The organism is Aquimarina amphilecti (assembly GCF_900109375.1).
Taxonomy (GTDB): Bacteria; Bacteroidota; Bacteroidia; order Flavobacteriales; family Flavobacteriaceae; genus Aquimarina; species Aquimarina amphilecti.
Genome location: NZ_FOAB01000002.1, coordinates 173015 through 230685 on the forward strand (window position 1 = coordinate 173015; position 57671 = coordinate 230685).

Here is a 57671-nt window from a genome sequence, read left to right on the forward strand (position 1 = left end):
TTTTCCCGTAGTTTTAAATGTACCTTCTATAGTACCCTCTACTCTAAAACCTCCTTCGGAGATAACATCTCCTACGATTTTAGTTCCTTCTGAAATTTTGTTCTGATTTCTTGAAAAATCTGTTAAAGCTTGATCTTTTCCTTTTTTATTGTCTGAAAACATACTAATCGGGGGATTAAATTATTATTCTGATTTAGGTTGCAAATAACTATCGAGGTTCTTATGTATCTGGATGATTCTATAATTTGGTGAGGTAACAATGAAATATTCCTTATCTACCTTCTGATAGTATTTCTTTCTACGGTTCCATTTTGTCATATCTACGCCTCTTGTATCTTCGATTTTACCAAGAATTAAAAGCTCTGCAAGGCCTTCTGCACCTAACTTATCTCTTTTAGTATGGACTACCACAAACTGCTGATCTTTTGTATAGATATCTAAAGAAACTTTCATTTTTTCATATCTAAGATCTTTTAAAATAGCGTCTAACCTTTCTTTAAGTTCTTGGGCTTGATTATCTCCAAATCTAGAATATGCATATACTAATTTATGATTTTTTTCTTCATCGATACCCTCTAACGCAAAATCACTATTCTGTATTTGCGGAATAGTCGTTTGATAGATTAACTGTGCTTTTTTTCCTTCCGGACTTTGTGGGTAGTTAAGCGAAACATAATTTAATGCCGCTTTATATGGTTCAAAACCTTGATAACGACCTATCGCTTGAGCTTTCAATAATTCGAATTTCGGAACAAAATCTTCTCCACCGAATTTTGTAATCAACTCATCACTTTCTTTTATTACTGAAGCATATTTTTGTTCCTTAAAATCCTTGTACAATCGATTGTACATTGATTCAGGACTATTTTGATCATCTTTTAATGCTTCATCAGGGTTTTGAAGAATTTTCGCATAACGCGAATCTCCATGTCTATTAATAATATCCTGTTTAAGTGAATTTGACTTTTCTGTGTTTCCTTGCAAAAAATAGATTTTATACAAATTATATTTCGAAGGAACAATTAAACGCTCTTCAGGATTACTTTCTAACAGCCCCTCGAACTTATCAGTTGCCAATCCATATTCCTGAAATTTCTCCTTATAAATAACACCTAATTGATAGTAAGCAAAATTTCTATCTGTTTGCAAACTGTCCAAAACAACCTTATCGGTTGGTAATTGTGTAATATATGTTTGCGGATCAAAAGTGGGGTCTGTTTCAATCGAATATTCTTCTACCTCACTCTGTTCTTCACTAGAGACAGCTGTGGGATTAGTAATACTCGATATTCTCCAATTATCCTGCAACTCTCTATTTCCATAAGTTCTTTTGAAAGCCGTCTTACCATAAGCTACTGTAGTGGGGTTATAAAAATAAAATGTTCCTCCTTCTTCTGGGTTTGGACCTCCACTATTTCCTAATCCAGTTCTGGGTTGATTAAAACGTTGTTCATTAGGAAGTTCCCCTTTTATTCTTGCAATCTCTGCTGCCGTCTCCGCAGCAATAGCCTCAGCTTTGATTTTTTCTGTATACTCCGAATAATACGCTAGTCTTTCTTCTGGAGACATCGCTACTACATTGAGAATACTATCATTAGTTTTAGCAATTCCTTCATATAAAATTACATCGTCCAGATTTACCCTTTTCTTTTTTAATACACGGTACTTTTTAGAATCCACAATCATCCGTTCTAATGTACTATCATAATAAGCCCCTGCTATTGCATATTCCTTATTATCAAAATTTATATCACCTAATGTTTTATAATTAAGTGACTGCAAATGTGTATCATCAGAATCAGTTCTTAAAGATTTATTATAAAATTGCACCGCCAAATCTATAGAATCTAGTGTATTAAAGTAAACAGCTTTCTGATTATAAATTTTATCGAGGAAAGGCCTGTTTTCACGATTTTCTTCTAGATCTGTTAGTAGTTCTAAAAATTCTTGCTTATTTCCAGTCTCATAATTAAAATTTCTCGCTTTTGCCATATATGCATTTAGCATATACCTTCTTGGCGTCTTTCTGTTAAGGTCGATTACTTGATCAAAAGCATAGTTAGCACTATCCTTATATCCTAACTGATTCAGTAACTGACCTTTTATATATAGATACCGCCCTTTTTCTTCATTGTCTTTTGAGTGAATCGCTGCTTTACTAATATAGGTTACAGCCGAGTCTTTTTGTTCTAGATTAATATATGCTTGCGCTATCATTGACACTGCATCAGAATAATCCTGAGCTTCCATATATTCTTCCTCTACCATCTTCATTAAATCCTCTATAGCCTTCTCATTGTTGTCTAAACGAAGATTGGCTTTTGCTCTCCAAACCTTAGCATGATTAATGTTATTACTAGTCGGGTATTTATATAGAATATAATTAAAAGCCTCTAAAGCCGGAATAAAGCGTTGTTCGTTATACCTTGCTTTTCCTAGAAGTAAAAACGATTCATCAATTTTAGGGTTTCGTTCCCTATCATCAATTAACATGCTATGTTTTTGTATAGCCTTAGCTGCCTTTTCTTCTGCTTTATCAAAATTTTGATTAAGAACTTCATTAGGAAGTCTTACATCTTCACTAACGATTAATCTTTCTACTGGGAGTAGTTCCCAAAAATTGTCTTTATAAGTTTGTACAATATCCTGCTTTCCTTTCTCAAAAGCTACTCTTCCGTTATAAAGCGTATTATTTTTAGTAGTTACATCGTGCCAAGCTCTATTAGTCCATTTGTCCTTCTTACGCGAACAACTAAACCCAATAGTAATTAGGAGAAGTACAACGATGATCTGTGATAAATTTCTGTTCAAATCTGAATAATTTATACGCTGATAACTTAAAAACTTGCGTTTTAGTGCATCAGAACGGCATAAAAACCTTGCGTGAAATGTAAAAATACATTTCTTCTTGTAAAAAACCTCTGAACAACACATTTTTTTGTTGTTTCAATAGTTTTAAGTCAAACACCTTCTTCTTTATCTTATTTTCATAAAAATTGGTTGTCAATAAATAATTTTATTTCAAAAAAAACATCACTGATAAAAGATCAGTGATGTTTCAAAAAGTTTCCCGAAAACTTAATTGCTTAAAATTATTTATTAAAATGCTCTTCGAGCTCTTTTAATGTTTCTGTAGAGGTTGCAAGATCTTTAACCACTTCTCCTTTGTCCAATACAACAATACGCTCACACACTTCTGTTACGTGCATCAAATCATGACTAGAAACCAAAACAGTAACAGTAGGATCTGCAGCTAGATCTTTGATAATCTTTTTTAAACGAATCTGAGTTGTAGGGTCCAAATTGGCGAATGGTTCATCTAAAATAACAACTTCAGGATTTCCGATCAACGCAGCTACTATTCCTGCTTTCTTCTGATTTCCTTTCGATAAATCTCTTAAATACTTCTTTTGACCCAATATTTCTCCATGAAAAAAATCTTCAAACTCTGCTAATAGTGCATCTACATCTGCCTTATTTTGACCACGAAGCTCTCCTATAAAATAGAAATACTCCTCCGCTGTAAGATAACCAATCAAAAACGTTTCGTCTATAAATGCGGATGTAATTGATTTCCAATCCTCATTTTCACTTACTTTTATTCCACTATTTTCTATATGACCTGTTGTTGGCTTAATAAGATCCAATAAAGCACTAAATAAAGTTGTTTTCCCGGCTCCATTATTACCTACTAAACCAAAACTATCTCCTTTAGGAATTTCTAAATGCTCAATATTTAATACTGTATTCCCTGCATATGTCTTTGTAATATTATGTACTCCTATCATCTTCTTATTTTTTTTGTTTGTATGCCCAAATCGTTTTATACTTCTCTGTTCTATAAATTCTTTCAATTTTATCAAAAACCATATTCCTAAATGCAAAACCTGCAATTCCTGCAACCGCAACTAACGCATAACCTGCATATGGACTGTATGCATAATGTCCTATTGCATATAACACCATTGGTAATGCAAGTTTTGGTAATGATAACATTAATGTTTTCATATTAAAGGACTGTTTATCTCCAAAAGCCTTTTTATTACTAGTTAAATCTATTGGAGTTTTTACATAAGCACCTGCCCATAATACGACGTGTGCATTCATTCCCATATTATAGATTGCACCAACAACAACTGCTAAGTATGCCTCCCATCCAAAATATAAATACCCTGATGCCAGAACAGCAGAAATAAATGTCGCTATTACCATCAACCACCATTTTGAAGAAAGATATTCTCGGTATTTAATATTTTGGCTCATCATTAATGGATAATAAGAACTATCCCAACTTGGAACGAATTGTCCAAAACTCATTAAAAACCCACCAGAAACAAAAATCCCTGCAAATATTCTCCAAACGGGTCCGTCATAAACTTCTACCGCTCCTGTGAAGAATAACAGACCATAAAAAAGAAATAACACACTCACGATTACTGTTGATCTTGCTCTCTTATTTCTTTTAATAAGTTTAATATCATTCTTTAGAAATACTGCTGTTTTACCAAATCTATCCAACCATTCTAAATTTTCTGTTTTTACAGTTTTAGATTTCGTTGCCAATCCAGCATCCAGATATAAATCTTTTACAAAAGACTTAAATGCAATAATATAAAGTGCAATCGCAACAACTACTGGAATAGCTACTAAAAACTTTGATTCGTATAATCCCTGAAAAAACGGTGCTGTGTATTGTGTAACATCAAAGTATCCAAAATAATGCAACCCACCTAGTAGTGCTATAACACCACCAACTCCATAAATAAGACTATCCTTATTATTTAATAAGATATTCAGAAAATTATTAGCATATATCAATGCGATCAATCCTATATTCCATAATAATACATTTAATACAGGTGCATCCCCATTAGCAATCAAAAGAACTGAAAATGGAACAAAAAAGAATGCGTGAATAATATTAAAAAAAGAAAGCATTGTTTTACCTAAAGCAAATGATACAATTTTGCTTTTGCTAAAGGGTAAAATCAATAAAGGTTTAATGTTGATCACTGGCATTTTTTGCAATGCATATCTAAAAATAAGATCAAATGCCCACCAATAAATCAAAAACCTATTTACGACTTCTAGTGGGTCTAGGCATAAATCTTTACTGATATATTTATAGGCAATAAAACTGCCTCCCATCATCATTAAAATAAAATATACTGCCCAAAATCCCATGAAAATTTTCATCCAAACTCCCGAAGAAGCAGATGCAGATCGCCAAAAAGATTTCCACTGTAAGGATATAAAGTGTTTAAACATAGTTGTATTAGTTTTAAAAGAAGCAGGAAACACTTCTTACTCTATTTAGTAATCAAAAAGTGAATTTTGTTACAAAAACAGTGAAAGAAAAGTTAAAAAACTATGTTTTTTTAAGGATATAAAAACCAATTGTTATGCCAACTGAAAACGTTTTTTATAATAAATCACTAATGAAATCATTGTTTTCAAACTACAAACAAAGAAAACAGTCATAATACTTAAATTGATATAATAAAACCATGAAGGTTCTTCTAAAAAAGGAATAAAATAATAGTTAAACGAAAAAAAGATAGATATCAAAACCACAAAATTTCCAATAAAGGAAAACTTCTTTTTGCCAAAGACCATAATGGGAATAAAACCAACCAAAACCATCAAAAATGTTGGAAAAAAAGTACTTGCAAAACTCTCAATGTGAAAGTACTTATAAAGGTTATTAAAAAGCCAAAAACATAATACACTACCAAATATTACTTGCCAAGAATATAAGTTTCTTAGAAATTGCTTAGAGACGCTTTTAAAAATTTTAGAATTAAACGGTTTATTACCTTCTTTCACTAAAGAAGATTTGTTTTCGATCATATATTCCTTAAAAATAATATAGAAACCACGATCATCACCAAGATTCATTCTGCTTTCAATTTCTGACGCTACATGATCTATCATTTCGATCCGTATATCCTCATAGTGAATATCAGAGTTTGACAAATAGGTGTCTATAAATTGTATGTCTTCCTTATTTAACTTACTCATATTACTGTATACTCCATTTTGGGTTTATAATAGTTTGCATGGTTCGGATATACTCCTCTAATTCCGTTAATCGATTAGCAGTTTCTTTTGTTCCTTTTTCCGTAAGTTTATAATATTTACGAAGGCGATTATCTACTTTTTGCATTTCCACATCTAACAACCCTTCTGCCTCTAATTTATGTAATGCAGGATATAAGGCACCTTCAGTTATATTCAATTCCCCTTTAGTAATTTCTTTTACTTTCTGAGTAATCTCATATCCGTACATCTTCTCACTTTCTTCCAAAAGCTTTAGAATAATGGTGTTTAAACTACCTTTATATAATTTAGAATTACCCATAACACTATTTATTAAACTACAAATATATACATAATTTTCTTATGCATAAGTTTTTTAGGTATATAAATTTATCCCAAAACCCCCCTGTGGTCTTTTGCATTTAGTATTTTTGCGAAAAATAATTCGTAAAAGATTAATTACTATAAAGTGTAAACTGAAACCTTAACTATTAAGGCTTCAGTTTAAAGTTTACCAAATTGCTATGTCAGATTTCCATACACTTACTATAAAAAACATTACTAGAGAAACTCCAAAAGCTGTTTCTATAGAATTTGATATTCCTTCAGAATTAAAAAATGACTATTCCTTCACTCCTGGTCAATATATAACAATCAAAACCCAAGTTGAAGGTAAGGAAATAAGGAGGGCGTACTCTATTTGTAGTTCTCCAAAAAGTCATTCTCTTCGTGTTGCGGTTAAAGAGATCGAAAACGGAACTTTCTCCGCAATAGCAAATAATAAATTACAAGTTGGTGACACACTAGATGTGCACACGCCCGAAGGTAATTTTATCCTAAAACCCGATCCGACTGTAACTCATAGTTATGCCGCCTTTGTTGCTGGTAGTGGAATTACTCCTGTAATGAGTATGATTAAAAGCACCCTAGAGGAAGAGCCTAATAGTCGTTTTGTTTTAGTTTATGGTAATCAGACGCCTTCGGAAACAATTTTTTCTAAAGAACTACTCTCTTTACAAGCGGAACATCCCGATAGATTGTATATAGAATTTTTCTACAGTAGAAGTAAAGAAGAAGGTGCCCGTTTTGGAAGGATAGAAAAATCTACAATCAACTATATCACTAAGAACAAATTTAAAGACACAAACTTCCAAGCATTCTACCTGTGTGGTCCAGAAGAAATGATCAATACAGTAACAGATGTTTTACTAGAAAACGAAATTCCTAAGGGAAATATACATTTTGAACTATTTACTAGTAGCACCTCTAATACAGAAGTTAATGTCTCGTTAGACGGAAAAACCAGTATCTCTATACTTGTTGATGACGAGGAGTTTAGTTTCGTAATGGATCAGAAAAAAACAATTCTTGATGCAGCATTAGAAGAAGATATAGATGCTCCGTATTCTTGTCAAGGAGGAGTTTGTAGTTCTTGTATTTGTAAAATCACTGATGGTACTGCTGTTATGGAGAAAAATAGTATTCTTACGGATGGAGAACTTGCTGAGGGACTTGTCTTAGCTTGTCAAGCACATCCTACTTCATCAAGTATAAAAGTAGATTTTGACGATGTTTAGGTTAGTTAATCGTTTTTTTTGATAATAAATAAAACGATATCGTACCTATTATGAGCCATAAGCCTAGTATCGAAAGGTTACCTTCAAGTTTATTTTTTCCAAAATCCATCTCAAATAATAAAATCATAAAAGAATTTATAACGCCATGTGCTAATACTGCTGGCCATACACTTTTAGAATTAATAGTTAACCATCCTATAAAATAGGAAACAAAAACAATAGTTAAAGGAAAAAATAGAAAAGCTCCTAACATTGGATATTCAGGATAATTAAATCCATTAATAATAAGCGGGAAGTGCCAAAAACCCCATAGAATTCCTAAAAATGTGAGCGATTTAAATAGACTATTCTTTTCTAATAATTTCTTTTGAAGAAAACCTCTCCATCCAATTTCTTCACCGATAGTTAAAAAACTTGTTAGTAATGAAAATAAAATTCCGGTAACAAAAAAATTAAGAATAAAGAAAAGAATGCTTTGCTGATTACTTCCAAATATTAGTGGGATTTCGATACTATGAACTTGCGCATTATTTATCAGGAAAACATTATTTGATGCCAATCCTGTGTGTTCAAATACTAAAATTCCGAGAAACGTAATTAGTATTGGCAAGATTAAACTAAATACTATGTACTTGATTTTACCAATATCCCAATTAATATATTTAAGTCCTTGTTTAGTTTTTATTAAATAGACAATCGCTGCTATTCCTGGTATAAACATAGTGAAACCGACAAAAAATTGTGCTAAAAAAGCATTTTCATCAGCAATTAAAATGGAAATAATTTGAATAGTATATGTGAAAAGAAATACTAGACCAATATAGTACCAAACGTTTTTTTCTAATTTTATCATCAATATTATTTAAATAAATTGAATGGAGGTATGACTCGTATTTTCTCAAGAAACCTCGATTCAAAAAAGGTATCTTCAAATATCACCAGAGGGAAAGGAATAACATAATTAAATTAGTTCCAAATCGTCATTTGAAACCATTTAACGCAGAGAATTCAAATATTCAGAAGGTGTCATTCCTGTTTCTTTCTTAAAAATTCTATAAAAAGAAGTCTTAGAATTAAAGCCTGCCTCTTCACTTAGACCTATAATTGAATATTTTTCACTATCGCTTGCGATTAGTTTTTCCTTAAATGCATTAACCCTGTAACTGTTTATAAGGTCTATAAAGTTCGTATGAAGTGTATCATTTATTATTCTTGAAAGGGTATTGGTTGGCCAACCAAGGTGTGCAGCTAATTTAGATATTGTCAGTTCAGAATCCCTATAGAGCTCATCTTTGGTTAATGCGTAAAGTACTTCTTCTTTCTTTTCACTCAAATTATTTTCGGATGAGTAAATTCTTATTATGCGATTAGAATAGTCTCCAATAACCTTGAGATATTTTAATAAATATAAATACCCTAAAGAATAAATAAAAACTCCTAAAATAATCCCAAGTGGTTTATAGAAATAAAAGGAGTTCTCATCTACCTTTTTTATGAAAATTAAAGCAATAGGAATAACGAACAATAGAAAGCCAACAAGTAAACACCAAGATACAATTAGATATTTAAGCCAGGTTCTCACTACTCTAAACTCTAGCAATAGATTTTTGACACCTACTGATTCGCGATAGATTAAGTAGGTATAGGTAGCTAATTGAACTATCCCTAATAACCCCATGATCAAAGCAATTTTTTGAATTAAGATAATATTTGCGTAAGCCCAATCAAGATTTAATCTAACATATGTAAACAACAGCATGAATAGAAGGCCATCTAAAAGTAAAGAAGGTAAAAAATGAAGCAAATCCTTCCGCCTAAAAACTCTTAAAGGATTTTTAATATATATGACATGGAAATACGTTAAAGGGCCATAAGCTAGGCTAAATTCCATTGGAATTGGGAACTTTGAATTGAAAGCTTGAATAGACTCTTCTAATATTAAGTGCAAAAGAGAAAGAGAGAATAAAAATACAAGGATTCCAAAAAACAGATTTGGCATACTTTTTTTAAAACGAAATATTATGATAAAAGAAAGCATAAACCCTTGAAAAATAGCCAATAAAAAGTAAAAATTCGTAGAGTCTAAAGAGGTATCAATCATTAACTTTTTATGATTTTATTTTAACTAGTTCAATATATAAAAAATTGAATGTTTTAACTATGGCTACGAGTTTACAAGTAACAACTGGAAGAACACAGAAAAATGAATAATCTTGGTTGGAGAGCAGTAGCGATGTAAAGAACTAGGATATTTTTAAATAGAAACTAAATTCAATTTCTACTTAAAGATTATCAATAGATGCGATTATTACCTCAGGTTGAATACTGTGCATAACATTTTCATATCCTTCGGGAACTTTATTTCCGTAAATTGAAGTAGGAATTTGATCATACTTTGTTAAATTAGGAAGAATAGCATTTTCCATAGGCTGTCCAAAAGGCATAAATCCTGCAAAAGGATGTGTAACACCCCAGAGTGTTATCGTAGGAATTCCGTACATAGCAGCTAAATGTGCATTACCACTATCCATAGATAGCATTACATCTAGGTTTCCGATAAGTTTTAACTCATCTTCAAAGGATAATTTACCTGCAATGTTAATCACATTTTTATACTTACTATCAATATTGTTAAGAATACCTATTTCCTTCTTTCCTCCACCAAAAAGCAATATTTCATAAGTATCTTCTTGATCAAGTTTCTCAATGACCTCAACCATTAATTCTAAAGGATATACTTTACTTTCATATTGAGCAAAAGGAGCTATTCCAAGCCATTTTTTAGTAGTTTTCTTTGTAAGTTCCAGGATTTTTTGGGTTAACTTCGTTTTTTCTGGAAAAGAATGATGATTTAAATCAATATCATATCCCAATTTTTCAAAAACGTCCGCATACCTTTGATGTGTTGTTTTTAACTGCTTAAACTCTTTATTGACTGATTTAGTTAGTGCTTTTTTCTCGGCTCTACCTTTGTCGATCTGAGCCACTTTAATACCACGAAGAGAAAAAAAGTTCTTAAGCACATTGGATCTTAATACATTATGCAAATCTGCAACCGCAGTTATTCCGAGACCTCTTAATTCTTTAGAAAGTTTTGATAATCCAAAAACACCTTTGTGTTTTCCATGAACATCTGCATGATAAACTTCTAAGTTATCAATTCCAGCAAAAACTGGTTCAAAGAATTTTCGTGTAAGTACCGTTATTTTTACGTTAGGATAAATAGCTCTAAATGTTCGCAATATTGGTACTGTCATAGCTACATCACCCATTGCGGATAATCTAATAACCAGGATATGAGCATCAAAGCCCTCTGAAAGGGCTTTGTTATTCTTTATTATGTTTTCTACTTTACTCAAAAATACTTTACTATTTTTCTCCTCGTAAAACAGGATTTAACTCATCATCATTATACATTTTCATCTGTTTGTAGACTTTCATATACTTATCACCTTTCTCAATATCATTAAGTAAAGTATCTATTGCAGTGGAAAGATCTACCTGCTGTTCTAATAAAACATTATATTTTTTTTGACATGCTGCCTTGTGCGTATCTGATGCACCTTCTCGAATAGTTTCTTCATGCATATGATAAACTTTCAACGCTAGTATCGATAATCGATCTACTCCCCAAGCAGGACTCTCTGTATTGATTGTAGCATCTTGTTTAGGGATAATATCCTTATATGTTTCTAAAAAATAACTATCAATATATTCAACCATATCTGTGCGATCTTGGTTCGATGCATCGATCTGTCTTTTTAGTTTTAAAGCTGCAATTGGATCAATTTCTGGATCACGAATAATATCTTCATAATGCCATTGTACTGTATCTATCCAACATTTTCTATATAACAAATGCTCTATTTGTTCTGATTTACTATCGTATGGATTAGAAAATTCTTGATCTACACGATCAATCACATGATACATGTCTATAACTTCTTTAAAAATCTTGTTTGCTTTATCTGTAAACATTGTACTTATTTTTCTAAAATGTGTAAATATTCTTTTGTTTCGGTGGCTTTATGGTTTCTATTTTCAGTTTTATCGGCTTTAAATCTCTGATATTTTGTAGTCACTAAATCATATCTACCATAACGTTTCATAATTTGTCTTATTTCTTTTTCTGACATTAAACCTTCATTATTATAGCTAAGAAAAATGTAAGTAAATTTTGAATTCTTGATTAAATCTTCAAAAACTTTAGACACTTCCCTTCTTTTACAATAATTAGATCTTTGATAAGGTCTTAAACCAGTTTTTCCAACGGGGACAAAGGTATCATATTTTGCAATAGTATTTAGCATATGATAATTGGCTCCATACTGCCTGGCATTATAGGGAGGATCTAGATATAAAATATCTCCTTCTATATGTTTTATCAACATATTACTATCCTGATTATACACCAGGTGCTTATTTTCTGTACATTCAAAATTAGCTGGTACAACTTCTAACTTTTTTTGAGCAGTTTTTTTTAAACCCTTTAGATATGAAGCGTATACAGAGGCCGTATTAGCAACTTTATCCGCTCCTTCTAAAAGTGATGCTAGCAAAAAGTAATAAGTATCTTGATCAATTTCCTTCGTTTCTTTCCATTTTTCTATTTGCACTCTTGCAGCATCTATTTTAAGACCATTTTCATTACTAAAATATTGACGATCAGATACACCTCCGTTACAATAGTTCTTATAAATAAAACCTTCTTTTCCTTCTAAAAAGTTTAATTCTTTAATATGGTCCAGAGCATTTATAGATTGATTATTGCCAACATAATTTCTATTTAAAATATAACTATAATACTCTAAATCATTCGAAATTAACTGACTTACCATAGTTTTAAAACTTCTACCAACTATACCAGTTCCAGCAAAAAGATCACAAAAAACCTTACTTTCTAATTCAGCACCTACTGTTTGCAAAACAGAGGTTTTAATAAAATTAGAGAGTTTATATTTTGAACCTATGTAATTCATTGTTTATTAAGCCAATTTGCTTCTCATTTAACAGTATATATCATACCTGAGTTTACAATTTGATACGGTTGTAATTGTAATCTAAATAAATCAGAATCATCAAATGTAGCAACATATGCCGAGATTATATCTCTGCGTCATGATATTTGTACTTTTAATTTCCGATGTTCACCATCATCAGCATGTCAATTATAAAAATTCTATTCTCAATAGGTAAACTTTGATTACGATATAACCAATAAATTAATTCTTTTGGGTGTTTTGTTGCATATTATAATGTTCCTAAAAATGATTTTAATTGTATGACAAACTCATTTATATGCTAACCCACGCGGTAATTCTATACTATCTAAATAAGGTTCGGTCAAAATAACATTGTCATTAATGGCAACAGCAGAAATACCCAAAGATTAATTTCTTTTATAAACTTGCCATGATCAATCTCTAAGTAGGTTGTTCCAATAATCGCTAAAGGAGCTGCTATAAAAATCATTTCTGAAGTATTTTTATTCAGGGTAATTACTACTAGAAGCAACGCAATTAATAATTGTGCAATAATTAGTTTTAGAACAGGTTTAGATTTTGTTGGTTTTCTACTATATTTTATTAAATAAACCGTGAGAAAAAAAAGTATACAAATTATTAGCACTCCTATTGAAAAAAATCCTCCATTAGAAACATAAGCGTCAAAAGAAAATGATATTGGTTCTACATAGTCAGTGATAGCAAAAAATGAGTCATAAAACAATAACGTAAAACAATTTGATAAGACATATACAGTCAATAACCCTATAAAAGGAATAATCCAATTTCTATAATTTTTAGGCTCAAAATACAAAACTCCTAAAAATACTATAGCAATAAAAGCTATACTCCAGAAATAAGCCAAAGAAGCTAAACCAATGCATAAAGAAGCATTTAAAACATTAGACTTGATATATTTACCATTTCTTAAACTAAGCACACTCCTTACTCCTAAAATAATCATTAGGTTCGATAATAGAATATTAGAATTAGTTAGTGAAATTGGTAAAATCCCAGTTAGAAAAGCAAATAATAGTATTGTATGTGTGCTTTTATATGTTAAGTCGTTTTTTTGGGTGATATGATTTAATATCAGCATTGTCAGAATATATGCAACGCATCCAACTAAAAGGATCACAATTTTAAAATAATCTAAATTGATACCATTTTTATAATGCGCTATTACATACATTACAAACATATATAATGCTACAATTATAAAATTAATTGGTTTTGATTTACTAAAAAAGCTTGATAACACTACTATTTTTTATATTTTTGCGCTAAACAATATATTATTGTTTTTAAATATAATATAACTAATTGATAAAAAGTTTTTAGTTAGCTTTTTATAATTAAAATGAAGATCATATCATGAAAGATTTTTTTGAAGCGATACAATCCCTATTTGTAGATTTGCTTTTGGCTCCAATGGATGCTCTTAGAGCTTTAGAACTAGAGAGCTGGAGTGCGGCAAATATCGTAAATTGGTTATTTATGCTTATCGGTTTTGTAGCTTTTTTATATTGGATGAAAGAATTAAAAAAATTCAACGACAATGATGAAGAAGATAGAGATCCAAAAGCTCATTCATTTTTAAAGCCGTAGTTTTTTTATTTAAAATAAGGTTATTGAAGCATTTTATGCTTCTTTATATAAAAAAAGTCAAGTGATTAAAATCACTTGACTTTTTTTATATAATTCGATTCAAACAGAAAAACTCTACAAATCAAATCCAAGATCCTTTCTGTAATACATTTTATCAAAATGTAATTTCTCAATATTCTGGTATGATAGTTTTAGTGCCTCCCTAAAATCATCATGAAATGAAGTCACAGCAATAACGCGTCCACCATTAGTAACGACTTTATCTCCTTCTAATTTAGTTCCGGCATGAAAAACAATAGCATCATCTATTCCATCAATACCTGTAATTTCTTTTCCTTTTTCATAAGACTCTGGATATCCACCTGAGACTGTCATTACAGTAGTAGCACTTCTAGAATCTATTTCAATATCTATTTGATCTAACGTTTGATTAGATACATGATTAAATAGTGATACTAAATCTGTTTTAACTCTAGGTAGCACAGCTTCTGTTTCTGGGTCTCCCATTCTTACGTTATACTCTATAACCTTAGGATCATCACCTACCTTTATCAATCCAATAAAAATAAAACCTTTATAATCTATTTCTTCTTTTGCGAGGCCTTCTACAGTTGGCTGGATAATACTTGTTTCTATCTTATTCATAAAGTCATCATCCGCAAAAGGAACTGGCGAAATTGCTCCCATTCCACCTGTATTAAGTCCAGTATCTCCTTCTCCAATTCGTTTATAGTCTTTCGCTGTTGGTAAAGTCACATAATTCTTGCCATCAGTAAGAACAAAAACACTTAATTCAATACCATCTAGGAATTCTTCAATAACTACTTTTTCACTCGCCGCTCCAAACTTTTTATTGGTGAGCATATTTTCAAGTTCTTTTTTAGCTTCTTCAATATCTTGAAGAATAAGAACCCCTTTACCCGCAGCTAAACCATCCGCTTTTAGAACATACGGTGGATTTAACGTTTCTAAAAATTGTTTTCCGTCATTTACTGTAGTAGCAGTAAAACTTTGGTATGCTGCTGTAGGTATATTATGTCTAAATAAAAATTCTTTCGCATACTCTTTACTCCCTTCTAATCTTGCACCTTCCTTTGATGGTCCAATAACTGAAACATTCTTTAGGTCATTATCTTCAGAAAAGAAATCTGTTATTCCTTGTACCAAGGGATCCTCTGGCCCTACCACAACCATTTCTATTTTTTCTTTTAAAACAAAATCCTTTATAGCCCCAAAATCCGTTACCGATATCGCTACATTGTTAGCAATACTAGCAGTACCTGCATTTCCTGGAGCAACAAATAATTTTTCACATAAACTACTCTGGGCAATCTTATAAGCAAATGTATGTTCTCTTCCTCCGGATCCTAATATTAAAATATTCATTTTTCAAGTAATTATATGATAGCTAACTTTTATGCGCCCAAAAATAGTTCTTTACCTCTTTTCTTGCTAATAATTTTGTTGTCTATTTTACATTTTTAAACAATTGTATTTGAGGTGTTCCGTATTATTCTACTACTCAAAATACTCCTCTTTTTAAGCAATAATGGTATAATGATAGAGAAAAACACAATACCATTAAATCTAACTAACATGGATTCAAAGACAAGTGAAATAAACAGTATTACAAAAACTGAAAATTCATTTCGACTTCTCTTCATTCGTATTGCTAAAACAACAAAAATAATTATCAATACCCCAAATCCTACTATTCCAGTCTGAAGTAATGTTTGGAAAAATTGGTTATGAGCATTATACTTATTTTCAAAATTATAGACATAACCTAACTCTTCATATTTTTTAATTAATACATCGTTAGCATCTCCAATTCCATAACCTAATAAGGGAGCTTCTTTAACTAAACAGATACTAGATTTCCATGATAACAACCTTGCTTTTTCTGAAGTAGAATTCGCATATTCCTTTGTCATTCCAAAATCTTTGACTTTAGCATAAAAATCAAATACACGAGGGTTATTCAGAAATACTAAAACCCCTAAAAGAAACATAATAATCATTGTATGTTTTCTACTTTTATCTGAAATATTAAAAATTAAAAGCAAAGACATTATTGTAAGGATCATATATGCGGCTATAGAGGCCAATAAAAACAGATATAAGAAAAGTATCATAACAATGGCGGTTCTCAGCTTTGTATCTAAGCTGTTTTTTAGATAATAGCTTAATACTAAAAGTATATATAAAGAGAGATAACTAGGGTTAATCAATTTAGAAAACTCATCCCCAACAAAGTAATTCCACCCATTTACAATTGCATCTATAAAAGTATTAAGATCAGCCACTGAAATTTCTAAGGAAAATCCTCCTTTTGCTATCGATATCGAATTAAAAATCGCAATTGAAAAGTTTATAAAAAACGAAATGATCAAACCTAAAAGTAAGAAATCAAATAACTTTCTTACCGAAGAAGCATCTTCTTTGACAAAAAGAAAAATTACAGGAAATAAAAATAAGGACAGAGATCTTTGTAATAAATTTAATCCACTAAAAATATTATCCGTGTACACCAAACTAGATAACATTACAATAAAATATAAAGGGAATAATAATAACGTCTTATTCTCCAAAACAAATCTCTTCCTCGATTTAAAAATATTTACTATTCCTAGGCCAATGGAAATTATAAAAAATGGTGTAGGGAGATTAATCCCAAGGGGAAGCAAAAGAAATGCTACGTATAAGCTATTCCAAAAAATAGTAAGAACCAAACTATCATCATGTTTATAAAACATCTCAGCTAGATCATTTATTTTTTTACCTAATCTCACCATTTTAATAAAACTTACCGGTAAATTATATAGCACACACGAGTATACAATCAATAAACGCTATAAAATATAATTCCTTTAGTTATAATCTTTATGCGTCCAATTGTAAATAGATTAATATGCTTTCTCTTGTCCTTTTATGAGATTTAGTATCGTATCTATTATAATTTTTGAGTCTAATAATAATGACCAGTTTTCTATATAAAAAATATCATATTTAATTCGATTTACGATATCTTCATCATTTTCGACTTCTCCTCTATATCCTTTTACCTGAGCCATCCCTGTAATACCAGGCTTCACAGAGTGACGGAATACAAAATTATATTTATCTATTCTTTTTCCATAATCTTTAGTATATGAAATCATATGAGGTCTTGGTCCTACGACAGACATATCGCCAAAAAGCACATTAAAAAATTGTGGCAACTCATCTATACTGGTTCTTCTTATAAAACGACCAATTTTAGTAACTCGATGATCATCTTTTTTTACCTGAATAAGATCAGAAAAATTCTCATCCCTCATCGATCTAAATTTATAGCAAACAAACTCCGTATAATTGATTCCATTGCGTCTGTGACTATAGATTAATGGACCTTTGGATTCTAATTTTATTAAAACATATAATAAAGGAATCAACCAAGAAAGTATAAAAATGATAACCAATAAAGAAAAAACAATATCAAAACCTCTTTTAATAGCCCTATTTGTCGCACTATTTAATGATACCTCTGGAATCGACAAAACAGGTAAATACTCATAATAATCGGTTTTAAGTCGCTTTGAAAAAATACGCTGTGAATTAGGTATGAATTTAAGCACGCTATAATTCTGATCTGAATATTTTACATATTCATTGACTACCTCATCAGAAATTTCATCTATTGAGCAATAGATTTCATCCACATCTTCCTCTTTTAGAAACTCAAAGCTATCTTCAATTTTATTACTAAGCTTGTCAGAGAACACTTCTAAAACTTGATATCCAAGGTCTTTTCTTTTCTCAAAAAACGTTTTTAATTGCTGAGCACTTTTATTGCTTCCAATAATAATTACCCTTCTATTATTTCCTCCTAAATAAGAACGATATCTTCTAAGAGCATAATATGTAATTACCTTAACTACACCAACAGAAGAAATAGTTATTGCAATGAAACTAAAGGTATCTTTTACAGAAAAGAAATTTATTTTAAGTAACCCAAAATAAGCATACAACAATATGAGAACCAATAATCCTTGTCGGATTAACAGTGAAATAACTGTAATTATCTTGGTAAATCGGTATACTTCATAAAAATTTAGTAAGTAAGAGGAAATCAACCAAACAACGGATAAAAACACATAAAGTTGATTAGTAACAATTTCTTTTAGAAAATAAAAAGAAGAAACTAGCAAAATAACCAGATCAATTACAATAAGTATTGGTCTGATCAAATATGAATATCCCCCTCTTTTATGATGCATCTGACATTAAGAATAAGATGAAAAATCTTTATGCTCACTTCTATACAGCTCCTCCTCAGAAAGACTTTTAAAATACTCTAAAGTTTCTTTCATTCCTTCAGATCTATCAATTTTTGGTTGCCAATCTAAAATTTCTTTTGCTCTTGTTATATCTGGTTGTCTCTGTAAAGGATCATTAACCGGTAAAGGTTTATAAATTACTTTTTGATCTGTTCCTGTCAACCTAATAATCTCTTCTGCAAAATCACTAATCGTAATTTCATTCGGATTTCCAATGTTAACGGGATACACATAATCACTAAATAACAATCGATAGATTCCTTCTATTAAATCATCGACATAACAAAATGAACGTGTTTGAGAACCATCACCAAAAACCGTAAGGTCTTCTCCTCGCAAAGCTTGTCCTATAAAAGCAGGTACTACTCTTCCATCATTTAATCGCATTCTAGGACCATATGTGTTGAAAATTCTAACTATTCTTGTTTCTACCTTATGGTACGTATGATAAGCCATTGTTATAGATTCCTGAAATCTCTTTGCCTCATCATATACTCCTCGAGGTCCGATAGTGTTTACATTACCATAGTAATCTTCTGTTTGCGGGTGAACTAATGGGTCACCATATACTTCACTAGTTGAAGCAATTAAAATTCTTGCGTTTTTTTCCTTTGCTAAACCCAAAAGATTATGTGTTCCTAGAGATCCCACCTTCAACGTTTGAATTGGGATTTTAAGATAATCGATGGGACTAGCTGGAGAAGCAAAATGTAATATATAATCTAAACTACCAGGAATGTGAACAAACTTTGAAACATCATGGTCATAAAATTCAAAGTTTTTTAATTTAAAGAGATGTTCTATATTCTTTAAATCACCTGTTATCAAATTATCCATTCCGATAACATGATACCCTTCATTAATAAAACGATCACAAAGATGTGATCCTAAAAAACCAGCTGCTCCAGTAATTAGAACTTTTTTCATTTTATAGTTTTAATATCTTTTCTCCCAATAGAAAAGTATGTAATTTCTTCTTTTTCAATATCTGTTAGATCATACAAGTTTCTGCCATCGAAAATAACATCATTAGTAAGATCATTCTTTATTCTATCAAAATCTGGAGTCCTAAAAATACTCCACTCTGTACATATGATCAATGCATCTGCTTTATCCAGAACTTCATACATTGATTTTGAAAATGTAATTTTATCTCCATATTTCCTTGCCACATTATCCATTGCTTCAGGATCAAAAGCTTTTATACTAGCTCCTTTACTTAATAAAGAATCAATTATATTCAATGCGGGTGCTTCTCTAATATCATCCGTTTCTGGTTTAAAAGCAAGTCCCCAAATCGCAAAAGTCTTTCCTTTAAGATCTCCACTAAAATAGTCTACTATTTTCGGAATTAATACAACTTTCTGACTTTGATTTACTTCAATTACAGACTCTAAAATTTTAAAATCATAATTATCGTCCTTTCCTGATTTATGTAAAGCCTTTACATCCTTTGGAAAACAAGATCCACCATATCCAATTCCAGGAAATAAAAAACGCTTACCTATCCTAGAATCCGTACCCATACCTCTACGAACCATATCCACATCTGCACCTACTTTCTCACAATAATTAGCGATCTCATTCATAAAGGTAATCTTAGTAGCTAAAAATGAATTTGCTGCATATTTAGTCAATTCAGCTGACTTTTCATCCATAATTATTATTGGATTACCAGATCTCACAAATGGCTTGTATAGTTTTTTTATTAATTCTGTAGCCCTATCCGAAGAAGAACCAACTACAATTCGTTCTGGCTTCAAAAAATCATCCACTGCAAAACCTTCTCTCAAAAACTCCGGATTAGAAACCACATCAAAATCACACTTTGCATTCAATGCTATAGCAGAATGAACTTTTTCTGCAGTACCAACAGGAACAGTACTTTTATCAACAATAACCTTATACTCAGAAATAATCTTACCTATTTCATCAGAAACACCCAAAACATATGATAAATCAGCAGATCCATCCTCATCCTCTGGAGTTGGTAATGCTAAAAAAATGATGTCTCCATGATCTAACCCTTCCTTTAGCGAAGTTGTAAAACGCAATCTATTTGCCTTGATATTTCTCTCAAAAAGCACATCTAAATGTGGCTCGTAAATTGGAACCTCTCCATCCCGCATTTTCTGAACTTTTTGCTCATCTATATCAACACAAATTACTTCATTACCTGTCTCCGCTAAACAAGTTCCTGTAACCAAACCAACATAACCCGTACCTATTACCGATATCTTCATTTATTCTTTTTTCTTATTTAAAACTAGTACGCTTTATCTTCTCCTTTAAAGATATTCATAACCGTTTGTAAAATTATATTAATATCTAAAATAAGTGACCAATTTTCTACATAAAATATATCGTATCTCACTCGGTTCAACATATCTAAGTCACTTGCGATGTTACCTCTATATCCACTTATTTGAGCTAAACCTGTTATTCCTGGTTTAACATTATGACGTATCATAAATTTATTTATTTTATCCTTATAATCATCTGTATGACTCATTAAAAGCGGCCTAGGACCAACTACAGACATTTCTCCATATAATACATTAAAAAACTGAGGTAACTCATCTAGACTAGTTCTTCTAATAAATTTACCCATTCTAGTTACCCTAGCATCATTTTTGGACGCTTGCATTTTATCGGATTCTTTGTTTGGTGTCATAGATCTAAACTTATAACACAAAAAAAGATTAAAATCTGCCCCATATCGATGCTGTTTAAAAAAAACAGGACCTCGGCTTTCTATTTTAATTAATAGAGCAATTATAGGAATAAGCCAAGATAATAATAAGACTATTACCGAAATAGAAAATACAATATCAAAAGTTCTTTTTATTAAATCCTTTATTGGATCATCTAATGGTATTTTGGATAGAGAAAGAATTGGAGTAAGATTATAATAATCTAGCTCTAAATTTTTCGAAAACAATTCTTTATCGTCTGCAACAAATTTTACCACTTTCAAATTTCGTTCACAAAACTCGGTAAGTTCTTTTATTTGCTCATTACTAAGTTCTTTAGTTGAACAATATACTTCGTCAATATTATTTTCTAAAATAAAACTATAACTCTCTTCTATAGTCCCACTAATGTTAGAACTATCTCTATTATCAAAAAAACCTCTAAACTTGTAACCATACTCCGGAGAATTATCGAAAAATGACGCTAATTTTTTTGTAGATTGATTCAACCCTACGATAACTACATATACATTATTACTACCTGTAATTATCCTGTATTTTTGAAAAAAAACAAATAAAAAAACTCTCCAAGTAGTAATAACAAGTAGGAGTGCTAAAAAGAAATTAATAATATTTGCCTTCGGTACAAATATTCCAGTGATATAGTAATACGTAAAAACCAGCAGCGCCAATAATACCGTTTGCCGGAAAAATAAAGATATAATTTTTGTGATTTTTGTAAATCGATATATCGCATAAACAGAAATCAAAAATGATAATACAATCCAAAAAAGCATTATAAATGCGATATCTAAAAAGCTTTTGGTTAAAAGAAAATATGCGAAAAAAGAAACCATTAATAGGTCAATACCATATAAAAGTGGCCTTATGTATTTTGAGTATCCACCTTTATTCATAAACACTTTTTTCGTGACTCTCTCGAATTAAACTATTGTCATCCATCTTATTTCTCCAACGGTCATATAGCTTTTCTATTGTTTTTTTAAACTCTTTTTCGAATCGTTCTTTACTGAAAAGCTCTGCCTGCTTGCGAATTGTTTGCTTATCAAAAGACCGCTCGTGTCTTTCAAAAAATTCAATTGCTCCAAGTAATGAGTCAATAGTCTGTTCTTTAAAAAAAACTCCTGTATTCTCTTCTATTACATTATCTGTTATAAAACAACCCTTAATTGTTTCTAAAACTCCTCCTTTAGCAAAAGCGATAACAGGTACTCCACAAGCCTGAGCTTCAATAGGAGCTATTCCAAAATCTTCCTCTGCAGCAAAAACAAAGGCTCTGGCTTTTCTTACTATTTCAATCATCTCTGTTTTTCCAACATGGCCCATTAGATCAATATTTGAAGTAGCTAATTTCTTTATTTTCTTAAAATCTGGACCATCTCCAATCACAACAAGCTTCTTATTTGTTTTAGAAAATGCTTCTACTATCAAATTTATTTTTTTATAAGGCACCATCCTAGAACAAGTAACATAGTAATCTTCCTTTTTATCTGATATCGTGAAAGATTCTGTATCTACAGGGGGATAAATTACTATTGATTCTTTGTTATAAATTTTTTTTATTCTTGCCGCTATATAATGAGAAATTGTGATATAATGATCTGGTCTGTTAGCTGTACTTACATCCCAAACTCTTAGTTTATGAAGAAAGTATTTCGCTATCACACCCTTTATTCCTTTATTAAGTCCACTTTCTTTTAAGTACTGAAAATATAAATCCCAAGCATAACGAATCGGTGAGTAAACATAACATATATGTAGTTGATCTGGTCTTGTTAACACCCCCTTCGATATAGCAGATGATGAAGAAATAATCAATTCATACTCATTTAGATCAAACTGTTCAATAGCAAGAGGAAACAAAGGTAAATATGAACGATATTTTTTCTTCCCAAATGGTAATTTTTCTATAAAAGAGGTATTCGTTTTTTTACCCTTAAGTACTTTTTCCCTCTGCTCATTAGTTAAGGTATCGACTAAGGTAAAATGATCAAAATCACCCCAAATATTTGTAAAACTTTCAATGCATCTTTCTCCACCACTATATTGTGTATACCAATCATGTACTAAAGCTTTTTTTATTTTCAACATTTGGGAATTAATTATTGAATTTAAAATTTTAATAAAAACCTTTTGAAGGACTTTAAACTAAACAAAACAAAGTTAAAGCAATTTATCAGTATTAGAAGGAATTTTGTTTGAAATGAAGTACTTTGATAAACTATATTTATTTAAGTATAGAAAACATTTTTAATATACTCTTTTTTCTAACACTGAAAATCAAGTTGCTATGTATAAGTTTCTGAATTAAACATTTTTGTCAATGTATCCTCTAAACTGTATTTTTTTGATATATCTCCTATAAAACTAAATAATTTAGATGCATCCCCTTTCAAAATTTTTATTTCATTTTTTCTAATATATTTTGGATTTACTTTAACTTCTATTTTGTGATTTGATATTTTTTCAAGAAAAGCAAGTACTTCTCCTATATTATTCGTTCTACCAGTACAAATATTTACAATTTCCGCAGTATTTTCTGATATCAACAATTTATAATAGCACCTCACTAAATAGTCAACATCATTAAACTCCCTATAAACTTCTAAATTTCCAAGTTCAATTATTGACTTCTTATTCTTAAAATGAGAAACTATTTTAGGAATTAAAAACTCTAATGATTGTCCAACACCTGTATAATTAAATGGTCTAGTAATAATAATATTAAGTTTAGAAAAATATGTTTTAACCATGTTTTCCATAGCCAATTTACTATTTCCATAATGATTAATTGGATAAGGACACATATCTTCCGAAAGTGTATGACCAGAGCTTCCATATACCGAAGCACTACTTACAATAATTATCTTTTCAGGATCTAAATTAGACTCTACAACAGCATTCAAAAGATTTAATGTTCCGAAAATATTAACCGTATACATTTGCTCTTGATTAACATCTCCAACGAATGAAATAGCAGCAGTGTGTATTATATAATTTGGCTGTAAATCCCTTATAATTTTATCAATTTCATTTTTTTTCGTAATGTCACATAAAAAATGATTTTTATTTTTTGACGTTTGAAAACTTGTTCCAAATACATTCCAGCCTTCATTTAGAAAGAATTTCTCTAAATGCACCCCGGTAAAACCAGTAATACCAGTGATAAAAACCTTTTTGTTAAAATGATCCGCCATTAGTATTTCTTTTAATATCACTTTTCACCATCATTTCTGCTAGTTCTTCAAGAGTAGTTTTTGTTTCCCAACCTAAGTTTTCTTTTGCTTTTGATGCATCTCCAATTAAAAGATCTACTTCAGCTGGCCTGTAAAACTGTGGATTTACTTTTACAATTTCCTGTTGTGTTTTTAAATTAATTCCTACTTCACTTTCATTACTTCCTTCCCAACCAATATCAATACCAACAGTCTTAAACGATAAAGTAACAAAATCTCTAACAGTTTTTGTCTGATTTGTTGCTAACACATAAGTATCTGCAACAGGTGCCTGTAACATCATATGCATCCCCTCTACATATTCTTTTGCATACCCCCAATCTCTCTTAGCGTTAAGATTTCCTAATTCCAATACATCCTGCTTTTTCAAATATATTTTGGCTACGGCATCTGTAATTTTTCTCGTCACAAATTCTTTACCTCTTAATGGAGACTCATGATTAAATAAAATTCCACTAGTTGCAAATAGGTTATATGATTCTTGATAATTTATAGTCGCCCAATGTGCAAAAACTTTAGCTACTCCATAGGGACTTCTCGGGTGAAATGGAGTTTCTTCATTTTGAGGAATTGCATTAACTTTTCCAAACATTTCTGAAGTTGATGCCTGATAAAATTTAATTTTAGGGTTTATTGTTCGAATCGCTTCTAATAAATTTAAAACACCTATTCCTGTAATATTAGCAGTAGCTATTGGTTGTGTAAAGGAGACTCCTACAAAACTTTGAGCAGCCAAATTATAGATTTCATCTGGTTCTACTTCTCCAATTATTCTATATGCACTCGATAAATCAATTAAATCATATTCTAATAAATGAAGATTAGGGTGATCTTGTATTCCCAATTCTTCTATTCTCCAAAAATTAGTCGAGCTTGTTCTTCGGTATGTTCCATACACCTTGTAGTTTTTCGTTAATAGCAACTCGGCCAAATATGCCGCATCCTGACCTGTAATCCCAGTGATTATAGCTTTTTTCATTATATTTTTCTAATTTGTACGTAATAAACTACAATTATCCAAAAGTTTATGTTTTAAGGTAAACTCAGAACAGAGTATTTTAGTATCGAAAAGAAACCATATATTAGAATAAACTTTCTAATGCTCTAAAAATAATAATACGTACTTACTTTGACAAATCATACGTTTGATTCTTGCTCTAGCAATTTCTCATAATATAGGTTCTCATCTATTAATTTTTCTTGTTTCTATTACCATACTAATATGGGTAATTTTAATTAACTTTTAGCTCATATTATTTTTAATAATTAAAATAAAATCTTCTGCCGATTTCTTCCAAGTATATTTATTCGCATTTATAAAACCTTTTGACACTAAAAATTCTTTCTTAGTATTATTATTTAATACTTCAAGAATTTTATTTTTAATATCAGAAACACTTTTGGGATCACAATACTCCACAGAATCCTGATAAACTTCAGGCAATGAGGTTACATTTGAAACCAAACAAGGAGTACCGCATTTCTGTGCTTCTAAGGGAGGAATACCAAAACCTTCAAATAATGATGGATAAACAAACAATTCCGCTTTATTATAGAGTTCAACCAATTCTTTATCGTTTAAATAGCCAGCGAATTTTATCTTTTCTTTTTTTTCTAGTTCTGGAATTTTTAAATCCGAAAAGGCAGTGCCTCTTGCTCCAACTATTATCAACTTATGTGAAATGTCCAATTCATTAAAACTTTTAATTACACGTATCATGTTCTTCCTTGGATCTAGAGAAGAGACCATTAAAATTATAGGTTCTTTACTTATTTGTTTTTGTGCAAATATTGATGAAGGTGCAGCATATACAACATTAATTTTCTCAGGTAAAATGTTATAGGTCTTAATAAGATCATTTTTTACATAATTACTATCCGTGATGATATGCTTTGAATTTTTTAAACTCTTAGGTATAAACAAGTTATAAGTCAACTGAAAACTATTAGAAAACCACTCTGGATGATGCTTAAACGCAAGATCATAAACCATCATGATTTTATTTTTATACCTAATAGGACCAATTCCTGCAAAGTTAATTAACAAAGGGGTACCTCTTCTTTTTAGAAATAAAGGTAATTCTATTTGTTCCCATAATTGACCTTCTAATTTTCCAACAACAACACAGTTAAATTCTTTAAAAAGAGGATTCAATATAGCTTTTTGAGGTGCTAGAAAGACTATTTTTTTTCCTAAAATCTCATTTGGCAATAATTTACATATCTCAATCGCATACCTTTGAACACCTGTTACTTTTTGTGTTAAAAACCTCGCATTAACATAAATCATATTCCTGTTTTATTTTTATAAGACAATAAGATAAGCGAAGTAAATAAACCAAAAAATAAAACTCCGTCCGAACGGGAAATTATATTTTCTGTTAGCATAACAATACATATAATTATCAAAACATAAAATAGGTAGCTATTTCCAAGTAGTATAACCTTTCTAAAACAATAAAAAAGAAAACAACAAAAAGAAAATAATGCCACAATTCCTGAACTAATCAAAAAAAACAAATATTGATTATGCGAATTATAATCCTTCCATTGATAAATTTCAGCTCCTATTTTTTGATCATAACATTTTGATAAATTTTCTTGAACATCCCCAACCCCTAATCCAAATAACCAGTTATCCTTTGCAATGATTCCTGAACAATAATAAATCCCAACTCTTACATTCGTAGAATTGTAATTATATATATCATTCCCTTTTGTTGGAAGAATAAAAATGTTATCCAAAATTTCTACAAACCTAGTTTGCATTGGTTTTAATGTTACCAATAAAATGCAAAAACATCCAAACGAAATACCACATAACAAAAATACTTTTTTAAGATTGTAATGCCTAAATAGTATCACTGTCATGATTCCAGCAATAAAAGTTGCTATCAGAGGCATTCTGGAAGAAATTAAAAGCATCCAAAAAAACATCAAACAAATTATAAATATTCTAACAATCTTTTGCAAAACAGAATTCACGCTAAACTTCAGCTGATGATAATTAAAATAGATTACAAACGACATCCATAAACCTTGATAAATAGGATGGGAATCAACAAGTTTTGTGATAAAATTTCTTAATCTTCTTATTTTTACCTGTTGAATTTGATCCTGGTTTATATTATTTAAATGATGTAAATTATTTCTTTTAATTTCTGTTAGACTGAGATCATTTGTTAAAATATCAAAATTAAACCCTAACCATAAAATCTGATATAAAACAAAGACTAGTACTGACAAACAAAACAAATTAGCAATCCAATCAATTCTTTGTTTTGTAAAAATCTGCTTGTTTAAATAAAATATTATGGGAATCAAAACTATTGGGAACATCTGAACCAACCTTTTCACCCCATCAGAAATATTTTCAGTATACCACAAACTAAAAATTAAAAGAACAAAAGAAGTGGATAAAAAGACAATTATTGACTTATCTGTTTTATCCATTATAGTTGAAAAGGAAGAACTCTTTATCAGACATAAAATTCCTAAAAAAACCCAAACCGCAATAAGTATCGATCTAATTCCAAAAGATAATAATGGAAAAATAGATAACACGTATGAACATATTAAAAACAAACTATTTATACTAAACTCTGACTCTAATCCGAAGAGGTATTTATAGTTATTTAATTTCATAATTTTTATCATCTACCCAATACCTAAAAACCAATCCAAGACATATACTCATTACTGGCAATTCAATAACATTTGTAGTTACTCCATAACCAAACACATACATTGAAAGTATATAGAATAGTTTGTATATTTCCGTTTTTGTTACTTCCTTATTGTAAACGCCTCTTACCAAAAAACCGTATATAACAAATGCTCCTATACCAAAAATAGCTATAAGATATACAAACAAATTATCCCCTGGATGGGATAGTTCTGGTTCAAAAATGTTTTGTGGCACTCCTATACCTCCTATTCCTCTTCCTGTTAATAAATTTCCTGATTCTGAAATTAATCTATATGCTTCCGGCCAAGTACCTTCTAATCTCATTTCAAAGGACCTTAAAAATTTAACACTAGTTATATCATCAATAGAAAATGACCAAGAAAGTAAAGGAAGCGCAAGATTAATACATAATATCGTAATCAATGCAATTTTTTTTGAAGAGTCCGAAATATAATTCCAAAGTACTACTAGTAAAGAAATAATAACATATGCAATTAAAATTCCTTTAGTATCAGTAAAATAAATAGCAATCCCAGCTAATATCCAGATAAGATTAATTTTAAAATTCCTTAAGATATACATAATCCCTAGAAAAAGTATATATCCTGCTGTTTCAAATGAAGATCTTCCTAATCCAGAAAGCCTTCTTGTACCTAAAGATGTCCAAAAACGATTCCCTTCAATAGTTTTTCCATAGACCTCATACTTAAAACCTTCCCAAGGAAAAATAAAAGCAACGTTAAGTAATACACCTAAAATTCCTATAATTAATATAATCGTATAGAATTCTTTATTATTTAATATTCTTTCAAAAAAAGGATACATTACAAAACCATAAAAAAGTGGTATTAGAATATAAACTCCCATAAATACCTGAAGAATGGTTTTTGTATAAATGACACCCACAAATAACGCCAGAAAAATCATAATGGCCAATACTAGAAAAATTCTCTTGACCTTAACTTGATTCAAAAAAGATATAAAATGAATACCAACAACGATAAGCATTAATAGTTGAGAGATATAAACAATGGGGAAAAATGGGGTATTTAATAGATAATAACGAAAAACCGAATTGAAAATGCCTAATAGAAGAACTATGTAAAAAGTGACACCTTCTAGATTAAAACTAATTTTCATTAATCATCATATTATTAAACTTATCTAATACCTTTAAGTCTTGGTAAATTTACGTTTTTAAATTCTACTTAATGATTTAGAGAAAACTTTTCCCAAACCTGAAAATGTCCATCTCTCTTTACTATTCTGAAACCAAGTCCCAAAAGAATTTCTTCACATTCTTGAGCTTCTTCCTTGGTTAATATACCAGCAAACGGATGAACTTCAAAAAATATCATTTTAAATTTTTTGATTTCTTCTTTATGATTTCTAAAAAGCTCTAATTCTCCACCTTCAATATCCATTATCAAAGTGTCAAAATCAACATCATACTTTCTCCTCAATGAATCAAAAGTAGTACCTTCAATATTGACTTGTTTTCCTGTTTTTCTTTTTAAACTTCCTCCGACAATTAAATCATGAATATAAAATTGAGTTTCTTTTTCTTTTGTTACTACTAAATTTTCAATAGAAAAAAAACAGTTATTATCTTCTTTATTTTTTTGAATTAACGGTATCAAATTTGGATTCGCTTCCAAAACTATATGTTTATTCTTATCTAGAAGTATTTTATTAGTTAGGCAAGATACAAATCCTAAACATCCACCTAACTCAATAACTGTTGCCTCTGGGGGTAAATATTTAGAAAGATATTCTGCCTCTTCAGTTTCATAATTGTTAAAAACAAATCGCCCTCTAAACTTAAAATCAGTAAGTGAGAATGGTATTGTAATAGAAACTCCATTATTCTTGTACTTTTTAATAAAATACGTAAAATAAACCCCCGCTAAAATAAGTTTAGTGTTTTGAGGAAAGAGTTTTATTTTTCTTAATCCAAAAAAAACACTTTCAGGCAATAAGTTTTTTATGTTCTTTTTATTTTTTTCCATTAATTTCATTCTATTAATTTCAAAACCATTCTTTTGTAAAGAAAGATGAAATCATTTTTTTAATTCCTTATATGTTTTTACATATGCATCAATCATACACTCTAAAGAATATAACTTGTGGAAATCGTTTATATCAATATTAAAAGTATTTAACTCCTCTGGGTTTTCTAATATTGATTGTAGTAAACTTTTTAAATCCTCTTTAAAAGGATTAAATGTAAACTTTGAATTACCCGTTAATATTTCCTTTATACCACCCTTTTTGCTACCTAGCACAGGAACATTACTTAAAAGTCCTTCTAATACAACTCTTCCGAATGGTTCTTCCCATAAGGATGGTACAATTAAAACGTTTATGATGTCAAAAAAAGTATCTTGTTTCATATACCCCATAAATTCAACTTTTTCATCAGGTAAAAACGATAATAGATAGTCCTTATACGATGGATCTACATTACCTGCAATGAACAGTTTCCAGTTATCGTAATCCTTAAGTTCCTCCAAACTTCTTATTAATACTTCAATTCCTTTTGCTTTATTTATTTGTCCAATAAAACCAAATTTCAGAAAAGTATGTTTCTCAAAATCCGAATTTGATAATATCTCTTTTTTAGTATCAAATCCATTATAAATTACTTTCTTAAGCGCATATTTAAAATATCCTTTATCTATGTGATCTTCTAATATAAAATTACTAATTCCCACGACACTATCAACTAGCTGAGACTTCGCCTTCTTCATAATGGAAAAAAACAAACATTCTGCGCACTGTTTTTCGCAATTATCGTTCTTAAACTTATTGGTTTTAGGACATTGTAAGTAATAATCTCTAAGTGTATGTATTATTTTGATTTGTCTCCTTTTGGCAATATCCCAAATTGCCACAGAAAAACCAGTAAGATTATTCGTGTGAATTACATTTGGACAAAATTCATCAATAATTTTATCAATATTCTTGTCATACTTTTTATTATGAATATCCGAAAAATGCCATTTTAATTTTTTAATTTTTGAATAGTTTATTTCGTTAAAGGGCCAAAATAAGTTTTCTATTTTTAATCGATAAACCAGTACATTATTTATAATAGTTTTTTCAGTTTTTTCCCCTAAAGTCAACACCGCTACTTCTATTCCATTCTTCACCATACCTTCCGCAATAGATTGAACAGAGATTTCCGCACCACCTACTTTATAAGGTTCATATAATGTATTAACAATTAAAACTTTCAATAGAATATTCTCTTTTGTTTAAATAACGTTTTTATTCTTTTCTTAAAATGTAAAAAACACAAAAACAAAACAACAACAAAGATGATGATTTTTAAACTTAAAAAATGATACACATCAAAATATGGCATATAGCTTAAAAGTGAAACGATGTAAAACCCTAAAGGCATTAAAACCATATATAGTACAGGGTATTTTATTTGAACAAATTTATTATAAAAAAAACTAAGAGATACTGATAATAAAAACTTACTGATCAATGTGGCTACCGCTGCTCCAAAAATCCCATATCGAGGAATTAATGTGATATTTAGAACAATATTTATTGCTGCCGCTAGTATTGTAAATACGGGAATAATACGATTTCCTCGACCTTGAATATCATAAAACAAAGCGCTTGCGAAAAAGTAATACACACCATGGTATACAAATGCAAAAGAAATACAAGGTATTACTATCCAAGAAGCATGATATGCTTTTGGTGTAATTAACATAATTACTTCCTTGCTAAAAAAAGATAATCCTAAAGCGATTACACTATAAAAAACAATAAGCAACTTTGCAATTTCTGGAATTGATTTTTGGTCATTATCCTTTATTTTTTGATTGAACCAAGGGACAAATGCTTGATTTATTCCTGAAGCAATTAAAAAAACAATGCTACCAAAGTTATTTCCAATACTATAAATCCCCACTAAAGATGTATTCAACAACTTATTAATGATTATTCTATCAATAAGCATTGTCGTAACTCCTGATAAGGTATGGGGGATTAATGGAAAGGCATATTTTAAAGACTTCTTAAGTATATCAACATCAATTCCAAAGGTTATATCTTTCCTAAACCTTGATAAAGTATAGATAAAGAAAATAATATTGGTTATTGCTAAAGAACCCAAAACTCCTTTAGCTCCCATATCTAGCAAAATTACACTTGTTAATAGGAGTATAATATTTACTAAAAAAAATATTGCATTATTTTTTCCAAAACGAACGCCTTCTTGTCTAGCTTGTAATGAACTTTGATATATTGCATAACAGGGATTAAAAATTACAGATACAAGACCAAGAGCCATAAAAGGGAAAAAATCAACATTTTCTAAAAATGGTAATAACAACCATTTTCTTCCCAAAAAGATAATTCCGGTGACAACAAAACTATTGAACAAAACAAAAGTAATTATAGTTCCGAACAGTTTTTTTATCTTTTCTTGATCATCTTTAAATTCGTAATAAAACCTATTTAACGTACCGGGTAATGATAATAAATAAAATACATTCAGAAATGCATTGATTGCAATCACAATAGCTACAACTCCATAATCATATGTGGACAAATAAATTGTCAGCACAGGGATTAGAATAAAATTAATCCCTTTTTGAAATAGCATTAAAATGCTATAAATTCCAGAATTTTTAAGAAGTTTTTTTTGACTCAACTCATTAAGTATTTCATCAATAATTATTAATTAATTGAATATTTTCAGAATTTCGATTCGTTTCAAAAAGATTATTGATTTCCGATTTTCTATATAATAATTTATCCGTAGGAATAAAAAAAGATCTGAGTTTTAATTCATCCCCCAGAATAATTGATAATGTCTCAGCAACTGATGAGAAAAATAGCCCAACTTCCTCAGGAAACTGAGAAGAGAACAAAAAATGTAACTCTAATGGTAATTTATTTTTTATGATCACCCAATTAGGCATTTTTGCAACTAACTCTAAAACTTCATCAGATTCATTTCTGTGTGCATAATATTCTACTGTAATTCCTTCCGGGTATCGTTTTTTATAGTAGTCATCAATATTATTCAATAAACTAAGATAAAAATCTAACGTTAGCAATTTAGAATCTACTAGACTTTGTCCAACAAAAGCAATTTTCTTTTCAACTTTAGAATTCTTTTTACTTTTGAGACTTCTCATGTAAGAAAAAGTATTCTCTAATACGTGGACATGATTTTTCACTTCAACTTTCTTAGCATAATATGAGAAAAAAGTATATTTCTTAGATAATAGATATGGTTTCACTGAAAAAAAAGCATACAGCAATGTTTTTAGTTTAAAAGCTTTTGTGCTATAACCAAACCTGTTTAAAAAAGAGATATCATCTAACGTTCTTGTTCCATCATCAACACAAATATATTTTGTGTTATATAAGTTTGCAAAAGCAGCTTGGTATATAGATCTGAAATGACCTATAATAATATACTCGTAGTTATTATATAACTTATGTTTTTCTAAATTTTTTAAAAATAACATTCTTTCTAAGAAATTTAGATTTTTTGGTATTTTAATAATTGATAGGGCTGTCTTAATTTTTAGCTCTTCTAGTAACAATTTTACCTGTCTTTCATTAGTGATATTTCCATCACTAAAAAAAGTAATATCTGTACTTTTAATCTCTAAATGTTCTTTTGCTTCAATAGCATTAATCAACTGTAAAGGAGAAGCTATTATAAGTTTTGCCTTCATAAAAGTTTATCTAAAGAATTTTTGCTAAAACTTCTTCATAAAACTCTCTAACAACACCTTCTCCTCCTTTTCTAGATAGTTTTATAATTCCTGGAATATTCCTAATCTTCCTTAAAGCATTAGATGGACAAGCTGCTAACCCGACTGCACTCAATAATTCAAAACAATTAATATCGTCACCGATATAAGCTACATCTTCAATCGTAACACCTTCTTTTTCACATATTTCTAAAGCAGCGGATAGTTTTCCTCCATCTCGTTTTCCTTGATATAAATAATCAACTTTCAATTTATCTGCTCTTCTTTTTACCAACTCAGTATTTTCTGATGTTATAATAGCTGTTTTTACTCCGCTTTCACGGATCAATTGAAAAGCCATTCCATCATGAGTATTAAACTTCTTTAACTCGTCTCCATTCTCACTATAGTACATTCCGGCATCGGTCAATACTCCGTCTATATCAGAAATAAATAATCTAATTTTTTTCTTTGTTTGTTCAGGAAGTATATACTTTTTCATTAAAATTTCTGCCCTCTGCCAATCATCTTCTTCATCAAGTTCTACATCCGTATATTCAGGCATTAAACATATTCCTATATTACCCGAAAGTCTATTACTTGATTCTTTAATCTTTCCAACAGTATTTATATAAAAAGCCCCATTTTCCATATATATTCCTTCAAAATCTTGCCTTCTAGGTCGACTATAAGGATCATAATTTATAGGATCACCATTCCCTTTCCAAAAAAAACGTTTTGATAACACACAAGAAAGCACACTATCATACTCTTGTTTATCAAACATCTTAATTCCAGCAGTTAAATCTTTTGCTGATAACAAAGGTGATGTCGCTTGAATCAAAACAAATGCATCTTTTTTATCTAATTCTCTTACTTCTAAATACTCTAAAATTACACTCTCTGTTGACGAACTATCCTGAGCATTACTGCTATTCCTTCTATATACAGATACTTTATTAAAACCAAAAGAATTTACTTCAGTTTCTATTTGTTCGTGATCTGTGGCGATAATAACCTCATCAATTGACTTAGTTTCTACAGCGGCTTTAATAGTCCAATATACCAATGGCTTACCACAAAACTCCTTAATATTCTTTAAAGGAATGGATTTACTGCCTCCTCGAACGGGTATGAATGCAATGGTTTTCATTGTTTGCGATACTTGAGTTTGTCTCTTTGTACCTGTTCTATTTCTAGAATTTCTGTTTTTTTATAATTCAATGCCTTAAAAGTTGCGAATAAATCCCTACATAACTTTCTTAATCCTGTTGGCTCTAAAGAAGCCGCATGATCAGTACCTTTCCAGGTTCGATCTTTAGTAAAATGCCTTTCCACCCAAGTTGCTCCTAACGTATAAGCGGCATTGTCAATGGCAATACCTAAATGATGTCCAGAAAACCCAATATCTTTTACTCTGTTACCATACTCATTCTTTAATCGAGAAATTTCCAATAAACAAACATCTTCAAATGGCACCGGATATCCTGATGTACACGAGTAAATAACTAATCTGTGTTTTGCTTGATCTGTTTCTTCAAAAAAGGATATAATTTGTTTTTCTTCATCTTGGTTTGTCATACCAAATGATAAATGTACCTCTCCAGTATATTCATCTCTTAATACACGTAGCATATCAAAATGATTATTACACGCAGAAGGAACCTTTAGCAAAGATGGATTAAAAGTAATCATTTCTAGTGCGGAAGTAACATCCCAAACTGAGGTAGAATATTCTATCCCTATTTGATCGCAATAATTCTTAAGTTCTTTATGTTGTTCAACCGAAAACTCAAGAAATTCTCTATGCGCTCCATAAGTATCTCCATAGGAATTACTTGGATTGGGGTGTGGAGCATTATATTGTTGTTCGGTAAGTAACTCTCTATTATTCCTCTTTTGGAACTTAGCGACATCAGCATTACATTCTTTTGAAAGGCGTAATAGCTCTTTGGCTATATCCATATCTCCTTTATGATTGCAACCTATCTCCGCAATTACTTTCGGTTTTTTATACTCCATATTCATTATATTTAATCTATTACGTAATAGATTAATAATTATTGTTATTCTCTGTATATTATAAACAAACGAGAATTGATTTTAGATTAAAAGATCAAAAATACCTAAAATATGTTATAGATTTCTTTTAAATGAATATTTACTATGTAGTGATGAATTGTTTCTCGAGTACTTTGTTCTATGTAAAGAGTTTTTATCCGATTTGTTAATTTTTCTTTTTCATACCACCCTTCAATTTACTTACTTTTCTTTTGAACAAAATTTTCCTTTTAATATTAGTAAAACTATAGTCAAACCTATAAAAAAGATATGCCATAACAACAACAAAAGTTATAAGAAACAGCACCAAATAAAAATTGTATGAAGTACTACCTAAAATTATCATCAATATCACAAAGATCAAGTTAAAACCACCGATAATAAAGCTTGCTTGTTTATGTGATAATTTAAAAGTATCTAACAATATATGATGTGTATGGTTCCTATCTGGTGAAAAGGGGCTTTTTTTGTTAGCCACTCTTATTGTAAATACTCTTGCGGTATCAAATAACGGCACGATTAATATACTAATAGCTATCAATGGTATATTTTCTAAAAGGAATGGCAAATTATTATAGGATTCTGGAGATAATGCTAAAAACTTCAGTGTTAATGTACTTATAATAAAACCAACAATTAAAGAACCAGTATCTCCCATAAAAATCTTTTTATTAGAAGATAGGTTATAACTTAAAAAAGCAATTAAAGAGCCGTTTAGAGCTAATGAAATAAGAACATAAAAATATTCTTCTGTTAAATAAAAAATAGTCGTATAAATCATTAAAATAACAATTCCAACAATAGATGCTAGTCCATCAATACCATCAATCAAATTATAAGCATTTATAATCGTTAACATCATAAATCCACCAACCATATAATACACATACGTTGGTATTTCATATATTCCCAAAAAACCATTTAAAGTAGTAATTCTAAAGCTTTCATTACTTAAAATGAAAATAATCGCAGCAAATTGTGCGGCTAATTTAGTATATGGAGAAAGCACCAATAAATCATCCTTTAATCCAACTATAAATAAGATTGTTAAACCTGGTATAAAATAGATAGCTTCGTCATATTTATCCCAATTATGTAGAAAAAACAATGCAAAAATAAGTGTATAAAAAAAAGAAACTCCTCCTAAAGTGGGAGTTTTCTTAACATGAGAACTTCTAATATTTGGATTATCCATCAAGTTCTTATATTCTACCAAACCAATGATTTTTGGAATGGTAAAATAGGTAAGAATGTAAGCCCCAATGAAAAATAGAAATGGATAATATAGCTGCAAAAGAATTCTTTTAATTACTGTTGATATAAAGTATCAAAGATAATAATTAAGTTCGATCAAATATTAAATACTAATTAACAAAATCAATTAAATGCGTCAACGATATTATCAAAAACTTTTTTTAACTCAATTGATTCACTTTCTTTTTCAAACTTTTTATCTGTATCCGCATAATATCCAACAGGATCATGTTCTCCATTTTTAATCGCTACAAAAGCAACATTTTTTTCGAAATTCATGATCTCTTTTTTACCATTTATTGTAAAATTATCACCAATATCATATGAATATGTAAGTTCTACAAAAAGACTTTTTTCCCTATTATCAATAGTGAAAATTTTGATCTTATCAATTTTAGAATAATAGGTTTCCATTATTTTTTCAGCTATTTTTGCATCTTCTTTAGAATTAAATTCTATTAAAAAATCTCTGGACATTCTTGGAGTAACTTTTTTAATTCCTTTAATCTCTAATTCTTGCAAAAAATCACTGTGATTGCTTAGTCTCCAATAAAAAGTATTATGCTTATGAGGTTTTTGGTGTAATCCTGTACAAATAATTAACCTAACATTTAATTTTAATAATTTTCCAATTATACTATCATATTCCTTTAAAATCTCAATTAAAGGGTCCTGTTTCGTTGGGCAATACCATTCCGGATTCTTAAGCGCACCTTGATAAGCCGCAGAATTAAACATATAATGATGCTGAAAATGGGCACCTGTATTCAAAAAAAGATTAGAAAAGTCTGGTTGATGTTTCTTCCATTGTTGTATAAAAGTATCCCCTAAAAGTTTATCTAAAACAACTGCCTTAACTCCAACCCTTGACTTTATTGAGATCAACAACTTAAAATATTCAATATAAGAATAAGGTTTTACAACTTTGAGCAAGGTTCTTAATATTGCAATTATAGATTTTTTAGAAACACTTTCTTTAGCATTATCATTAACTGCCTGAGAAACCGCCCGAGAAACATCTTTCACAAAACTTTCGCCAGAAGCTTTTGTTTGTGTCCAGGGATCCGGAATAAAAAACTTAGGGTTTTTAAGCCTATTATCCGCATTAAAAGGACTAATAGCTCCTACAGTCAATCCTTTTTCCTCAGCAATTTCAAAAATTTGTTTTAAATCTTTTCTTTCTACAATATCACCTAACCTAAAAATCTTATGCTCTTTATAATCTTTACCGGTATGTATTGTTACCCATTGTATCCAGGGCTCTAACAATTCATATTCTTTTTCTGAAGTAGTTTCTATATAACCGTAATCATCAAAAACCTTTTTAAAATTAGGTAATAGGCCTTTATTTGCATAAAACCCTATATAATCAAAATTCAACTCATTCAGTCCTAGTAGGATTGTTTTTTTCTCCATAAATGATTGTATAACTCTGCAAATTTATCACATTTACACAAATATTTTATCCAATTTCCTTTATATTCTTTATAACTCTTTTGTTAATCTTGATTCTATCAAAATCAAAAAACCATCCCCATTTATTAAAGTAAGTAAATACAGACTTTATATGTTTTTTAAGAAGTAATTTATTTTTGTAAGATGCCCTTTCAAAAATATGATAAACATGAACTTTAGGGTAAAACATAGTCTTGTATTTACCATGTACTCTTCTTGTTAAATCTAAATCCTCATAATACATAAAAAAAGCTTCATCAAACCCACCAAACTCTTCTAGAACCGAAGTTTTACAAAACATAAAACAACCTGACAAGAAAGGAATATCCATAATCTTATCATAACCAGAAAATTTAACTTCATATCTATAATCCATTTTTTGTTTTATTTTATCAAAAGGTATAAATCTTCTTACAAATAGATCAATTGGAGTTGGTAATAATTTACAGGTATATTGAATATTTCCGTTAGGATAAAGAACTTTCGGCATTACTATACCTATAGAACTGTCCGATTGTGAGTAATCCAATAAACTCTCAATAACTCCTTTATCGAAATATACATCTGGATTCAAAATAAGATGATAATCCGATTTAGATAATATTGCCTTTTTTATCGCAATATTATGGCCTGCTCCAAACCCAGGGTTTGAAGGATTATGGAAATAGTTAATTCTATGATCATTTACTAATTTTTTTAGAGAATCGGACGGAGAATTATCGATCAAAAAAAGCTCTACCTTTATGCTAGTATCTAAAAAGCTATTGATAGCTTTCTGAACTACTTCAATATCATTATTGTATAGAACTATAGTACTGGTTATAAAAACTTCTTTTTTACTTTCTTTCATTTCTTCTGTTTATAAAAGTTTTAATTGCCTTATTATTTAATTATAATCAAAATAAACTTTTATTCTTACCTTTATAAAATCTCTTATTATCTCATCTTTTAGATCATCATAAATTGAACTAGATGCATAATTCACTCCCCATCTTGTCCTATCAATATCAAAATTTTCAGAAGATAGAATTAACTTACCTGCCTCTTTACTAAAAGCTATAGGAAAAGCTTCTACATAATCTTTGGTTCCCTTTAGGGTTAAATCACCTTCTAATAGGTTTTCATTATCCTCTATAAAATTATTAGTTACTTCAAAAACAGCAGTTGGATATTTTTTGGAGTTAAAAAAATGATCTTCTTTTTCTTTTGTATGACCTTTTAAATGATTTTCAAGTATTTCCTTTTCTTCCCCTTTCAAATCAGCAACAGTTATTGAATTCATGTTTAAAAAAAATTTTCCGCCAAGTATTTTCTTTTTTTTATTCAAAACTACATAACCAGAATCTATTATTATTTTACCAGAATGAGAATTTACCGATGAAGAACCTCTCCAAGCTAAGTGAGATCTCCAACTAATCAATCGTAAAGTATCAATTTCTTTGTCATCGTCGGCACTTTCTTCCTCAATTTTGTCTACTTTATCTAATTTGTTTATTTCTTTGTTTTGAGATCCATTCTTATTATTACAACCAATTATTGTAATAATTAAAAATGAGGCAACGATTAACAATTGTTTTTTCATTTTAAAAGTTTTTCTAAATTCATAATTATATTTTCTCTATTCGTATCAATTTTCAAATAATGTTGAATCTCTTTATTTCTTGAAGGGTTTAATTCTATTAAATCTTCTAAATTAAAATTTAGCTCTTCTCCATAATCAAATAAAAGTGCGCTATTCTTAATATCAAAAAAATCATCAAAATCTCCTATTCCCCTGTTTAATATGAACTTTTTATTTTTTATAACAAAATCAGCTATTTTAATAGGTGAGGTAATCACGGTAGATTTTGTTGGTTTTACAACGGAAACACATATATCCATTTTTTCCAATTCTTGGTCCAGTAAATGATATGGTACAAAATTAACAGTTAAATTATATTTAGAATTTTCATTGAATTTTTTTTCAATTAAAGCCTTATTATCATTTTTAGTTAAAATATAGATGTTTATAATATCATGATTTAGAATTTTAACCAAATGATTAAATACTCTATGAATTTCATCTATATCATGCCAATGATTTATACTCCCTGGATAGCATAAATTAATTTCGTTAGATGAATTAAAATCCAAAATCTCATTTGATTCATTTAAAGAAGAACTGTTATAACACAAAAGGTATTTGCTTTCAGTACCAGGGTAAAGTTTAATCTTTAATTTTTTTAGTTTTTTAGATTCTACAATAGTAAAAAGAGATTCGCTAATCAAAGTCCTATCGATATATCTAAGCAGTAATCTCATTTTTTTAATAAAAGGTGTTTTCTCTTCCAAACTATAAATAACTGCTCCCCTTGGATCATAAACAAATTTCACCTGTTTCTTTAATATCTTTGGTAAGAAGAAAAAAATAATTCCAGAGATAAAGCCTCTTAGATGAATTGTTACTTCATTTTTTCTGTTTTTATACAATGCTTTAAACAAGTTTTTGTAAAAAACACAATATCTAATAAAACTATTTTTAGAATTACCGTTATCAATGATATTAGCATATCTAAGGGAGTTTTCTTTTTCCTTACCACAAAAAATAAAATATTGTTCAAACAGCTTACAACCTTCATAAATATCTAATAGTTGCGAATGTAAAAAAGGATCAATAATAGAATTATTGCTAACCATAAACAAAATTTGTTTCTTCTTCATTTATTATCTTTTACTAAAATTATATCAATTCAAAATTGATATGTTTGAAATACACATACAAAAGTTTTAAATGCATAAATCCATTTAAAACCAAACTTAAAAGCAAAAACTTTAAGACAAATTTCTTTCTTCTTCCTATGAACAACTCCCTAAACAAAAACAAGAAATAAAATATAATAGGATAAAAGTATCTTCCTTGATCCCAAGTTGGCACTAAGCTTAAAAGATAAAACCATAATATAAAAAAAATCGCTATCAAATTTCCAACATCCTTTATTTCATCATATTTATAATGTCCTTTTTTTATAGTATTTATTTTTATTACCAAAAACAACATTAATAAAATAAAAATGACATATTCAATAAAAGTAGCTCTAATAGACATATTGCCCAATAAACCATAAAACGAAAAAGACAGCGTAAAAATCGATTTTATTGGTTCATAATTAAAGTTATGACTTACTATATACTTTGACAAATCATAAAATAAAATCATAGAAGAAAATAAAAAAAACCAAAATACAATCTTCAAAGTTTTTTTCTGAAAAAACCTTTTGAAAATAAAATAAAACGTAAATGCTAATATTGGCAATATTATAGATCTGTCTAATGCAAAAAAAGAAAATATCAACAATCCAATAAGAAGAGATAAACCTCTTTTCCTAACATTAAAAACTACTATACCCATAGCAATATTAAACAAGTCAGAGTTCAAACAACTTAAAAACCAAACAAATCCTGGAATGCATAAAGCTAATAAAAATAAATATCTGTTTTCTCGTTTTTGCAAGAACCACAGAAACAGTGGTATTAAAACAATTAAATTGGCCAGTCTAAAAATCAAAATATCAGACCTAGGAAAAATCGAATTATGTTGATACCTATAAACGTTTTTGAAATATTGGAAATCTGGATTTCTCCTTTCCTTAACATGCAAATAATTAAGGTTTTTATCATATTTCAAATCAAACAAATCCGCTATTTGTTTTTGGAAAACATAATATAAATCGCCATCACCAGTTTTTTTAAATACTATATCCTGATGAAAAATATTCCTCCAATGTCTGGTTTCATCAGGATTCTCTTGAGTAGGAACTAGAAAAACATACATTAAATAATATGAAACAAATACCGTAATCAGTAAGATAGACGTACTATTTATTTTAAAGCTATTCATTTTTCAAAATAAAATATAACAATCCTAAAAAGGTTGTTGTTCCAAAAATTGTAATTAAAATAATAGTAGTCATCCAATTATAATTCAAATAATCAGCTAATAAGATTGGACTTAAAACACTTATGGCATAAAGTACATTAAATTTTAAATCAAGCATTAATCTTCCTTTGGCAATAAACAATGTGTTCTGGCTAACGACAATTAATCTAATTAAAAAAAAGATTATCATTATTTTAGCCATTCTAGAACTAATAATATACGCATCACCAAATACCATTGTATACAAATAATCTGAAAATAAAATAATTACAACTAAGATTGGCAAAGACATTAGTGAAAAATATTTTACTGTAGTTCTTGAAAACTTTTTTGTTTTTTCCTCAGAACTCTCTGATGCAATTTTTTTATAATATACTTGTGAAAAAGCCATTCCAATTAAACTAGTTGGAGCGTTCAAAGTTTTTTGTACTACAGAATAAAATCCAGAAATACTACTACCAAAAACCACCTCAATTAATACAACAGGCCCTTGATTAGCAATTATATTAAACAGAGAACTCGTATTATTTATTAAAGGAAACTTTCTGTATTTCTTTAAGGTTTGTTTTATATTTTCCATAGAAAACAGAGAACCATTCAAATTACCCTTAAGTTCCAGATAATAATAAATATTTGAAAACAACAAACCAAACGGAAAAGCCACAACTATCAATATTATATTTTTATAATAATAAATAGAAAGAATTTGTATAAATGCGGTTATTGAAGAAGATACAATTTTACCTCTACTAATAGTTTTAAACTTACCAAGCCTGTTTAAGAACTGTATTTTTAGTAATGAGAGTGCTGATAAAAAAATGCTAATTGGCAATATGTATACTAAATAAACTCTATCGCTCAAAACACCTGAAATGAACAAAGAAAATGCACCAAATCCTGTACTCAAAGAAATTACTACAATTATCCAAAAAGAAGAAATAAAAACATTAAAAGCCTCTTCATTCTTTTTTGGCAACATAATAGCCATTTCCAATCTTCCTGTCCCACAAGTGCTAATAATAGTGTTTACACTCAAAAAAACCGCATATTGCCCAATAATAGAGGGTGTATAATATCTAGATAAGAAAATTAAAGAAAAAATGTTTATTAATTGAAAAAGAAAATTTCCACTAAAGAGAACTAATACATTTTTTAAAAAAGCCGAATGTAAAAATCTCATAACTTTATATTTCTGTGATTATTTGAAAGGTAGTTTAAAATAAACACAGAGTTGAATAGAGAAAAAAACAGGTTGCCATGAACCCGATTCAATACATTCTCTGTTAAACAACAAATAAAAATTAGTACAAGAAAAGAAAAATATAGATAGTCTTGGGTTTTTATAGATATAAAAACATTTTTACCGTACATATATAAAAACAGCAACAAGCAAAATATTCCTCCCGATAAGCTTAAATAAAAAAAGTAATTATGTGAATCCAATTTTCTCTTTTTAAATGCACTAGTTCTATAGTTTTTATAACATTCATTTAATTTACCTTGTACATCCCCAACACCTACGCCGGTTAACAAATTGTTTTTAAATATTTGATAATCGCAATTATATATTCCATACCTTAAACTAAGAGAAGTTGGTTTTCTTCCTTTTGGTTCTTTTAAATTCGAAATTCTCACCTCATCAAAAAATCTATATTCAATAATACCGAACCTTTTGATTGTTATGAAAGCAACAATAATGATTATCGAATAGATTACTAAATATTTGATTTTTTTAATAATACCCCCTTTATTTTTTAATAAAAAAAGCAACAATAAAAAATTCAAATTAATTGCTATAAATACAGTTCTAGCAGCAAGTAATATAACAAAAGCATAAAAAATTATAATGGATAATATATATAGCGTCTTTATAACTTTTTTATTATGATTTTTGATGTCTTTTATTAAAAAAAATATACTAAAAGCAAACCATAAGCATACATATGTAGGATGTAAATCTAAATAGGTTTTACCACTTATTATATCTCTAAAAGGAAAATCAAATAACGATCTAATATGTAAATTGTAATACGTATAAATACATATTACAATTAACAGATATACTGAAAGAACAAGACAAGATGCTACAAAAGCCTTTATTGTATTTTCAAATTTCTTTCTACTAAGTTTAGGAAAAAACAGTAGTAATGTTAAAGGAAATATCAAAAAGTTTAAGTTTTTCCTAATCTCGTTTAAAGCTGATTCTTTATTTGAAGAATAAGAAATTGTTAGGATTAATACTAGAAAAAAAGCAATACTCAAAAAAAAATATCTTATTCTATTAGATTTCAGTTTTTCTAAAACATTTTTTCCATAAAAAAGGACCGTTGATAACGCAAACAATATTGTTATAACTGATATTATACCATAAGGCATCAAAGGAAAAAATGACAATAAAACCAATAAGAAATATGGTATGTCTTTCAATTCATATTTATTCATATTCAATAAGGCTCTCTTTTTAGAAGAGTAAAACTTAAATTATAAAATTGTTAAAATAAATTATCTAGCTCATTATATGTACTACAATCTATCAGTTAATTCTTAGGAAAGAAACTTTTTACATCATAAACAAAATGGTGTCAGTTTTTAATAAGTCAATATTAGGCTTTTAAATTTATCATGTTCCACGGTTAAAACAACTACTTGATATTGCTTAAATAAAAAACAAATATTGTTATTTATAATAAACTAAAAACAAGTTTTACTTCCCCAAACATTTCCTTAAACTATCTCTCCAATATGGAATCTCAATTTTGAATACTTCTTTTATTTTTATCTTATCCATTACGCTAAAACTTGGTCTTTTTGCCGGTGTAGGATACGCTTCGGTATTTATTGGTAATACTTTAATACTTGTATTACTTTCCTGAAAAATCGCTTTTGCAAAATCATACCAACTGGCTACTCCTTCATTACTATAATGGTATAAACCAAACGCTTTACTACTTTTTCCTATAATTAATTTCAGAATAAAGTCAGCCAAATCTCCTGCATATGTTGGAGTACCTATTTGATCACAAACCACATTTAATTGATCTTTTTCTTTACCTAATCTAATCATAGTCTTCATAAAATTATTTCCATGTTCAGAATATAGCCAAGACGTTCTAAGTATAAAATGTTTTTCTAATGATAAAGCTGCTTTCTCTCCTTTTAACTTAGTTAAACCATAAATCCCAATAGGGTTTGTATTATCTTCTTCTGTATAAGGTATAGATTGACTTCCTTCAAAAACAAAATCTGTTGATATCTGTATGAAAACCGCATTACTACTCTTACAAGATTTAACTAAATTACTCACTCCTAGTTCATTAACCCTAGTCGCTAAGTCTATTTCTGATTCAGCCTTATCTACTGCAGTATAGGCTGCACAATTAATGCAATATGCTATATCATTAATCTCAAAAAAAGTAACTACTTCTTTCTCTGAAGTAATATCTAGTTCATCATAATCAACATATAAAAAATTATAATTTTTTATATGGTTTTCTCGATCCTTAATACAAGAAGCTAACTGACCTTTACCACCTGTTATTAATATATTTTTCATAATCGAGCATTTTCGAAAGTTGGCAAAATCATATCTTTTTCAGACACTTTTGTTTGATCAGACAACAAACCCCAATCTATATTAAGTGATTGATCGTTAAATATGATACCTCCTTCTGAAGCCTTATTATAAAAATTATCACACTTATAAAAAAAAGTAGCTGTATCACTAAGAACTGAAAAACCATGCGCAAAGCCACGAGGAATATATAATTGTTTTCTATTTTCTCCTGTTAATTCTATAGCAATATGCTCTCCAAAAGTTACGGAGTCTTTTCTCAAATCTATTGCAACATCTATAACTTTTCCTTGTAAAACTCTTACCAACTTAGCTTGGGCGTATTTTCCAATTTGATAATGTAATGCTCTAATTACTCCTTTTGTTGAAAAAGATTGATTGTCTTGTACAAAATTAACTTCTTTACCAATAAGTTCATTAAACTTATTTTGGTTATAACTTTCAAAAAAGTAACCTCTTTCATCTTTAAAAATGGTCGGCTCTAATACAAAACAACCTTTAAGTTTAGTTTCCGTTGCTATCATCCCTAATCTTCTAAAATGCTCATCAAATGTTTACCATAGCCACTTTTAATTAATGGCTTGGCTAATTCTCTTAACTCATTATTAGTAATATACCCCATCCTATAAGCCACTTCCTCTATTGCCCCAATCTTTAAACCTTGACGCTCTTCTATTACTTGAACAAATTGTGATGCTTGCATTAAAGAGTTAAACGTACCTGTATCTAACCAAGCTGTACCTCTATCCAGAATACTAACATTTAACTTCTCTTTTTCCAGGTAAGCTTTATTTATATCAGTAATCTCAAGTTCACCTCTGTCACTTGGTATAATATTTTTTGCAATATCGACTACCTTGTTATCATAAAAATATATTCCAGGCACTGCAAAATTTGACTTAGGTTTCTTTGGCTTTTCCTCAATAGAAATTGCTTTTCCATTAGCGTCAAATTCGACTACTCCATATCGTTCAGGGTCATGTACGTGATATGCATAAATAATACCCCCTTCCGGATCACTATTAGCTTGCAAAAGCTTTGCCAAACCTGTTCCATAAAAAATATTATCCCCTAAAATAAGTGCAACTTTATCGTTTCCAATGAATTCTTCACCAATTATAAATGCTTCTGCTAACCCATTAGGTTCTTCTTGGACTGCATATTCAAATTTACAACCATATGCCTTTCCATCTCCAAGAAGTTTTTCAAATGATGGTAAATCATGTGGGGTTGAGATAATAAGAATTTCTTTAATCCCTGCCCACATTAATGTTGACAATGGATAATATATCATGGGCTTATCATATACCGGCATGAGCTGTTTACTAACAGCTAAAGTAAGAGGGTGTAATCTTGTTCCAGATCCCCCTGCGAGTATTATTCCTTTCATATAGCATTGTATTTTTTAAGGTACCAAGAGATAGTTTTTTCTATTCCTGTCTCAAAATTTTCATCAGCTTTCCAACCCAGTTCGTTTTCTATTTTAGAAGCATCAATTGCATAACGTAAATCATGTCCAGGACGATCTTTTACATAAGTTATAAGATCATTATAGGATTTTCCACTTTTTCGAGGAATTTTTTCATCCAATATCTGACAGATTTTAGAAGCAATATAATTATTATTTCTTTCATTAAGTCCTCCTATATTATATGTCTCGCCACTTATTCCGTTTCTAAAAGCAGTTTCTATTCCTTTGCAATGATCTAAAACATATAACCAATCTCGAATATTCTTTCCATCTCCATAGATAGGGATATTTTCCTCAGAAATGGCTTTTCTAATAATTGTTGGTATTAATTTTTCGTCATGTTGTTTTGGTCCATAATTATTAGAACAGTTCGTAGTTACAACATTTAAACCAAATGTATGATAATAACTTCTAACTATCATGTCTGAAGAAGCTTTAGACGCACTATATGGACTATTCGGCGCATATGGTGTTTTCTCTGTAAAAAGACCTTCATTTCCTAAAGAACCATATACCTCATCAGTAGATATATGTAAAAACCGAAAGTCATTTTTATCTTTTTTTACAGTAAATGGAGCATCCATCCAATACTTATAAGCGATATCCAGTAAAGTAAAAGTCCCCAAAACATTCGTCTTTATAAAAATAGCAGGGTCCTTTATCGAGTTATCTACGTGTGATTCAGCAGCAAAATGAATAATCCCTTCTATTTTATTTTCTAAAAATATTTTTTCAATAAGATTTCTATTACAAATATCCCCTTCAACAAAACTGTATCGTTCTTCTTCTAATTCCTTTAGATTATCTAAATCTCCTGCATATGTTAACCTGTCTACATTGATTATTTTTATATCCTTATTTTTTTCTAAAAAATAGGGGACGAAATTAGAACCTATAAAACCCGCCCCACCAGTTACTAATATTGAATTCATTTTATTAAATCTTTTTTCTAATGATTGGTTATTCAAATAATTTATAAACTACATTATAATCGGAAACTTTAATTTTATGAATCTTTTTTTTCATATTCTTTTAAAAATCTATTTATAGATTTTAAAATAAGAAACAAGAAAGTCAACAAAATTGAGCTCAACGGTAACAATACTTTCTTTTTAGAAAAGAAATCATTTACCAACGCCCCTTTATTTGGAAAATCAGAAATAACGTTAATAATATTTTCCGAATCTGCCTTTTTTTGATTCAATCTAATAATTTCTGCATTAAGTATTTTAGCTTCATTTAACAAAGCAATTTCAGAACGGTCTAAATTTTGATTATCAGAACTCAAATTAATGCTCGTACTTCCTGAGCTTTCTGGTTTTTTAATTTCTAGCAGTTTTAACTTTTGATAAAACGATCTAAGAGAATCAACTTCGACTAATTGTTTTTTTGCTACAGAATCACTAATTCTTAAATTTAATTCATTAGTTCTTTTCTGAATATTAAAATAATTATTGTTTTCAATTGAGCGAACAATGGCATTTTGACACTTTTTTGCAACTTCAGGATTCTTTGATTTTAATTCTATCTTGTGGAACCTAGAGTTGATGTTGTTAAAATTTTTCAAATAAGTTTCATAATTAAAATTAACCCTAGAGATTGAGTCTAAAGTAGAAACAAAATCACTAAAATATTTTAGTTTTTGATTATCATCTGTAAATGATTCTATTTCAATTTTTGTTATGTTTTCTGCCTCTTTATCTGATATTTTTAAAGAAAATGCTAGTGTTTGATAAGCCTCTTCTTTTGCTAACTCATTGTAAAATTCTATATTATTATAAAGCTGTTGAGTGCTATTAAAATTAGGCTCTACAATCATGGAAGATCTATATACATCTTCGGAAACATAATCCCAATACCATCCAATTCCTAAACCAACAATTCCAGCAATTACAAATTTTAAAAAATGTATCTGTATAAATTGAAGAAAAACAATTAATAGATGAAAAATACCTTTAAATATATCTCCAATGAATCTAAATAGCCTGTTAAAACCATCACCGATCATCTTAAATAATTGTCCTAGATCTATTTCTTCCGAAGTGTTTTCTTTATTCGTGCTCATAGTAAAATATAAATATTACCTATCAGTTTTTATAATATTTGCGCAAAGGTAATGCCTTTTGAGAAATATATATAACAGTCTTAAGTATAATTATTCCCGCTTAAATAGTATAAGATGATTTTAAAAAATTCTTTAACTAACAATAACACCTAAAGCAATAGAAAAGAAACTTAAATTGTTACAATAAACAAAATTTACCCTAACCATTTGAACCTATAAATCCCGCTCCTCCAGTTACTAGTACACTTTTAAACATAAACTTAATTATTAATAAAATTTTCTAATTTTTTAGAGGAGTTTTTTATTAAAAAAACAAACGACACAAAAAAGCAAAGAAAAACAGGCAATAATACAATTAGTCGTTTATGTATTCCTAATGCGTCCCTAACAATATTACCATAATCTATAACATCTACCAAGTTAGTATCTAGTTCCAGAGTTTTTTCCTGGTCATTAATTGTTCCCAATAAAAATGCTTTCTTATCTATTAAAGAGGCTATTGTAGGTATTTTCGATTCATCCCCTAAGACTATTACATCCTTTGATTCAGAAATGGGGTTTTTATTTAACCTATCTAAATAGTCCTCAATAAAAATCAACGTTTTTTTATTCTTTTCTAAATTAGATTTTGTCTGTTTTTGTATCAAAGAAAGTTCTTTAATGTAATATTCATTCTTGCTGATAAAACTCAATAATTGTCTAGAAATCTTGGTATTATTCTTATTCTCATTTTTAAATACTAAGGTCAATTTATGGTTTTTATAAAAACTCTTGTACTTCCCACTTTTTAAAGCCTCATTTTCATAACCTTCCATAAATTTATTAAAATAATTTTGACCAGGATAAATGATTTGTAATTTATCTATAACATCTTTAGACTCGATTATAGGTTCTATAGTAACCTTTTTAAGATACTTTAAATCTGAAGAATGTAAATCTATTTCTTTTAAGAATAATTTATCCTTAAATTTAATATTCAAGTTTTTAACAAAATCATATATGTAAGGAATAGTACTATATTTAGGAGCTAGAATAATTTCTTGTTTATGTCTCTTATTTAAAACTAAAGTCTTCTCTATAAAATAACCACCGACAGCACCTAAAACAAGTAAAATTAAAAACAAAACCCATTTTTTCTTATAAAACAACAAAGCTTTTATCAAAAGTTTTAATAAACCCTTCAGCCCTTTTATAATAGATTTAAAAAATTGCCCTAGATCTATTTCTATATTATTTGTTTTTTCCTGGGTCATTATTCTTATCCTTCTTTAAATATTTGCTCTAAAATCTTTTCGGTAATCAAATATGTAGGTTTTACTCCTGTAGTCCCTAATCCTCCTGATGCTAATGTACTTCCTGTTTCTAATGGATTATCAGAAGCGTAATAAGCATAATTCACTTTTACATCAGAACTTATACTACCTCTTAACTTAGAAGCAGATTGAATGGCTTTTTGATAATGAGCCCCTTCCATTTCTAATCCTATAACATTCCAAGTAGAATCGTGAAAAAACTTTAAAATATCTCTGTTTTGCAATGATGTCCCTAATACAGTTATCATTGCTCCTTCATATATATCTATACCTTGACCTTCTAAGTCCTCCTTCTTTAATCCATTATCAAAAGGATAATTGTCAGCAGTACCTTCAAAAACGTGAGCGGACGGTATCATAATATCACCTTTTCCTCCTTCTAAAATACCCGCTTTTCCCATTAGGGAAACAGATTTGACATTCAAATATTTTACTCCATCAGGTTTAACATAAGGTTTCAAAAGTTCATCCATTGTTTCATATGCCTGTTCTCCAAAAGCATAATCCATTACTATAATCACTGGTTTATCTTCTTTCTTAACATCTTTTATGAATGAAGCATAGGTATCACCCGTATAATTAGCACTATCGAAAATCTGAACATTTATATTAGTTCCGCTTTGATCTTCTATGTAAGTCATCCCTTTCTGTAACGCCAATTTTTCCACCTTAGCTCTTAACTTGTCACTTTTATCTTCACTTAGCAACTCATAAATATCAAAAGTAGTTTTATTCTTTAATTCTGTTTTTAAAGCAATTGGAGCATACATTGTGTTCATTACACTATGCATATTGGCACTTATAACATGTATCGGTCTATCCAACAGGTCTAGCTCTTCTAACTTGTTTTTGATACTATTTGCCCATCTTTCTCCATGAATATGATGTCCTAAACGTTCTCTTAGAACTGGACTAAAAGTAACAATCCTTTTATTTTCATTAACAGATTCATCAATAGCTAACTTACCTAACCAGTATATTATATGAAGAAATCGCTCTTTATTTTCAGGGCAAGAAAAGCTATTGTAAATAGAAGTCACCTCCTGAAAAGTTCTTCCTAAAATATTTGCTGTATGTGTAAGTGCAACTTCTCTTTGCGCCTTGGTAAGTTCTTTTTTAGAAGAAACAGCTTTTTCTAATTTATCCCAATCCCTTGTAACATTTCCTTCTTCATTAATCACCACTCGATTCATTATCTTATGAGATTCTACAAATAAAAATGTTAAATGGGTAAGAATATCATATATCTCGGATCTACCTCGAGTAATCTCTATATTCATCTGCTCTTCATCAATCCTGTAGCAGTTTCTTCTTCTTTTTGGAGGGACAATCGCTTTAAAATGAGAGTCTTTATAACCTTCTTCACTAGTAAGATTTATATATCTACACTCTTCAATACCAATTGGTAAACGATCAATTACATACAACAAACCATCTAATTCTACTTTTTCCTCAGCAACAGAACCATAAATTTCTGGTCGAAGCGTAAGCAATCCTTCTCTTAAAGTATCACCAGAAACTCCCATCGGTTTATAAAAACCTCTATTGAATAAATGTCGCATTGTAATATACATGCGTTCTATTGCGCTGGAACTTTCCTGTGCTCTTGTTCTTCCTTTTAATTTTTGACTTGTCATAAATTTTTCCTAACAAATATATAACTTATTTACCTATACTGATTCCTAAGGAATCTACAATCTTTCTATCATTAGAAAGCCTTGGCAACTTATTTTGCCCTCCCAATTTACCTATAGATTTCATATACAAATTAAAACCATCTTTGGGAACGGATCTAACCTTTAATGTTCTTAACACATTACCAACTATAAGATCGTCATAATATGTATTTTGTTTTCGTAAAGAATTATCAATCTCAATAGCAAAATTATCTATGTTTTGTGGAGTTTCCTGAAATTCTACAAACCACTCGTGATATGGCAATTCAGAATCCTCAGGATTAATTTGTGGAGCAACTGTAAACTCTTTAATCGTCATGCCTGTTGCTTCAGTTGCTTCTTTAATTGCCTGTTCTACTTCTTTCCCTATTACATGTTCTCCAAAAGCAGAAATAAAGTGTTTTATTCTTCCCGAAACTACCAATCTGTATGGTGATGTACCTGTAAACATAACGGTATCGCCAATGTTATATGACCATAAACCTGCATTAGAAGAAATAAGCATTACATAATTTACTCCAACCTCAACTTCTCCTATCGTTAATCGTTTTGAGTTTTCTTCAAAATACTCATCTGCTTTTATAAATTCATAAAACATTCCGGAATCCAATTGTAACAGCATTCCCTTTTCATTCTGTTTATCCTGAAAAGCAAAAAAACCTTCAGAAGCTGGATATAGTTCAATACTGGCAACTTTTCTTCCGATTAATTTTTCAAAAGTTGCTTTATACGGTTCAAAATTTACACCTCCATATATAAATAATTCAAAATTTTTAAAAAGCTCACCAATGGGTTTATCCGTCTTCTTTTTAAGTTTTTCAAAATACATTTGTACCCAAGGAGGAATCCCACTAATAATCGTCATATTTTCATTAACGGTTTCTTCTACAACGGCATCTACCTTTGTTTCCCAATCATCAATACAATTCGTTTCCCAACTTGGTAATCTATTTTTCTGGAGATATTTTGGAACATAATGTGCAACAATACCTGAAAGTCGACCTAAATTGATTCCATTCTTTTCCACAAGCTCTGGACTTCCTTGTAGAAATATCATTTTTCCATCTACAAAAGCTGCTCTCTTACTTTCTTCTACGTAACATAAAATTGCATTCCTAGCTGCCCTGATATGCGTTGGCATTGAATCCGATGTTAAAGGAATATATTTTACACCACTAGTAGTACCCGAAGTTTTAGCAAAATATATAGGTTTCCCTGGCCACAAGACATCATTTTCTCCCTTTACGACCCTATCTACATACGGACGTAATTGTTCATAATCACGAACAGGTACTTTTTTAATAAAATCATCATGATTTTTTATACTAGCAAAATCGTGATCCTTCCCAAAAGCAGTATTACTAGCTGAGTTTATTAAATTATCAAAAACACGTTTTTGTGTAATCACAGGATTGCTAGCCCATTTATTTATCTTTTTGCGAATATGTTTTGCAAAAATTTTAGCCCCTAATGTTTTAATAGACATTGTATCTTATTATTCAAAATCAATAAACTTTGATGGATCTGTCGGATATCCATCTCTCCATAATTCAAAATGCAAGTGAGGTCCGGTAGAAAGTTCTCCTGTAGACCCAGCTGTTGCAATAACTTCTCCTGACTTCACTAATTCACCTTGCTGTTTTGTTAGTGAAGCATTATGCTTATATACGGTTAGTAAACTATTACCATGTTCTAATATAATCACGTGTCCAGTTTCTGAAGTCCATTCTGCAAAAATTACCGTTCCGGCCGCTGCAGCTTTAATTGGAGTATCTTTTGGCACAGCAACATCAATTGCATAATGCTTTTCATTCACATTATACTTAGAGGTAATACTTCCTTTAACAGGTGGGAAAAGTGAAAAATCAGTACTCGATTTTTCGCTTTCGAACAAACTGTATTTATCCTCTCTAGATACCTCTTCTCTAAGTTTTATATCTTGTTCAGACGGATTTAAGTCTACCTCATCAGGGTTTAATTTCTGAGACTGTACAGCAGAATCAATATCAAACTCAACAGTTTTAACATCTCCTGTAAGTACTTTTTTAATAGAATTATAATATTCTTGATTAACTGACAGTACCGTTTCTAATGAATCGGCTGTAGAAACCAACCTTGTTGCCTTTTGATTCAGCGATGTAGAAGAATATCCTGGAATATATTCTCTTAATGGTGTAAAAGCAATTAAGATAGTTGTGCAAGAAACCAAAACAATAGAAGTAATCATTAACAATACAAATACATTTAGCCTAGTAAGCTTAAAGGATATTCGTTCCTCAAAAGTATCTTCATTAAGAATTACTAATCGATACTTATTTAATAGCTTCTTAGTAATTCTTTTTTGTTCTTTTTTCTTCTTAGCCATACATCAATCTAATATCGACAGTTATGTTTGTTACGCAAATATACATATTCTCCTTGCGGATAAAAATGCCAAATTTTATATTAAAACGTTATTTAAAAGTGAATAGTCTTATTCTAAGGTGTGAATATTCTCTTAAAAGAAGTTTTTAGCGGTCTAAAAATGCCTTTTTTACCTAAATCTTATTAACTTTGTATTCTAAATTTAAGAACATGATGTCATTAAGTGTATTTTTAGGAATGTTAGGTCCGTGGCAAATTGCATTAATTGTTGCTGTGGTTTTGCTTTTATTCGGAGGTAAAAAAATTCCAGAATTGATGAGAGGTTTAGGAAGCGGAATAAAAGAATTTAAAGATGCTTCTAAAGAGGAAGAAGATCCTAATAAAATAGAAGAGAAAAAGTAATCTATAGTTATATAGTAATAAAAAAGCCTGACTTAAATAAGTCGGGCTTTTTTTATTAAAGAAATTGCTTGTTTCCTTAAAAGTCTATCTTAAGTAACCAAAAAACTACAGTTGTTAACAATCTGCAAAAATATTGATTGACTTTCTAATTTATTTCACAAACTACTCATTAACAGTATAAAATGATCTAATTTTCATATATAAATGTGGGAAATAATCATTTTTTGACACAAAAAACATTTAAAAACTACGGTAAAACCATAAAATTTGTGTATTTCGTCGAAATAAAAAACCACTTCATCTAAAAGTTATTCATATGTTTTATTACACCATTATTTCGTGCTAAATTTGAATCAAATAAGTAAGTAACTTCATAAAGCCCCAAACTATGAAAACTATATTTTTTACCATCGTAATTTTATTTTCTTTCTCAACTATTAGTGCACAAGAGACTACTAATCAAAACACGACTACTGTTAAGGCATCAAAATTAGATTTTTATAATGCTCTTATAAAGGCAAATAACTTTGATATTACTATTAAGGAAAACAAAAAAGAAGTTACAAACACTACCAAAAAAGATTTCTATAACTTGTTACTAGAAAAGAACGGTTTTAATACTGATACTCAAAAAACAACAAGATTGACAAATCTTTTAGACAAAAAGGAAAATACAAAAATCACTCAAAAAAATGCTACTGCAAGTTTACTACCATAATTACAGGGCATATAAAAATATAGTAAATACTCCTTTTAAACTAAAAGGAGTATTTTTTTTGACTTTATTAGAAGTATCTAATCTACCAAAGAGAGTTGAATTCTCTTTCTAGATAGGTCCACACTCATTACAGTAACCATAAGATGCTGGTTTAATTGAACCACAGCGTTTACATCACTTATAAACTCATTAGCAAGTTTAGAAATATGGATTAATCCACTTTCCTTAATACCAATGTCGACAAAACAACCAAAATTAGTAATGTTATTTACTATTCCGGGTAATTTCATTCCTGATTTTAAATCATTTATTGTCTTTACATTCGGATCAAACTCAAAAACAGTTGCCTTTTTTCTAGGATCTACACCTGGCTTTTCTAATTCTTTTACAATATCTGTTAATGTAGGTAACCCCACATCCTCTGAAATATAATCTTGTAATCTAATTTTAGTAATTGCAACCTTATTTCCTATTAACTCTTTTAATGAAACTCCTACATCTTTTGCCATCTTAGAAACCAACTTATATCTTTCTGGATGCACAGTTGAGTTATCTAATGGATTATTAGGTTCCGTGATTCTTAAAAAAGCCGCAGCTTGTTCATAAGCCTTTCCTCCAAGTCGAGGTACTTTTTTTAATTGCTCTCTAGATGCTAATGCACCATTTTCTGATCTATAATTAACAATGTTTTCCGCAAGCTTATCACCTATTCCGGACACATAACTTAGTAATGGAGCACTCGCTGTATTTACGTTAATACCTACACTGTTTACACAACTCATTACCACTGTATCTAATTCATTTTTTAGTTTGATCTGATCTACATCGTGTTGATACTGTCCAACTCCTATTGCCTTAGGGTCAATTTTCACCAATTCTGCTAATGGATCTGCTAATCGTCTGCCAATAGATACGGCACCACGAACTGTTACATCATAACTAGGAAACTCTGCTCTAGCAATTTTTGAGGCAGAATATACAGATGCGCCACTTTCATTAACCATAAAAACCTGAATTTGCCCTTCAAATGGGATTTTTTTGATAAAAGCTTCTGTTTCTCTTGCTGCAGTACCATTTCCTATCGCAATTGCTTCAATTTTATAAGCATTAACTAAAGATTTAATCTTTTTTATAGCGTTGGTTGTTTCCCGTTGTGGGGGATGCGGATAGATGTTTTCGTTATGAAGTAAACCTCCTTGCTTATCCAAGCAAACAACTTTACACCCAGATTTAAAACCTGGATCTAATGCTAGTATGCGTTTCTGACCTAAAGGAGATGCTAACAATAATTGTTTTAAATTTTGTGCAAACACTTTAATTGCATTTGCATCTGCACCTTCTTTTGCTTGGTTTAACACTTCAGTAGAAATCGCTGGTGTTAGTAATCTTTTATATGCATCCGCAATTGCCAAAAATAGTTGATCTGTACAAGCTTCTACATTAGATTTAATCACTACATCATCAATAATATCTAAAGCATCATTTTCAG

General features: G+C 29.6%; 53 protein-coding genes (2 of these 53 running past the window's edge). 5 read left to right on the forward strand and 48 right to left on the reverse strand.

Going from position 1 to position 57671, the window contains the following annotated elements; translation table 11 throughout:
- The 6 genes from BMY33_RS05200 to BMY33_RS05225 form a co-directional block, all read right to left on the reverse strand.
- A protein-coding gene (locus BMY33_RS05200; RefSeq protein ID WP_091406393.1) for a bactofilin family protein crosses the window boundary here: on the reverse strand, positions 1-162 show its 5' end (the start). Its footprint begins 258 nt before the window's first position; the window shows 162 of its 420 coding nt (coding positions 1-162); it begins with the start codon at positions 160-162; the stop codon falls past the left edge of the window.
- A 21-nt stretch (positions 163-183) separates the two neighbouring features.
- Positions 184-2811 carry a type IX secretion system periplasmic lipoprotein PorW/SprE gene (gene porW, locus BMY33_RS05205; RefSeq protein ID WP_091406394.1) on the reverse strand — a complete coding sequence of 876 codons (2628 nt, stop codon included), beginning with the start codon at positions 2809-2811 and terminating at the stop codon, positions 184-186.
- Between the two features lie 281 nt (positions 2812-3092).
- Positions 3093-3788 (reverse strand): ABC transporter ATP-binding protein, encoded by a 696-nt coding sequence (locus tag BMY33_RS05210; protein ID WP_091406396.1) that lies wholly within the window; start codon positions 3786-3788, stop codon positions 3093-3095.
- A gap of 4 nt (positions 3789-3792) precedes the next feature.
- Positions 3793-5268 carry a DUF5687 family protein gene (locus BMY33_RS05215; RefSeq protein ID WP_091406397.1) on the reverse strand — a complete coding sequence of 492 codons (1476 nt, stop codon included), beginning with the start codon at positions 5266-5268 and terminating at the stop codon, positions 3793-3795.
- Positions 5269-5400: 132 nt separating this feature from the next.
- Complete coding sequence (locus BMY33_RS05220; protein WP_091406398.1) at positions 5401-6021, reverse strand: hypothetical protein; 621 nt, start codon at positions 6019-6021, stop codon at positions 5401-5403.
- A 1-nt stretch (position 6022) separates the two neighbouring features.
- Positions 6023-6361 (reverse strand): PadR family transcriptional regulator, encoded by a 339-nt coding sequence (locus tag BMY33_RS05225; protein ID WP_091406399.1) that lies wholly within the window; start codon positions 6359-6361, stop codon positions 6023-6025.
- 202 nt (positions 6362-6563) lie between these two features.
- Here BMY33_RS05225 and BMY33_RS05230 point away from each other — a divergent pair, with 202 nt between their 5' ends.
- Positions 6564-7616, forward strand: coding sequence for a ferredoxin--NADP reductase (locus BMY33_RS05230; RefSeq protein WP_091406400.1), 1053 nt, complete (start codon positions 6564-6566; stop codon positions 7614-7616).
- Between the two features lies 1 nt (position 7617).
- Here BMY33_RS05230 and BMY33_RS05235 read toward each other — a convergent pair whose 3' ends face one another.
- From BMY33_RS05235 to BMY33_RS05260, 6 genes are all read right to left on the reverse strand, one after another.
- Positions 7618-8469 carry a CPBP family intramembrane glutamic endopeptidase gene (locus tag BMY33_RS05235; protein ID WP_091406401.1) on the reverse strand — a complete coding sequence of 284 codons (852 nt, stop codon included), beginning with the start codon at positions 8467-8469 and terminating at the stop codon, positions 7618-7620.
- Between the two features lie 141 nt (positions 8470-8610).
- Positions 8611-9717 (reverse strand): helix-turn-helix domain-containing protein, encoded by a 1107-nt coding sequence (locus BMY33_RS05240; protein ID WP_091406402.1) that lies wholly within the window; start codon positions 9715-9717, stop codon positions 8611-8613.
- A gap of 181 nt (positions 9718-9898) precedes the next feature.
- On the reverse strand, positions 9899-10975 hold the full coding sequence (locus tag BMY33_RS05245) for a glycosyltransferase family 9 protein (protein WP_425284218.1): 1077 nt from the start codon (positions 10973-10975) through the stop codon (positions 9899-9901).
- Between the two features lie 10 nt (positions 10976-10985).
- On the reverse strand, positions 10986-11594 hold the full coding sequence (locus BMY33_RS05250; protein ID WP_091406403.1) for a DUF4254 domain-containing protein: 609 nt from the start codon (positions 11592-11594) through the stop codon (positions 10986-10988).
- Between the two features lie 5 nt (positions 11595-11599).
- Complete coding sequence (locus BMY33_RS05255) at positions 11600-12595, reverse strand: DNA adenine methylase (RefSeq protein ID WP_091406404.1); 996 nt, start codon at positions 12593-12595, stop codon at positions 11600-11602.
- A 364-nt stretch (positions 12596-12959) separates the two neighbouring features.
- On the reverse strand, positions 12960-13880 hold the full coding sequence (locus tag BMY33_RS05260) for a DUF6427 family protein (protein ID WP_139195591.1): 921 nt from the start codon (positions 13878-13880) through the stop codon (positions 12960-12962).
- A 113-nt stretch (positions 13881-13993) separates the two neighbouring features.
- On the opposite strand from BMY33_RS05260, the gene BMY33_RS05265 reads away from it, so the two are divergent.
- The gene (locus tag BMY33_RS05265; RefSeq protein WP_091406406.1) at positions 13994-14227 is read left to right on the forward strand and encodes a DUF6341 family protein; all 234 of its coding nucleotides are present in this window, start codon (positions 13994-13996) and stop codon (positions 14225-14227) included.
- 114 nt (positions 14228-14341) lie between these two features.
- On the opposite strand, the gene purD is transcribed toward BMY33_RS05265, so the two are convergent.
- The 11 genes from purD to BMY33_RS23960 all read right to left on the reverse strand — a co-directional run bounded on the left by purD (position 14342) and on the right by BMY33_RS23960 (position 27949).
- On the reverse strand, positions 14342-15613 hold the full coding sequence (purD, locus tag BMY33_RS05270) for a phosphoribosylamine--glycine ligase (protein WP_091406407.1): 1272 nt from the start codon (positions 15611-15613) through the stop codon (positions 14342-14344).
- 95 nt (positions 15614-15708) lie between these two features.
- Positions 15709-17019 carry an O-antigen ligase family protein gene (locus BMY33_RS05275; protein ID WP_170837008.1) on the reverse strand — a complete coding sequence of 437 codons (1311 nt, stop codon included), beginning with the start codon at positions 17017-17019 and terminating at the stop codon, positions 15709-15711.
- Between the two features lie 114 nt (positions 17020-17133).
- Positions 17134-18486, reverse strand: coding sequence for an exopolysaccharide biosynthesis polyprenyl glycosylphosphotransferase (locus BMY33_RS05280; protein ID WP_091406409.1), 1353 nt, complete (start codon positions 18484-18486; stop codon positions 17134-17136).
- Positions 18487-18492: 6 nt separating this feature from the next.
- Positions 18493-19473, reverse strand: a complete 981-nt coding sequence (locus BMY33_RS05285; protein WP_091406410.1) for a UDP-glucuronic acid decarboxylase family protein — start codon at positions 19471-19473, stop codon at positions 18493-18495.
- Positions 19470-20789, reverse strand: coding sequence for a UDP-glucose dehydrogenase family protein (locus tag BMY33_RS05290; RefSeq protein WP_091406411.1), 1320 nt, complete (start codon positions 20787-20789; stop codon positions 19470-19472). The genes BMY33_RS05285 and BMY33_RS05290 overlap by 4 nt, the downstream gene beginning before the upstream one ends.
- Positions 20790-20812: 23 nt before the next feature.
- On the reverse strand, positions 20813-22156 hold the full coding sequence (locus tag BMY33_RS05295; protein WP_091406412.1) for an undecaprenyl-phosphate glucose phosphotransferase: 1344 nt from the start codon (positions 22154-22156) through the stop codon (positions 20813-20815).
- Entirely contained in the window at positions 22149-23351 is a 1203-nt protein-coding gene (locus BMY33_RS05300; RefSeq protein ID WP_091406413.1) for a glycosyltransferase, read from the reverse strand. The genes BMY33_RS05295 and BMY33_RS05300 overlap by 8 nt, the downstream gene beginning before the upstream one ends.
- Positions 23352-23548: 197 nt before the next feature.
- Positions 23549-24457 carry a GDP-mannose 4,6-dehydratase gene (locus tag BMY33_RS05305; RefSeq protein WP_091406414.1) on the reverse strand — a complete coding sequence of 303 codons (909 nt, stop codon included), beginning with the start codon at positions 24455-24457 and terminating at the stop codon, positions 23549-23551.
- Positions 24441-25475 carry a GDP-mannose 4,6-dehydratase gene (gene gmd / locus BMY33_RS05310; protein ID WP_091406415.1) on the reverse strand — a complete coding sequence of 345 codons (1035 nt, stop codon included), beginning with the start codon at positions 25473-25475 and terminating at the stop codon, positions 24441-24443. Before gmd ends, BMY33_RS05305 begins: the two co-directional genes overlap by 17 nt.
- 264 nt (positions 25476-25739) lie before the next feature.
- Positions 25740-26786, reverse strand: a complete 1047-nt coding sequence (locus BMY33_RS05315; RefSeq protein WP_091406416.1) for a glycosyltransferase family 4 protein — start codon at positions 26784-26786, stop codon at positions 25740-25742.
- On the reverse strand, positions 26783-27949 hold the full coding sequence (locus BMY33_RS23960; RefSeq protein WP_342028417.1) for an O-antigen ligase family protein: 1167 nt from the start codon (positions 27947-27949) through the stop codon (positions 26783-26785). The genes BMY33_RS05315 and BMY33_RS23960 overlap by 4 nt, the downstream gene beginning before the upstream one ends.
- Between BMY33_RS23960 and BMY33_RS23380 the strand changes: the two genes are divergently transcribed.
- Positions 27909-28127 (forward strand): hypothetical protein, encoded by a 219-nt coding sequence (locus BMY33_RS23380; protein ID WP_170837010.1) that lies wholly within the window; start codon positions 27909-27911, stop codon positions 28125-28127. The two genes, BMY33_RS23960 and BMY33_RS23380, sit on opposite strands and share 41 nt — an antisense overlap.
- On the opposite strand, the gene BMY33_RS05325 is transcribed toward BMY33_RS23380, so the two are convergent.
- The 24 genes from BMY33_RS05325 to BMY33_RS05440 form a co-directional block, all read right to left on the reverse strand.
- On the reverse strand, positions 28128-29324 hold the full coding sequence (locus BMY33_RS05325; protein WP_139195593.1) for a hypothetical protein: 1197 nt from the start codon (positions 29322-29324) through the stop codon (positions 28128-28130). It abuts the gene before it with no gap.
- A gap of 68 nt (positions 29325-29392) precedes the next feature.
- Positions 29393-30193: an FkbM family methyltransferase gene (locus BMY33_RS05330; RefSeq protein WP_170837011.1), complete on the reverse strand. Its 801-nt coding sequence runs from the start codon at positions 30191-30193 to the stop codon at positions 29393-29395.
- 51 nt (positions 30194-30244) lie between these two features.
- Positions 30245-31423 (reverse strand): glycosyltransferase family 4 protein, encoded by a 1179-nt coding sequence (locus BMY33_RS05335; RefSeq protein ID WP_091406423.1) that lies wholly within the window; start codon positions 31421-31423, stop codon positions 30245-30247.
- Positions 31420-32859, reverse strand: a complete 1440-nt coding sequence (locus tag BMY33_RS05340; protein WP_280139525.1) for a lipopolysaccharide biosynthesis protein — start codon at positions 32857-32859, stop codon at positions 31420-31422. Before BMY33_RS05340 ends, BMY33_RS05335 begins: the two co-directional genes overlap by 4 nt.
- Positions 32860-32875: 16 nt before the next feature.
- Positions 32876-33898 carry a hypothetical protein gene (locus tag BMY33_RS05345; RefSeq protein WP_091406428.1) on the reverse strand — a complete coding sequence of 341 codons (1023 nt, stop codon included), beginning with the start codon at positions 33896-33898 and terminating at the stop codon, positions 32876-32878.
- A gap of 10 nt (positions 33899-33908) precedes the next feature.
- Positions 33909-35069 carry an acylneuraminate cytidylyltransferase gene (locus tag BMY33_RS05350; RefSeq protein WP_091406430.1) on the reverse strand — a complete coding sequence of 387 codons (1161 nt, stop codon included), beginning with the start codon at positions 35067-35069 and terminating at the stop codon, positions 33909-33911.
- Positions 35066-35938, reverse strand: coding sequence for an N-acetylneuraminate synthase family protein (locus BMY33_RS05355; protein ID WP_425284219.1), 873 nt, complete (start codon positions 35936-35938; stop codon positions 35066-35068). The genes BMY33_RS05350 and BMY33_RS05355 overlap by 4 nt, the downstream gene beginning before the upstream one ends.
- 205 nt (positions 35939-36143) lie before the next feature.
- Complete coding sequence (locus BMY33_RS05360; RefSeq protein WP_244542983.1) at positions 36144-37271, reverse strand: MraY family glycosyltransferase; 1128 nt, start codon at positions 37269-37271, stop codon at positions 36144-36146.
- An 83-nt stretch (positions 37272-37354) separates the two neighbouring features.
- Positions 37355-38647, reverse strand: a complete 1293-nt coding sequence (locus tag BMY33_RS05365) for a hypothetical protein (protein ID WP_091406434.1) — start codon at positions 38645-38647, stop codon at positions 37355-37357.
- 46 nt (positions 38648-38693) lie between these two features.
- Positions 38694-39536: a glycosyltransferase family 2 protein gene (locus BMY33_RS05370; protein ID WP_091406436.1), complete on the reverse strand. Its 843-nt coding sequence runs from the start codon at positions 39534-39536 to the stop codon at positions 38694-38696.
- A gap of 36 nt (positions 39537-39572) precedes the next feature.
- The gene (locus BMY33_RS05375; protein WP_091406438.1) at positions 39573-40268 is read right to left on the reverse strand and encodes a YceI family protein; all 696 of its coding nucleotides are present in this window, start codon (positions 40266-40268) and stop codon (positions 39573-39575) included.
- A complete protein-coding gene (locus BMY33_RS05380; RefSeq protein ID WP_139195594.1) occupies positions 40265-41167 on the reverse strand; it encodes a glycosyltransferase family protein in 903 nt (300 codons plus the stop codon). The genes BMY33_RS05375 and BMY33_RS05380 overlap by 4 nt, the downstream gene beginning before the upstream one ends.
- A gap of 238 nt (positions 41168-41405) precedes the next feature.
- The gene (locus BMY33_RS05385; RefSeq protein WP_091406442.1) at positions 41406-42563 is read right to left on the reverse strand and encodes a glycosyltransferase family protein; all 1158 of its coding nucleotides are present in this window, start codon (positions 42561-42563) and stop codon (positions 41406-41408) included.
- Positions 42556-43782, reverse strand: coding sequence for a lipopolysaccharide biosynthesis protein (locus BMY33_RS05390; RefSeq protein ID WP_091406444.1), 1227 nt, complete (start codon positions 43780-43782; stop codon positions 42556-42558). The genes BMY33_RS05385 and BMY33_RS05390 overlap by 8 nt, the downstream gene beginning before the upstream one ends.
- A complete protein-coding gene (locus tag BMY33_RS24000; RefSeq protein ID WP_091406446.1) occupies positions 43779-45044 on the reverse strand; it encodes an O-antigen ligase family protein in 1266 nt (421 codons plus the stop codon). The genes BMY33_RS05390 and BMY33_RS24000 overlap by 4 nt, the downstream gene beginning before the upstream one ends.
- Before the next feature lie 262 nt (positions 45045-45306).
- Complete coding sequence (gene rfbD / locus BMY33_RS05400; protein WP_091406448.1) at positions 45307-46155, reverse strand: dTDP-4-dehydrorhamnose reductase; 849 nt, start codon at positions 46153-46155, stop codon at positions 45307-45309.
- The gene (gene rfbC / locus BMY33_RS05405; protein ID WP_091406450.1) at positions 46152-46697 is read right to left on the reverse strand and encodes a dTDP-4-dehydrorhamnose 3,5-epimerase; all 546 of its coding nucleotides are present in this window, start codon (positions 46695-46697) and stop codon (positions 46152-46154) included. Before rfbC ends, rfbD begins: the two co-directional genes overlap by 4 nt.
- Before the next feature lie 2 nt (positions 46698-46699).
- Positions 46700-47563 carry a glucose-1-phosphate thymidylyltransferase RfbA gene (gene rfbA, locus BMY33_RS05410; RefSeq protein WP_091406452.1) on the reverse strand — a complete coding sequence of 288 codons (864 nt, stop codon included), beginning with the start codon at positions 47561-47563 and terminating at the stop codon, positions 46700-46702.
- Complete coding sequence (rfbB, locus tag BMY33_RS05415) at positions 47560-48576, reverse strand: dTDP-glucose 4,6-dehydratase (protein ID WP_091406454.1); 1017 nt, start codon at positions 48574-48576, stop codon at positions 47560-47562. Before rfbB ends, rfbA begins: the two co-directional genes overlap by 4 nt.
- A 74-nt stretch (positions 48577-48650) precedes the next feature.
- Positions 48651-49709, reverse strand: coding sequence for a GumC domain-containing protein (locus BMY33_RS05420; protein ID WP_091406456.1), 1059 nt, complete (start codon positions 49707-49709; stop codon positions 48651-48653).
- 260 nt (positions 49710-49969) lie between these two features.
- Positions 49970-50962, reverse strand: a complete 993-nt coding sequence (locus BMY33_RS05425; protein WP_091406458.1) for a hypothetical protein — start codon at positions 50960-50962, stop codon at positions 49970-49972.
- A 5-nt stretch (positions 50963-50967) separates the two neighbouring features.
- Entirely contained in the window at positions 50968-52659 is a 1692-nt protein-coding gene (locus BMY33_RS05430) for a DUF6909 family protein (protein WP_091406460.1), read from the reverse strand.
- Between the two features lie 25 nt (positions 52660-52684).
- The gene (locus tag BMY33_RS05435) at positions 52685-54184 is read right to left on the reverse strand and encodes a GH3 auxin-responsive promoter family protein (RefSeq protein ID WP_091406462.1); all 1500 of its coding nucleotides are present in this window, start codon (positions 54182-54184) and stop codon (positions 52685-52687) included.
- A 9-nt stretch (positions 54185-54193) separates the two neighbouring features.
- Positions 54194-55063, reverse strand: coding sequence for a M23 family metallopeptidase (locus BMY33_RS05440; protein ID WP_091406464.1), 870 nt, complete (start codon positions 55061-55063; stop codon positions 54194-54196).
- Positions 55064-55272: 209 nt separating this feature from the next.
- On the opposite strand from BMY33_RS05440, the gene tatA reads away from it, so the two are divergent.
- Together tatA and BMY33_RS05450 are read left to right on the forward strand one after the other, a co-directional pair.
- On the forward strand, positions 55273-55464 hold the full coding sequence (tatA, locus tag BMY33_RS05445) for a twin-arginine translocase TatA/TatE family subunit (protein ID WP_027394483.1): 192 nt from the start codon (positions 55273-55275) through the stop codon (positions 55462-55464).
- A 388-nt stretch (positions 55465-55852) separates the two neighbouring features.
- Complete coding sequence (locus BMY33_RS05450) at positions 55853-56182, forward strand: hypothetical protein (protein WP_091406465.1); 330 nt, start codon at positions 55853-55855, stop codon at positions 56180-56182.
- A gap of 77 nt (positions 56183-56259) precedes the next feature.
- Here the strand turns inward: BMY33_RS05450 and BMY33_RS05455 are convergent, their stop codons facing one another.
- Positions 56260-57671: the 3' portion of a Tex family protein gene (locus tag BMY33_RS05455; RefSeq protein WP_091406467.1), read on the reverse strand. Its footprint extends 715 nt past the window's final position; the window shows 1412 of its 2127 coding nt (coding positions 716-2127); its start codon lies off the right edge, out of view; the stop codon is at positions 56260-56262.

Coding starts and splice junctions, on each gene's coding strand:
- BMY33_RS05210 (WP_091406396.1), bottom strand. CDS start 3,788: ATGATAGGAGTACATAATATTACAAAGACATATGCAGGGAATACAGTA.
- BMY33_RS05215 (WP_091406397.1), bottom strand. CDS start 5,268: ATGTTTAAACACTTTATATCCTTACAGTGGAAATCTTTTTGGCGATCT.
- BMY33_RS05220 (WP_091406398.1), bottom strand. CDS start 6,021: ATGAGTAAGTTAAATAAGGAAGACATACAATTTATAGACACCTATTTG.
- BMY33_RS05225 (WP_091406399.1), bottom strand. CDS start 6,361: ATGGGTAATTCTAAATTATATAAAGGTAGTTTAAACACCATTATTCTA.
- BMY33_RS05230 (WP_091406400.1), top strand. CDS start 6,564: ATGTCAGATTTCCATACACTTACTATAAAAAACATTACTAGAGAAACT.
- BMY33_RS05235 (WP_091406401.1), bottom strand. CDS start 8,469: ATGATAAAATTAGAAAAAAACGTTTGGTACTATATTGGTCTAGTATTT.
- BMY33_RS05240 (WP_091406402.1), bottom strand. CDS start 9,717: ATGATTGATACCTCTTTAGACTCTACGAATTTTTACTTTTTATTGGCT.
- BMY33_RS05250 (WP_091406403.1), bottom strand. CDS start 11,594: ATGTTTACAGATAAAGCAAACAAGATTTTTAAAGAAGTTATAGACATG.
- BMY33_RS05255 (WP_091406404.1), bottom strand. CDS start 12,595: ATGAATTACATAGGTTCAAAATATAAACTCTCTAATTTTATTAAAACC.
- BMY33_RS05265 (WP_091406406.1), top strand. CDS start 13,994: ATGAAAGATTTTTTTGAAGCGATACAATCCCTATTTGTAGATTTGCTT.
- purD (WP_091406407.1), bottom strand. CDS start 15,613: ATGAATATTTTAATATTAGGATCCGGAGGAAGAGAACATACATTTGCT.
- BMY33_RS05280 (WP_091406409.1), bottom strand. CDS start 18,486: ATGCATCATAAAAGAGGGGGATATTCATATTTGATCAGACCAATACTT.
- BMY33_RS05285 (WP_091406410.1), bottom strand. CDS start 19,473: ATGAAAAAAGTTCTAATTACTGGAGCAGCTGGTTTTTTAGGATCACAT.
- BMY33_RS05290 (WP_091406411.1), bottom strand. CDS start 20,789: ATGAAGATATCGGTAATAGGTACGGGTTATGTTGGTTTGGTTACAGGA.
- BMY33_RS05295 (WP_091406412.1), bottom strand. CDS start 22,156: ATGAATAAAGGTGGATACTCAAAATACATAAGGCCACTTTTATATGGT.
- BMY33_RS05300 (WP_091406413.1), bottom strand. CDS start 23,351: ATGTTGAAAATAAAAAAAGCTTTAGTACATGATTGGTATACACAATAT.
- BMY33_RS05305 (WP_091406414.1), bottom strand. CDS start 24,457: ATGGCGGATCATTTTAACAAAAAGGTTTTTATCACTGGTATTACTGGT.
- gmd (WP_091406415.1), bottom strand. CDS start 25,475: ATGAAAAAAGCTATAATCACTGGGATTACAGGTCAGGATGCGGCATAT.
- BMY33_RS05315 (WP_091406416.1), bottom strand. CDS start 26,786: ATGATTTATGTTAATGCGAGGTTTTTAACACAAAAAGTAACAGGTGTT.
- BMY33_RS23960 (WP_342028417.1), bottom strand. CDS start 27,949: ATGGATAAAACAGATAAGTCAATAATTGTCTTTTTATCCACTTCTTTT.
- BMY33_RS05325 (WP_139195593.1), bottom strand. CDS start 29,324: ATGAAAATTAGTTTTAATCTAGAAGGTGTCACTTTTTACATAGTTCTT.
- BMY33_RS05330 (WP_170837011.1), bottom strand. CDS start 30,193: ATGGAAAAAAATAAAAAGAACATAAAAAACTTATTGCCTGAAAGTGTT.
- BMY33_RS05345 (WP_091406428.1), bottom strand. CDS start 33,898: ATGAAGGCAAAACTTATAATAGCTTCTCCTTTACAGTTGATTAATGCT.
- BMY33_RS05350 (WP_091406430.1), bottom strand. CDS start 35,069: ATGAAAACCATTGCATTCATACCCGTTCGAGGAGGCAGTAAATCCATT.
- BMY33_RS05355 (WP_425284219.1), bottom strand. CDS start 35,938: ATGGAGTATAAAAAACCGAAAGTAATTGCGGAGATAGGTTGCAATCAT.
- BMY33_RS05365 (WP_091406434.1), bottom strand. CDS start 38,647: ATGGAGAAAAAAACAATCCTACTAGGACTGAATGAGTTGAATTTTGAT.
- BMY33_RS05370 (WP_091406436.1), bottom strand. CDS start 39,536: ATGAAAGAAAGTAAAAAAGAAGTTTTTATAACCAGTACTATAGTTCTA.
- BMY33_RS05375 (WP_091406438.1), bottom strand. CDS start 40,268: ATGAAAAAACAATTGTTAATCGTTGCCTCATTTTTAATTATTACAATA.
- BMY33_RS05385 (WP_091406442.1), bottom strand. CDS start 42,563: ATGAATAGCTTTAAAATAAATAGTACGTCTATCTTACTGATTACGGTA.
- BMY33_RS05390 (WP_091406444.1), bottom strand. CDS start 43,782: ATGAGATTTTTACATTCGGCTTTTTTAAAAAATGTATTAGTTCTCTTT.
- BMY33_RS24000 (WP_091406446.1), bottom strand. CDS start 45,044: ATGAATAAATATGAATTGAAAGACATACCATATTTCTTATTGGTTTTA.
- rfbD (WP_091406448.1), bottom strand. CDS start 46,155: ATGAAAAATATATTAATAACAGGTGGTAAAGGTCAGTTAGCTTCTTGT.
- rfbC (WP_091406450.1), bottom strand. CDS start 46,697: ATGATAGCAACGGAAACTAAACTTAAAGGTTGTTTTGTATTAGAGCCG.
- rfbA (WP_091406452.1), bottom strand. CDS start 47,563: ATGAAAGGAATAATACTCGCAGGGGGATCTGGAACAAGATTACACCCT.
- rfbB (WP_091406454.1), bottom strand. CDS start 48,576: ATGAATTCAATATTAGTAACTGGTGGGGCGGGTTTTATAGGTTCTAAT.
- BMY33_RS05420 (WP_091406456.1), bottom strand. CDS start 49,709: ATGAGCACGAATAAAGAAAACACTTCGGAAGAAATAGATCTAGGACAA.
- BMY33_RS05425 (WP_091406458.1), bottom strand. CDS start 50,962: ATGACCCAGGAAAAAACAAATAATATAGAAATAGATCTAGGGCAATTT.
- BMY33_RS05430 (WP_091406460.1), bottom strand. CDS start 52,659: ATGACAAGTCAAAAATTAAAAGGAAGAACAAGAGCACAGGAAAGTTCC.
- BMY33_RS05435 (WP_091406462.1), bottom strand. CDS start 54,184: ATGTCTATTAAAACATTAGGGGCTAAAATTTTTGCAAAACATATTCGC.
- BMY33_RS05440 (WP_091406464.1), bottom strand. CDS start 55,063: ATGGCTAAGAAGAAAAAAGAACAAAAAAGAATTACTAAGAAGCTATTA.
- tatA (WP_027394483.1), top strand. CDS start 55,273: ATGATGTCATTAAGTGTATTTTTAGGAATGTTAGGTCCGTGGCAAATT.
- BMY33_RS05450 (WP_091406465.1), top strand. CDS start 55,853: ATGAAAACTATATTTTTTACCATCGTAATTTTATTTTCTTTCTCAACT.